55 protein-coding genes and 5 pseudogenes (2 of these 60 cut by a window edge) are annotated in these 55,620 nt (G+C 70.1%); 28 read left to right on the forward strand and 32 right to left on the reverse strand.

Translation table 11 applies throughout. The features are described 5' to 3' along the window. The 4 genes from lanKC to AS857_RS01170 form a co-directional block, all read right to left on the reverse strand. On the reverse strand, positions 1-1,657 hold the 5' portion of the coding sequence (lanKC, locus tag AS857_RS01160; RefSeq protein ID WP_058041186.1) for a class III lanthionine synthetase LanKC. It extends 1,067 nt beyond the left edge of the window; the window shows 1,657 of its 2,724 coding nt (coding positions 1-1,657); its start codon is at positions 1,655-1,657; its stop codon lies beyond the left edge, outside the window. A gap of 100 nt (positions 1,658-1,757) precedes the next feature. Then, a complete protein-coding gene (locus AS857_RS40565) occupies positions 1,758-1,883 on the reverse strand; it encodes a class III lanthipeptide (RefSeq protein ID WP_206329663.1) in 126 nt (41 codons plus the stop codon). A 275-nt stretch (positions 1,884-2,158) separates the two neighbouring features. Next, complete coding sequence (locus AS857_RS01165; protein WP_144440677.1) at positions 2,159-2,689, reverse strand: hypothetical protein; 531 nt, start codon at positions 2,687-2,689, stop codon at positions 2,159-2,161. A gap of 260 nt (positions 2,690-2,949) precedes the next feature. Beyond that, entirely contained in the window at positions 2,950-3,819 is an 870-nt protein-coding gene (locus tag AS857_RS01170; RefSeq protein WP_058041188.1) for a universal stress protein, read from the reverse strand. Between the two features lie 236 nt (positions 3,820-4,055). Between AS857_RS01170 and AS857_RS01175 the strand changes: the two genes are divergently transcribed. Then, the gene (locus AS857_RS01175) at positions 4,056-4,361 is read left to right on the forward strand and encodes a hypothetical protein (protein ID WP_144440678.1); all 306 of its coding nucleotides are present in this window, start codon (positions 4,056-4,058) and stop codon (positions 4,359-4,361) included. 113 nt (positions 4,362-4,474) lie between these two features. Here the strand turns inward: AS857_RS01175 and AS857_RS01180 are convergent, their stop codons facing one another. The 3 genes from AS857_RS01180 to AS857_RS01190 form a co-directional block, all read right to left on the reverse strand. Beyond that, entirely contained in the window at positions 4,475-5,023 is a 549-nt protein-coding gene (locus tag AS857_RS01180) for a DUF4232 domain-containing protein (protein WP_063804129.1), read from the reverse strand. 172 nt (positions 5,024-5,195) lie between these two features. Further along, positions 5,196-6,632, reverse strand: a complete 1,437-nt coding sequence (locus tag AS857_RS01185) for an amidase (protein WP_058041191.1) — start codon at positions 6,630-6,632, stop codon at positions 5,196-5,198. After that, positions 6,619-6,828 carry a hypothetical protein gene (locus tag AS857_RS01190; protein WP_058041192.1) on the reverse strand — a complete coding sequence of 70 codons (210 nt, stop codon included), beginning with the start codon at positions 6,826-6,828 and terminating at the stop codon, positions 6,619-6,621. Before AS857_RS01190 ends, AS857_RS01185 begins: the two co-directional genes overlap by 14 nt. A gap of 141 nt (positions 6,829-6,969) precedes the next feature. Between AS857_RS01190 and AS857_RS01195 the strand changes: the two genes are divergently transcribed. Next, the gene (locus AS857_RS01195; RefSeq protein WP_058041193.1) at positions 6,970-7,911 is read left to right on the forward strand and encodes an MBL fold metallo-hydrolase; all 942 of its coding nucleotides are present in this window, start codon (positions 6,970-6,972) and stop codon (positions 7,909-7,911) included. 39 nt (positions 7,912-7,950) lie between these two features. Here AS857_RS01195 and AS857_RS01200 read toward each other — a convergent pair whose 3' ends face one another. Both AS857_RS01200 and AS857_RS01205 read right to left on the reverse strand, forming a co-directional pair. Beyond that, the gene (locus AS857_RS01200; RefSeq protein ID WP_058041194.1) at positions 7,951-8,523 is read right to left on the reverse strand and encodes a TetR/AcrR family transcriptional regulator; all 573 of its coding nucleotides are present in this window, start codon (positions 8,521-8,523) and stop codon (positions 7,951-7,953) included. 96 nt (positions 8,524-8,619) lie between these two features. Next, a complete protein-coding gene (locus tag AS857_RS01205; RefSeq protein ID WP_058041195.1) occupies positions 8,620-9,453 on the reverse strand; it encodes an alpha/beta fold hydrolase in 834 nt (277 codons plus the stop codon). A 202-nt stretch (positions 9,454-9,655) separates the two neighbouring features. On the opposite strand from AS857_RS01205, the gene AS857_RS01210 reads away from it, so the two are divergent. Both AS857_RS01210 and AS857_RS01215 read left to right on the forward strand, forming a co-directional pair. Next, positions 9,656-10,549, forward strand: coding sequence for an MBL fold metallo-hydrolase (locus tag AS857_RS01210; protein WP_058041196.1), 894 nt, complete (start codon positions 9,656-9,658; stop codon positions 10,547-10,549). Between the two features lie 88 nt (positions 10,550-10,637). Then, a complete protein-coding gene (locus tag AS857_RS01215; protein WP_058041197.1) occupies positions 10,638-11,015 on the forward strand; it encodes a VOC family protein in 378 nt (125 codons plus the stop codon). A 103-nt stretch (positions 11,016-11,118) separates the two neighbouring features. Here the strand turns inward: AS857_RS01215 and AS857_RS01220 are convergent, their stop codons facing one another. Together AS857_RS01220 and rox are read right to left on the reverse strand one after the other, a co-directional pair. Further along, on the reverse strand, positions 11,119-11,748 hold the full coding sequence (locus tag AS857_RS01220; RefSeq protein WP_245699526.1) for a hypothetical protein: 630 nt from the start codon (positions 11,746-11,748) through the stop codon (positions 11,119-11,121). Positions 11,749-11,904: 156 nt separating this feature from the next. Continuing rightward, complete coding sequence (gene rox, locus AS857_RS01225; protein WP_058041199.1) at positions 11,905-13,332, reverse strand: rifampin monooxygenase; 1,428 nt, start codon at positions 13,330-13,332, stop codon at positions 11,905-11,907. Positions 13,333-13,901: 569 nt separating this feature from the next. On the opposite strand from rox, the gene AS857_RS01230 reads away from it, so the two are divergent. Beyond that, entirely contained in the window at positions 13,902-15,548 is a 1,647-nt protein-coding gene (locus AS857_RS01230) for a flavin-containing monooxygenase (protein WP_058041200.1), read from the forward strand. 38 nt (positions 15,549-15,586) lie between these two features. On the opposite strand, the gene AS857_RS01235 is transcribed toward AS857_RS01230, so the two are convergent. The 3 genes from AS857_RS01235 to AS857_RS01245 all read right to left on the reverse strand — a co-directional run bounded on the left by AS857_RS01235 (position 15,587) and on the right by AS857_RS01245 (position 19,519). Further along, entirely contained in the window at positions 15,587-17,182 is a 1,596-nt protein-coding gene (locus AS857_RS01235; protein WP_058041201.1) for a serine/threonine-protein kinase, read from the reverse strand. Continuing rightward, positions 17,179-18,831: a serine/threonine-protein kinase gene (locus AS857_RS01240; protein ID WP_058041202.1), complete on the reverse strand. Its 1,653-nt coding sequence runs from the start codon at positions 18,829-18,831 to the stop codon at positions 17,179-17,181. The genes AS857_RS01235 and AS857_RS01240 overlap by 4 nt, the downstream gene beginning before the upstream one ends. Positions 18,832-18,928: 97 nt before the next feature. Continuing rightward, the gene (locus tag AS857_RS01245) at positions 18,929-19,519 is read right to left on the reverse strand and encodes an acyl-CoA-like ligand-binding transcription factor (protein WP_079109966.1); all 591 of its coding nucleotides are present in this window, start codon (positions 19,517-19,519) and stop codon (positions 18,929-18,931) included. A gap of 104 nt (positions 19,520-19,623) precedes the next feature. Here AS857_RS01245 and AS857_RS01250 point away from each other — a divergent pair, with 104 nt between their 5' ends. Then, the gene (locus AS857_RS01250) at positions 19,624-20,565 is read left to right on the forward strand and encodes an oxidoreductase (protein ID WP_058041204.1); all 942 of its coding nucleotides are present in this window, start codon (positions 19,624-19,626) and stop codon (positions 20,563-20,565) included. A gap of 123 nt (positions 20,566-20,688) precedes the next feature. Then, positions 20,689-21,288 carry a TIGR03086 family metal-binding protein gene (locus tag AS857_RS01255; RefSeq protein ID WP_058041205.1) on the forward strand — a complete coding sequence of 200 codons (600 nt, stop codon included), beginning with the start codon at positions 20,689-20,691 and terminating at the stop codon, positions 21,286-21,288. 254 nt (positions 21,289-21,542) lie between these two features. Here AS857_RS01255 and AS857_RS01260 read toward each other — a convergent pair whose 3' ends face one another. After that, on the reverse strand, positions 21,543-22,136 hold the full coding sequence (locus AS857_RS01260) for a TetR family transcriptional regulator (RefSeq protein ID WP_058041206.1): 594 nt from the start codon (positions 22,134-22,136) through the stop codon (positions 21,543-21,545). Positions 22,137-22,240: 104 nt separating this feature from the next. Between AS857_RS01260 and AS857_RS01265 the strand changes: the two genes are divergently transcribed. Beyond that, positions 22,241-22,501 carry a putative antibiotic biosynthesis monooxygenase gene (locus AS857_RS01265; protein ID WP_058041207.1) on the forward strand — a complete coding sequence of 87 codons (261 nt, stop codon included), beginning with the start codon at positions 22,241-22,243 and terminating at the stop codon, positions 22,499-22,501. A 122-nt stretch (positions 22,502-22,623) separates the two neighbouring features. On the opposite strand, the gene AS857_RS36700 is transcribed toward AS857_RS01265, so the two are convergent. Then, positions 22,624-23,553 (reverse strand): CAP domain-containing protein, encoded by a 930-nt coding sequence (locus AS857_RS36700; protein ID WP_063278411.1) that lies wholly within the window; start codon positions 23,551-23,553, stop codon positions 22,624-22,626. 201 nt (positions 23,554-23,754) lie between these two features. On the opposite strand from AS857_RS36700, the gene AS857_RS01275 reads away from it, so the two are divergent. Next, complete coding sequence (locus tag AS857_RS01275; RefSeq protein WP_058041208.1) at positions 23,755-24,426, forward strand: maleylpyruvate isomerase N-terminal domain-containing protein; 672 nt, start codon at positions 23,755-23,757, stop codon at positions 24,424-24,426. Positions 24,427-24,703: 277 nt separating this feature from the next. Further along, positions 24,704-25,090 (forward strand): VOC family protein, encoded by a 387-nt coding sequence (locus AS857_RS01280; protein ID WP_058041209.1) that lies wholly within the window; start codon positions 24,704-24,706, stop codon positions 25,088-25,090. 57 nt (positions 25,091-25,147) lie between these two features. Here AS857_RS01280 and AS857_RS01285 read toward each other — a convergent pair whose 3' ends face one another. Next, complete coding sequence (locus tag AS857_RS01285) at positions 25,148-26,392, reverse strand: MFS transporter (RefSeq protein WP_058041210.1); 1,245 nt, start codon at positions 26,390-26,392, stop codon at positions 25,148-25,150. A gap of 29 nt (positions 26,393-26,421) precedes the next feature. On the opposite strand from AS857_RS01285, the pseudogene AS857_RS01290 reads away from it, so the two are divergent. Continuing rightward, positions 26,422-27,129 (forward strand): annotated as a pseudogene (locus tag AS857_RS01290) (LysR family transcriptional regulator); the annotation flags it as partial. A gap of 67 nt (positions 27,130-27,196) precedes the next feature. Here AS857_RS01290 and AS857_RS01295 read toward each other — a convergent pair. Next, positions 27,197-28,012: a hypothetical protein gene (locus AS857_RS01295; protein ID WP_058041212.1), complete on the reverse strand. Its 816-nt coding sequence runs from the start codon at positions 28,010-28,012 to the stop codon at positions 27,197-27,199. Between the two features lie 410 nt (positions 28,013-28,422). Here AS857_RS01295 and AS857_RS01300 point away from each other — a divergent pair, with 410 nt between their 5' ends. Further along, positions 28,423-29,115, forward strand: a complete 693-nt coding sequence (locus AS857_RS01300; protein ID WP_058041213.1) for a transglycosylase SLT domain-containing protein — start codon at positions 28,423-28,425, stop codon at positions 29,113-29,115. 263 nt (positions 29,116-29,378) lie between these two features. Here the strand turns inward: AS857_RS01300 and AS857_RS40835 are convergent, their stop codons facing one another. After that, the gene (locus AS857_RS40835; protein ID WP_245699527.1) at positions 29,379-30,647 is read right to left on the reverse strand and encodes a class I SAM-dependent methyltransferase; all 1,269 of its coding nucleotides are present in this window, start codon (positions 30,645-30,647) and stop codon (positions 29,379-29,381) included. Positions 30,648-30,912: 265 nt separating this feature from the next. Here AS857_RS40835 and AS857_RS01310 point away from each other — a divergent pair, with 265 nt between their 5' ends. Then, positions 30,913-31,743, forward strand: coding sequence for an NmrA family NAD(P)-binding protein (locus AS857_RS01310; RefSeq protein ID WP_058041214.1), 831 nt, complete (start codon positions 30,913-30,915; stop codon positions 31,741-31,743). A gap of 442 nt (positions 31,744-32,185) precedes the next feature. Next, complete coding sequence (locus AS857_RS01315) at positions 32,186-33,061, forward strand: IS5 family transposase (RefSeq protein WP_079109968.1); 876 nt, start codon at positions 32,186-32,188, stop codon at positions 33,059-33,061. On the opposite strand, the gene AS857_RS39370 is transcribed toward AS857_RS01315, so the two are convergent. Continuing rightward, positions 33,016-33,201 (reverse strand): hypothetical protein, encoded by a 186-nt coding sequence (locus AS857_RS39370; protein ID WP_144440679.1) that lies wholly within the window; start codon positions 33,199-33,201, stop codon positions 33,016-33,018. The genes AS857_RS01315 and AS857_RS39370 overlap by 46 nt on opposite strands. Positions 33,202-33,396: 195 nt before the next feature. Here AS857_RS39370 and AS857_RS40270 point away from each other — a divergent pair, with 195 nt between their 5' ends. Together AS857_RS40270 and AS857_RS40840 are read left to right on the forward strand one after the other, a co-directional pair. Continuing rightward, entirely contained in the window at positions 33,397-33,558 is a 162-nt protein-coding gene (locus AS857_RS40270) for a hypothetical protein (RefSeq protein ID WP_173864715.1), read from the forward strand. A 104-nt stretch (positions 33,559-33,662) separates the two neighbouring features. Continuing rightward, positions 33,663-33,935: pseudogene (locus AS857_RS40840) on the forward strand (GNAT family N-acetyltransferase); the annotation flags it as partial. 174 nt (positions 33,936-34,109) lie between these two features. Here AS857_RS40840 and AS857_RS01325 read toward each other — a convergent pair. Beyond that, positions 34,110-34,403 (reverse strand): annotated as a pseudogene (locus tag AS857_RS01325) (IS701 family transposase); the annotation flags it as partial. Positions 34,404-34,545: 142 nt separating this feature from the next. Further along, positions 34,546-35,090, reverse strand: a pseudogene (locus AS857_RS38465) (transposase). A 93-nt stretch (positions 35,091-35,183) separates the two neighbouring features. Here AS857_RS38465 and AS857_RS39375 point away from each other — a divergent pair. Both AS857_RS39375 and AS857_RS01335 read left to right on the forward strand, forming a co-directional pair. After that, positions 35,184-35,405 (forward strand): hypothetical protein, encoded by a 222-nt coding sequence (locus tag AS857_RS39375; protein ID WP_144440680.1) that lies wholly within the window; start codon positions 35,184-35,186, stop codon positions 35,403-35,405. A 111-nt stretch (positions 35,406-35,516) separates the two neighbouring features. Continuing rightward, the gene (locus tag AS857_RS01335; protein WP_144440681.1) at positions 35,517-35,798 is read left to right on the forward strand and encodes a hypothetical protein; all 282 of its coding nucleotides are present in this window, start codon (positions 35,517-35,519) and stop codon (positions 35,796-35,798) included. A gap of 604 nt (positions 35,799-36,402) precedes the next feature. On the opposite strand, the gene AS857_RS01340 is transcribed toward AS857_RS01335, so the two are convergent. The 5 genes from AS857_RS01340 to AS857_RS01355 all read right to left on the reverse strand — a co-directional run bounded on the left by AS857_RS01340 (position 36,403) and on the right by AS857_RS01355 (position 40,144). Continuing rightward, entirely contained in the window at positions 36,403-37,044 is a 642-nt protein-coding gene (locus tag AS857_RS01340; RefSeq protein ID WP_245699547.1) for a helix-turn-helix transcriptional regulator, read from the reverse strand. Beyond that, on the reverse strand, positions 36,960-38,009 hold the full coding sequence (locus AS857_RS01345; RefSeq protein WP_245699528.1) for a VOC family protein: 1,050 nt from the start codon (positions 38,007-38,009) through the stop codon (positions 36,960-36,962). The genes AS857_RS01340 and AS857_RS01345 overlap by 85 nt, the downstream gene beginning before the upstream one ends. Positions 38,010-38,020: 11 nt before the next feature. After that, positions 38,021-38,332, reverse strand: a complete 312-nt coding sequence (locus AS857_RS01350; RefSeq protein WP_058041216.1) for a hypothetical protein — start codon at positions 38,330-38,332, stop codon at positions 38,021-38,023. After that, the gene (locus tag AS857_RS38470) at positions 38,332-38,532 is read right to left on the reverse strand and encodes a dienelactone hydrolase family protein (protein WP_107105477.1); all 201 of its coding nucleotides are present in this window, start codon (positions 38,530-38,532) and stop codon (positions 38,332-38,334) included. The genes AS857_RS01350 and AS857_RS38470 overlap by 1 nt, the downstream gene beginning before the upstream one ends. Before the next feature lie 370 nt (positions 38,533-38,902). Next, positions 38,903-40,144, reverse strand: coding sequence for an FAD-dependent monooxygenase (locus tag AS857_RS01355; RefSeq protein ID WP_245699530.1), 1,242 nt, complete (start codon positions 40,142-40,144; stop codon positions 38,903-38,905). Between the two features lie 558 nt (positions 40,145-40,702). Between AS857_RS01355 and AS857_RS01360 the strand changes: the two genes are divergently transcribed. Next, positions 40,703-40,888, forward strand: a complete 186-nt coding sequence (locus tag AS857_RS01360) for a Sp36 family protein (protein WP_058041327.1) — start codon at positions 40,703-40,705, stop codon at positions 40,886-40,888. Positions 40,889-41,001: 113 nt separating this feature from the next. Here the strand turns inward: AS857_RS01360 and AS857_RS01365 are convergent, their stop codons facing one another. After that, positions 41,002-41,985 carry a chymotrypsin family serine protease gene (locus tag AS857_RS01365; protein ID WP_058041217.1) on the reverse strand — a complete coding sequence of 328 codons (984 nt, stop codon included), beginning with the start codon at positions 41,983-41,985 and terminating at the stop codon, positions 41,002-41,004. Between the two features lie 806 nt (positions 41,986-42,791). Between AS857_RS01365 and AS857_RS01370 the strand changes: the two genes are divergently transcribed. Together AS857_RS01370 and AS857_RS01375 are read left to right on the forward strand one after the other, a co-directional pair. Continuing rightward, positions 42,792-43,280, forward strand: a complete 489-nt coding sequence (locus AS857_RS01370; protein ID WP_245699548.1) for a hypothetical protein — start codon at positions 42,792-42,794, stop codon at positions 43,278-43,280. A 488-nt stretch (positions 43,281-43,768) separates the two neighbouring features. Continuing rightward, positions 43,769-45,103, forward strand: coding sequence for a wax ester/triacylglycerol synthase family O-acyltransferase (locus AS857_RS01375; RefSeq protein ID WP_058041218.1), 1,335 nt, complete (start codon positions 43,769-43,771; stop codon positions 45,101-45,103). 631 nt (positions 45,104-45,734) lie between these two features. Here the strand turns inward: AS857_RS01375 and AS857_RS01380 are convergent. The 3 genes from AS857_RS01380 to AS857_RS01390 form a co-directional block, all read right to left on the reverse strand. Next, positions 45,735-46,457, reverse strand: coding sequence for a hypothetical protein (locus AS857_RS01380; RefSeq protein ID WP_338058234.1), 723 nt, complete (start codon positions 46,455-46,457; stop codon positions 45,735-45,737). A 946-nt stretch (positions 46,458-47,403) separates the two neighbouring features. Then, positions 47,404-48,360, reverse strand: a complete 957-nt coding sequence (locus tag AS857_RS01385; RefSeq protein ID WP_058041219.1) for an immunity 49 family protein — start codon at positions 48,358-48,360, stop codon at positions 47,404-47,406. Positions 48,361-48,470: 110 nt separating this feature from the next. Further along, a complete protein-coding gene (locus tag AS857_RS01390) occupies positions 48,471-48,704 on the reverse strand; it encodes a hypothetical protein (RefSeq protein WP_058041220.1) in 234 nt (77 codons plus the stop codon). A gap of 1,050 nt (positions 48,705-49,754) precedes the next feature. Between AS857_RS01390 and AS857_RS01395 the strand changes: the two genes are divergently transcribed. The 5 genes from AS857_RS01395 to AS857_RS39750 are packed head-to-tail and all read left to right on the forward strand — an operon-like array spanning position 49,755 to position 52,191. Beyond that, on the forward strand, positions 49,755-50,240 hold the full coding sequence (locus tag AS857_RS01395) for a hypothetical protein (protein WP_058041221.1): 486 nt from the start codon (positions 49,755-49,757) through the stop codon (positions 50,238-50,240). Further along, a complete protein-coding gene (locus AS857_RS01400) occupies positions 50,237-50,758 on the forward strand; it encodes a GNAT family N-acetyltransferase (RefSeq protein WP_058041222.1) in 522 nt (173 codons plus the stop codon). Before AS857_RS01395 ends, AS857_RS01400 begins: the two co-directional genes overlap by 4 nt. Before the next feature lie 22 nt (positions 50,759-50,780). After that, entirely contained in the window at positions 50,781-51,326 is a 546-nt protein-coding gene (locus AS857_RS01405) for an AAA family ATPase (protein ID WP_058041223.1), read from the forward strand. Further along, positions 51,323-52,054, forward strand: a complete 732-nt coding sequence (locus AS857_RS42195; protein WP_420823902.1) for a phosphotransferase — start codon at positions 51,323-51,325, stop codon at positions 52,052-52,054. Before AS857_RS01405 ends, AS857_RS42195 begins: the two co-directional genes overlap by 4 nt. Next, positions 52,054-52,191 carry a hypothetical protein gene (locus AS857_RS39750; protein ID WP_160330163.1) on the forward strand — a complete coding sequence of 46 codons (138 nt, stop codon included), beginning with the start codon at positions 52,054-52,056 and terminating at the stop codon, positions 52,189-52,191. The genes AS857_RS42195 and AS857_RS39750 overlap by 1 nt, the downstream gene beginning before the upstream one ends. Positions 52,192-52,428: 237 nt before the next feature. Here the strand turns inward: AS857_RS39750 and AS857_RS01415 are convergent, their stop codons facing one another. Further along, positions 52,429-53,280 carry an oxidoreductase gene (locus tag AS857_RS01415; protein WP_058041225.1) on the reverse strand — a complete coding sequence of 284 codons (852 nt, stop codon included), beginning with the start codon at positions 53,278-53,280 and terminating at the stop codon, positions 52,429-52,431. 205 nt (positions 53,281-53,485) lie between these two features. Here AS857_RS01415 and AS857_RS01420 point away from each other — a divergent pair, with 205 nt between their 5' ends. Both AS857_RS01420 and AS857_RS01425 read left to right on the forward strand, forming a co-directional pair. After that, the gene (locus AS857_RS01420) at positions 53,486-54,361 is read left to right on the forward strand and encodes a helix-turn-helix transcriptional regulator (RefSeq protein ID WP_058041226.1); all 876 of its coding nucleotides are present in this window, start codon (positions 53,486-53,488) and stop codon (positions 54,359-54,361) included. A 342-nt stretch (positions 54,362-54,703) separates the two neighbouring features. Then, positions 54,704-55,620, forward strand: a pseudogene (locus tag AS857_RS01425) (NF041680 family putative transposase); it runs 540 nt beyond the window's last position.

Raw genomic sequence — 55,620 nt, forward strand, 5'->3', positions numbered from 1 at the left:
GGGCGAAGGGGTCCACGGGGAAGAGCGTGTCCCGGCCGGTGTCGGCGACGGCCTCGACGAACGCGGCCACCCCCGCCTCCGCGTCCACCAGCCCGAGCCGCTCCTCGACGACCGGGCGCGGTGGTGCCGCCTCGACCTGGCGGAGCAGGTCCGCCTCGTCCTCCAGGGCCTCCAGCACGCCGGTGAGACCGATGCGGTTCCGGGCCAGGTCGGTGATCAGCCGGTGAACGCGCTCCGGCCAGCCCAGACCCTCGGTGATGAAGATCCGGTACAGGTCGAGGACGTCCTCGCGCAGGTACGACATCGCCGCGATCGGGAAGACGAAGTACGCCATGGTGGACGCCAGGGCGTACCGGTCGCCCTCCGGCCCGTACGCCTTGAACCGGTTGCGGGAGAGGCTGAACCCCGGTGTGTACAGCTCGACGGGCTTGCTCAGGTCTGCTTCGCCGGCATCGGTGTCGGCCAGCCGGCAGGCCTCCAGGTCGACGATGGTCACCTCGTGGGTGTCCGGGTCGATGAGCAGGTTCGCGGCGGTGAAGTCGGCGAGGATCACACCACGGTCGTGCGCGGCCCGGATCGCGCGCGCCAGCCCGCGGAAGACGGCGAGGAAGATCCGCAGGTACTCGCGCGACCGCTCGACGTCGAACCCCGGTCGCGCGAGAGGGTTGTGTTCGAGCAGCACCGAGCGCATGTCGGTGCGGTCGATGAACTCCTCGGCGATGTAGTGGTGCTCCCAATGGCGGAACCTCGCGACCGGAGCGGGGAACGCGCCGACGTCGGCCAGCCGGTTCAGGAACATCCACTCGCGGTCGAGGATGTCCACCGCGTCGTGGTCCCGGCGGGGGTTGAGGTTGGTGTGGGGGCGGGCTTCCTTGAGCACCACCGGCCGGTCGTCGTCCTCCGTGTCCTCGGCGGTGTACACGCCGCCGCTGTTGGAGAACTGGAGCGCTCCGGTCACCCGGAAGCGGCCGCCGAGCAGGCCGTCCCCGTCATCCGCCTCGTCCTCGTCGGCGGGCTTCCAGTCGCCGAACGGCCAGGGCGCCCAGTCCGGGTGGGCGTACCCCGGGCGCCGGTCGTCCGGGACGGGGCCGTCCGGTCCGAGGATCCTTGGCAGGCGCCGCCCGAGGACGTCGACGGTGTGGGTGTCGAGGAACTGGCCGTAGCGGAAGTAGAGCGCCTTGCAGTCCCGGTAGCGCAGGTCCGACAGTACGTAGGCTCCCTCCATGCCCTCCAGGAGGCGGGCCAGGCCGGCCAGGCACGCCCTGAACTCGTCGTCATCGTGCGGGTAGACGGTGACGAGCTTGCCGCCGCTGCCCCGGGACATGGCCTTGGAGTTGAGCATCTCGAAGACGTTGAGGTCGAGAGCGATCTTGAAGTCGATCGCGTGCTCCGTCAGGTACCCGATCACCGAGGCGGCGACCTCGCGTACATGGCGGTGGCCCGACGACACGTGGATCTTCCAGCCTTGCGCCGGCAGGTCCGGGTCGTGCCGGTGACTCCACCAGATGCCGCTGCGGACGAACCGGGCCCGCAACTTCTCGTCGAACCCGGCGAGGAAGTGGTCCGCACTCGGCTCGTAGGAGACGTCGAGCGGGTCGAAGAACAGCGTGTTGTCCCACGCGAAGAGGAAGCGGTAGACCCATCGTTCGTTGCGCATGTCAGCCTCTGTGATCGTGCGAGGGCCGCGGGCGCAGCGGCCGGTGGGAACGGCGGAGTCCGTGCGGAGGCTCGGCAGGCCCCCGCACGGATCCGTCAGGTCACTCCGGGGTACCCGGGTCTTCCATGGACCTGCAGCAGTTGCTGCCGCTGCTCGTCAGGCTGACGGTGGCAGCAGCGCTCTGCGTGGTGCGGGCCTCCATGTTCTGAAGCTTGAGGACGCTCATCCGGATCACCTCCTCGGAGGGTCGAGTGCGCGGAACGCACGGCTGAAGTCGGGTCCGTACCGGCCGATCGGCACGCCTCACTCAACGCCATCCGCGTCACTCGTACATGGGTGCTGCCCGCGCACAATCCCGGCCCGCGCCCCCACGGAAAGCCGGCCCTTTCGGTGGGGTGAATGGTGGTGGTCACCACTCCTGCGCGCACAAGTGGAGGGGTTCTCCTGCCGGAGCAGGAGAACCCCTCCACCCGGTACTCCTCAAGGGGGTGACGATGTCCGTCAGCCGAAACACCCGAGCGTCTCGTCGAAGCCCGCGCAGCGCCACTTGCCCCACCAGTAGCAGCCTTCGCCCGTCACCTTCAGGCACTTGTTGTCACCGAAGATGCCCACGGTGAGCTTGCCCCAGACGACCCCCAGGCGCTTCTCCCAGTTGACGCTGTTCATCTTGGAGGTGAGGTGGAAGCCTTCCGACCAGATCACCTTGCCGGAGAGCTTGATTCCCACCTCCGCGCGCACGGTCCACTCGCTGCCGCCACTGAACTCGAGGCCGCCGTAGACGCTGATGGGGCCGATGACCTGGAACTCCCAGGGCTCCCACCTGTCGCTCTCGCCTGACACCGACTTGATGATCGTGGGTGGCTCGACGCCCTCGGCCTCGAAGCGCTGCGCCTCCGAGATGAAGCGCTGTTTCACCTCCTCGGCGGTGGTGTCGGGCTCGTCGTCCTTCTTCCGTTCGTTGATGGCTCGGGCCAATTGGTCCCAGACGCCGGGGTCAATCCCTTGGAGTCCGGTAGCGGGATCGGTTGCCATGGTCCCTTTTCCCTTTCCCTCCGCGGTCGGCAGTACCACGCGCCAGGCGCGTGCATTGCACACCTGCCCGGATCGGCTGGCGCAAGCCTCAACCCTCATCTATTCACAACAAAGCATGAAGATTCGCTCATGTGTGTGCGGCGTGAAAGGGACGGTATCTCCACCTGCGGGCCGCTGGGCGCGGGTGTACGCGCGGGGTACACCCGCCGTTCTCATGCGCTACGGATCGCACGGCCGGAACGTGAGCCGGCACCTGCTCCTCACCCGTGCGGGACGACGGCGACAGGGCAGGCCGCGTGGTGCAGCGCCGTGTGGCTGACCCGGCCCAGGTGCAGTCCCCGGTGGTCCTGCCGCCGGGAGGCGCCCAGCACCAGCAGGCAGGCGTCCTCCGACGGCCCGAGCAGCGCCCTGTGGGCGGGACCCTCGACGACCGTGCGTCGGATCGTGACCTGGGGGTACTCGCTCTGTGCCGCGCCGAGCACCTCCTCCAGGACGTCGGTGGCCTGATCCGCGTAGACGCGTACGCTGTCGTCCAGGACCATGAGCGGGTCCGTGGGCTGCTGCGGCGCGCGCCAGGCCCGTACGGCCTCGACCTCGCATCCCCGCCCTTCGGCCTCGCGCAGGGCGAAGCGCACGGCGGCGGCCGCCTCCGCCCCTTCTTCGACGCCGACGACGACCTTGTGGGCCGTGCCGCGTATGTTGCGTTCCTCTCCGCGTACGACCGTGACCGGGCAGTGTGCGCGGCCCGCCACGGCGAGACTCACCGACCCCAGCAGCATTCCTCTGAGCACTCCCCGCCCCGAGGAACCGGTGACCAGCGCGGCTGCCTGCCGTGACTCTGCCACGAGCGCATCCGCCGCATCGCTCGGCACCGTCACGGCATCCACCTTCAGGTCCGGGTACAGCTGTCCGGCGCGCTGCCGGGCCAGGGTGATGACGCGCTCCGCCATGAGGTCGTCCGCGGGCCGTTCACCGCTGAACGACGGTACGGGCCCCTCGTAGCGCTCCCACAGCGAGGCGTGGACGACGCGCAGGGCGAGCCCGAAGCGAGCCGCTTCCTCCACCGCCCAGTCGAGCGCCGCGAGGCTGCCGTCGGAGCCGTCGACACCGACGACCAGAGGAAACTCCATCTCTCCCACCGCCTCGCGCAGAAAAGGGTCCCTTCTCTGCCCATGATCCTGCTTCATCGGTGATTGCGTCACGGGACGCCCGGCGACCCCCGCCTCCCCACGCCGCGTGAGGTTCGAACCCGCCCGCGCAGGAAGCGCGGGGAACCCCACCTCCGCACGCCCGGGCCACCGGCTTCCGAGGGCGCGGTTCCGAGCCCACTATCAGGGCGAAGGCTGAAAACGAGAGAGGGAAACCCGTGAAATCGAGGAACTTCCGCCTCGCCCCGGCGGTGGCGGTGGCGGCGGGACTGCTGTTCGCCGGCACGGCGGGGGCGGCTGTCGCGGCTCCGTCGGACGAGTCCCCGCCCCCGGCGAGCAGCGCTCCCAGCGAGGAGGCGCATGCCGACTGGAAGCCGGGCGCCTGGTACGACGACGAGGCGGCCTGCAAGAAGGCCGGCGAGCAGGGCAAGAAGGACAACAAATGGCGTGAGTACCGCTGCAAGCGCGAGGAAAGGCACCCCGGCCAGTACGACTACCAGTGGCATCTGTACTACCGCGCTTAGCAGAACGGAACGGCCGGTACGACGCCCTGCCCTCCGGGCGACGCCTGGAGGGTTCGTGCGGCAACGTGCCCCGAGGGCGGGGGAGCGCCGCGCGTCGTGATCTCTCCGGGAGGTCAGAAGTCGTAGGGCTTGGCGGTGTTCCAGTTGGTGACCTCGGCGTCGGTCCAGGTGAACTTCGACGGCAGGTCCTTGTCGTCGAAGGAGGTCAGCTCGCTCGCCGGGCCCGTGTCGCCCGTCTCGTCCCGCATGGCGATGCTGAAGCTCTGGGAGGTGTGGGCACCGGCGCCATCGGTGAAGAGGCTCACGGCCGAGTAGACCTTGCCGCCGGGCCGGACCGTGATACGGGTGGCGCCGCCCGGGGCGTCCTTGGCCGAGTGGGGCAGGACGTTCGAGGTATCGCCCAGGATGACGGACGGGTACGAGGTGAGCCAGCACGGCTGCGGGTCCGTGTTCGTCGCCGCGATGAGCAGGTGCTCTCCCTGCTGCTGCGGGAAGCGGTGCAGGACGGAGTAGGACATCTCGTCGCCGTTGCACGCGCGGGTGCCGGCGGAGCCGCCGTCCTGCGCTGCGCTGGCCGGGCCGCCGAAAGCGGCCAGGGCCATGGCCAGCGCTGCGGTGGCCGTAGCGGTCAGGGCGGTGGTATGGGTCCGGGATGTATGCATGAGGCTGCTCTCCAAGTGGTTGCGCAATCTGCACCGCTGTGCCGCTGTGCCGCTGTGAGCGCCAGTTTGGGTGCTTGCGCTGGCGTTCGGCTCACGCGCGACTCACGTCTCGCTGATGCGCCGGCGCCGCGAGACGGCGCCCACTCACTCACTCCCGAGCCGTGAGCCGCGGCTACGCGGCCGGGGCCAGGCCGAGGGCGGGGGCGGTCAGTTCGTAGGCGTGTCCCGCACGGAGCACCTTGGCTTCGCCGAAGGGGCGCCCCATCAGCTGCATGCCGATCGGCATGCCCGCCGTGTCCCGGCCGACCGGCACGGTCAGCGAGGGGACGCCGGTGATGTTGGCGGGGGCCGACAGCCGCACGTAGGCATCGGAGACGCTCTCCACGCTCCCGTCGCCCCAGGTCACGGTGGACCGGCCCGCCTCTACGGCGGTGAGCGGCACGGTCGGTGCGGCGATCACGTCGACCGTCTCCAGCATCTCCCTCCAGGCCTGCCGCATGAGGGTGCGGGCGCGCTGGGCCCGGAGGTAGTCCCCGGCGGTCATGAGCTCGCCCGCCTCCAGGAGCACGCGGACGTCGGCCGCGTACAGGTCGGGCACCGCCCGCAGGGTCCGCTCGTGATAGGCGGAGGCCTCGGGCACCATCAGGCCCCACTGGGTCGGCTGGATGTAGCGCGTCATCGGGATCTCGACCTCGACGAGACGGGCGCCGAGGTCCTCCAGCCGGCCGATCGCCCGGCGCACGGAGGCTTCGATCCGGGGGTCCACCCGGTCGAAGTAGTAGTTGCCCGGCACGCCGACCCGAAGTCCCGTCAGATCTGTGCCGGCGCCCGGCCGGTAGTCCAGGGCCGGGGCCGCGACGGACGCGGGGTCGCGCGGGTCGTGTCCGACCAGGGCGGCCAGGACCAGCGCCGCGTCCTCCACCGTGCGGGTGAGGGGGCCGACGTGATCGAGCGACCAGGCCAGCGAGGTCACGCCGTACCGGGGCACCAGCCCGTACGTCGGCTTCAGGCCGACGACTCCGTTCAGCGCGGCGGGCACCCGGATCGACCCACCGGTGTCGGTGCCCAGGGCGAAGGTGGCGGCCCCCGCGGCCACGGCGACGGCCGAACCGCCGCTGGAGCCGCCGGCCACCCGCTTCGGGTCCCAGGCGTTGGCGGTCTGAGGAGTGGTCAGGCCGTAGGCGAATTCGTGCGTGTGGGTCTTGCCGACGAACGCCACGCCGGCCGAGGCGAGGCGTGCGGCGACCGTGCTGTCGGTCTCCGCCCGGTGACGTGCCCGCACCCGGGAGCTCGCCGTGGTGGCCATCCCGGCCACGTCGATGAGGTCCTTCAAGCCGGCGGGTATGCCGTGCAACGGACCTCTCGGAGCGTTACCGGCGAGCTCGCTCTCCGCCTTTCGCGCAGCCTCTCGCGCGTGGTCCGCCGTCACCGTGGTGAAGGCCCTCAGGCGCGGCTCGACCTGCTCGATGCGCCCCAGCACCGAGTCCACCAGCTCGACCGGCGAGATCCGCCGGGTGCGTACGGCCTCGGCCGCGCCGGCCACGGTCAGTTCGTACGGCTCGCTCGGCTGGCGCTGCTCGTACGGCTTGTGCTGTTCAGACGGCTGCATCGTGCTGCTCCCATCCCGCGCGGTACGCGGCGGACGGCGGTGTGTCGCCGAAGTCCAGCTCGCGCAGGACGGAGACGACGGAATGGATGTGGTCGGCGGTGGCGGCCACTCCCGCGTGGCGATCCCGTACCAGCGGAAGCCCGGATCGTGCGGCCCAGCGGGCGGCTTCGGGTGGAGTGAGGTCGGTGAAGGGCATGCGGTGCCTTCCTGGCGCTAAAGCTAACAGCTTGCGTTAGTGGAAGGTAGGGCCTACGGTCACTTAAAGCAAACCAATGGCTTTTATTGCGAAGGTCCGTCATCCCGGCCCCCTTTGGGCTGCGGGAAAGGAAGCACACGCATGCGCACAGCACCGCTCACCGACCCGGCCCCGTCCTCCGCCGCCTCCGCAGCCCACTGGGCCGTCGGGGAGATCACGGTCCACCGCATCGACGAGACCCCGCTGCCGGCCCCGACCGGACCATGGCTGCTGCCGGCCGCCACGGCGGACGTGGTCGCCGAACACGACTGGCTGCAGCCCGACTTCGCCGGCACGGACGGCGTCCTGCGCCTCGACAGCCACAGCTTCGCGCTGGTCGTGGACGGACTGCGCGTCCTCGTCGACACCGGGATCGGCAATGGCAAGACGAGGTCGAACCCGGCGTGGCACAACCTCCGCACCGACTACCTCGCACGCCTCGCAGCCGCCGGATTCACCCCCGGGAACGTCGACCTGGTCGTGCTCACCCACCTGCACACCGACCACGTCGGATGGAACACCCGGCAGGCCGGCGGCGCGTGGGTGCCGACCTTCCCCAACGCCCGCTACCTCACGGCGAAGACGGAATACGACTTCTGGGCCGCGTACGACATGGACGAGGCGCGGCGCGGCATATTCCGCGACTCCGTCCTCCCGGTCGAGGAGGCGGGACTGCTCGACCTGATCGACGTGCCGGACGAAGGGATCGACGTGGCCGACGGCCTGCGCCTGGTGCCCGCTCCGGGGCACACCCCCGGGCACGTCGCCGTGGAGGTGAGCAGCGCAGGCGCGTCGGCCCTCATCACCGGGGACTGCATCCACCACCCCGTCCAGCTGGCGCACCCGGAGATCGGCAGCTGCGTCGACACCGACCCCGTGCAGGCGGAGGCGACCCGCCGCACGCTGCTCGCCCGGCTCGCCGGCACCGGTGCCCTCGTCCTCGGCACGCACTTCCCCCTGCCGACCGCCGGGCGCGTGGTCGGCGAGGGCGACGCCTACCGGCTCGAGGCTGTGACCGGCCACACCCGGCCCGGCGTGGCCTGAGGGGCTCCTGCCTCGCGTGCAGGCTGCGTTCGCGGCAGGTCAGCGGGTGGTGCCGAAGCCCTCCACGGCCTCCTGCGCGAGGCGGCGTGCGTACTCGGCGGTGAGCCCGTCGGGGCGGAACAGGATGCGGTACATCATCGGTGCCACGACCCGGTCGAGCACGGTCTCGGTGTCGGGAGCGTCCTCGCCGCGCTCCGCGGCCCGGGCGAGAATGGTGCTGACCTGCTCCGCCGCGTAGGCCGAGCACTGCCCCGCGTTGTCGCCGTCGGGGTCTCCCAGCAGAGCGTCGCGGATGTAGGCCCGTCCCGTCGGGGCCGCCATTTCCTCGAGGAAGTGCTCGGCCCAGCTCTGCAGGTCGTCCAGCAGTTGGCCGCGGTCCTCCGGGGGAGTGTCCGGGCGCAGGTGCTCGACGGCGACGTCCGAGAGGAGTTCCTGCAGGTCGCCCCAGCGGCGGTAGATCGTCGAGGGAGTGACCCCGGCACGGGCTGCCAGCAGCGGAATGGTCAGTTCTGCACGCCCCACCTCGGCCTGGAGTTCGCGAACGGCGGTGTGGACCGCCTGCTGGACCCGTGCGCTGCGGCCCCCTGGGCGAACCATCGGCTTGCGACTCATGCGAACAGCTTAAAGCAAATTTCTTGCATCAGTCTGTGCGCGATCCGGCGGTCCCGGAGCGGGGCGGCGAGGTGCAGCGCCGCCCCGCCGCGCGCTTCAGTGCCCTGGAGCCGCCGTGCCCGCTGCTGCGCCCAGCGCCGTGCGCAGTGCGGCGGCGAAGTCGGCCGGGTGCGTCAGATAGCCCACGTGCCCGCCCGGGAAGTCGGCGACATCGCTGCCGGTGTGCTCCGCCAGGGTCCGTGTGACGCGGTGCATGAGCGTCTTGGGCCCCTCGCCGCCGATCACCAAGGCGAACGGTGCCGTGCGCAGCGCATCGACGTCGGGCCGGAAGCGGGTGAACGAGCGCAGTTCGTACGCCAGGCACGTCTCCATGTTGCCGTGGATGCGCGCCAGCATCTCCCGGACCGGTGCCGGAAGGCCCGAGGCCGACGACGCCGGCGGCGGTCCCTCCACGCCGATGGCGGCACCGAACCTCTGCATCGCGACGTCGGTGCCGGCCTGTTCGTAGAGCTCGTACACCTCCTGGCAGAGCGCGTGCCACTCGTCCGCGTCGGGGAGCAGGTCGATCACGAACGGCTCGTGCGCGACCAGCGCCCGTACCCGGCCGGGGTGCCGGACCAGGAGGTCCATGCCGACCATGCCGCCGTAGCTGGTGCCGAAGACGTACGCCGGTTCACCGGCGGCCACCGTGTCCAGCAGCAAGTGGGCGTCGCGGGCGTGCTCCTCGATCCGCTGCGCGGCGGGGGAGCCGGTGAAGCGGCTACGGGAGTTGCCGCGGGGGTCGTAGGTGATGACGGTGTGGTCCGTTGCCAGTGTGCCGGCCAGCGGGCCGAACATGGCCGCGTCACCGTCACCGCCGTTGACGAGGAGAAGGGGTGGGCCCGATCCGCGTACTTCGTAGTAGATCTCGGCCCCGGGTGCGGTCATCATGCCTGTCTTCATAGGACTTCAGAGTGCACCGCCGCCGGGGTGCCGGGCAATACCCCGGAAAAGCCGCTAACCGGGCTCTCCAGAACAGAGGTGCTCCGCAAGAACAAGATCCGGCCAGTCTTCCCGTTGCGGCGACATGTGGAGTACCCATGAAGGAGGGCGACCGCCGGACCGGTCGCAACGGAAAACGGGGAGGCATCCGATGCACGTGAAGCCCTCGGAAAGCGGCTGGTACATCGACGAGCGCTGTACGAACTGCGACGTCGCACGGCAGCTCGCGCCGGACCTGGTCGGCGAGGCCGACGGCCGGTCGGTCCTCCTCCGGCAGCCACGGAACCCCGCCGAGACCGCACAACTCGACGCCGCGGCGCACGCCTGCCCCACCCGGTCGATCCGCCCGACCTCACGCCGCCTGGACGCGTCATCGGACCCCTACCCGATGCCCCTGGACGATACCGGCACCGTGTACTTCTGCGGCCACAACTCCCCGCGCACCGCGGGCGCCAACTCCTACCTGCTGCGGCGACCTGACGGCACCCTGATGATGGTGGACACCCCGCGCTGGGGCCCCGCACTCGCCGCACGCTACGCGCAACTCGGCCCCGTCACCGACGTCCTCCTCACCCACCGGGACCACGCCGCACACGGCCGCCGCTACGCCGACCACTTCGGCGCCCGGCTGTGGATCCACGAGGGCGACCTGGACGCGGCCCCGGACGCCGACCGGGTCCTGCGGGGCATCGAGCCGGTCGGCATCGCCGAAGGAGTGACCGCGCACCCGCTGCCCGGGCACACGCGCGGCAGCGTGCTGTACCTCGCCGACGACCGGTACTGCTTCAGCGGCGACAGCTTCTACTGGTCGCGCACCACGGCGGATCTGGAAGTGGCCCACAGCGTCACCTGGTACTCCATCGAGGAACTGGCCGCGTCCCTGGCCCGCACGGCCGGCCGCCTGCGCTTCGAGTGGGTGCTGCCGGGCCATGGCGACCGCCGCCGCCTCCCGGCCGATGCCATGGCCCGACGGCTTCGGGACCTGACTGCCCGCGCCGGTGAACTCCGCCCCCGCCCCATCGACTTCGCTGCCCTGCGCTGGTGAAACAGCCGCCGGCAGACGCCCGTTCCCCGATGCGAGGAGGCCCTGGGCGGTCTGGACGACAAGGGGGATTCGTGATCAGGTGGCGGGCATGAGCTCCTTGATACGCCATATCACCATCGACTCCGCCGATCCCTATGCCCTGGCAGCGTTCTGGGCCAAGGCCCTGGACGGTTCGCTCGGTGACGACGACCACCCCGGAGACCCGGAGGCCGCCGTCACGAGCACGGCGGGTTCCCTGCTCTTCGTCAAGGTCGATGACCGCAAGACGGTGAAGAACCGCGTGCACCTGGATCTCCAGCCCCAGGACCGAACCCGGGACGAAGAGGTCGAGCGCCTGCTGTCCCTCGGCGCTGTGATTCAGGGCGACCACCGCAGGGCCGACGGCTCGGGCTGGGTGACGCTCCACGACCCCGAGGGCAATGAGTTCTGCGTCGAACGCAGCGCGGCGGAGCGATCGAAGGGCTGAAGGGGCGAAGGGCTGAAGGGCTGAAGGGTCGGCCTTTCGGGGCCCCGCTGCGGCCGGCGTCCGCGCGGGGCCTCAAGCCCGTGGGCCGGGCACCGGGCCCGGCTCAGTCGAAGTCCTCGAACGCGGGGCGCCGGCCTGCGCGACGCCGTACGAATCCGCGCCGGCCGGCGAGCAGGGCGATGCCCGTCCACCCGACGACGCCCGTGACGAGAGCGGCGAACTGCCCGTCCGGGTCGACGTCGGAGGCCGCTTCCAGCGGGACGACGCCCTTCGGGTCGCTGATGACCTCGACCCGGTCACCCACCTTCCACTGCGGGTGGTCTCCGTCGTGGTTCAGGGTCTCCTTGAGCTCGCCCGACCGGCCGGTGAGAGTGAAGCGGTGGTTCGACCCGTTGTCGGCGGAGATGCGGACGGTCTCGCGGATGCCCCTCTCGTCGAGCGTGGACTCGGGCGCGTACTGCACCGAGCCCACGAGCACGAACACCGCCGGCAGGAAGGAGAGGAAGGCGAGCCACCAGGCGCAGTGGAGGACGCGCAGGACGAGCGCGAAGACGCCGCACCCGATGAGTCCGGTGATGATCGGGATCAGGTCCGTGCCCAGCGCGACGTACGAGATTCCGGTGTTGACCGCGGCGATGATCCAGCCGAGCCCCACCACGACGAAGGTGAACAGAAGGTACGAACCCCTGTCCACTGCCCCGCCCTGCGATTTCTTCATGTCCACTTCAGCCACCGAGGCAGCATAGGCAGCCGACCCGCGAGGGGTGCCTACTGGGGGGCAGGGCAGCGTGCGCACTGCGCCATCCGCACCACCTGCGCCCCGTGCAGCGACCCGTGTGCCCCGTGCAGCAACCCGGCGGGCCCCGTCTCCGGGGCCCGCGACTGTGCATCAGCCGGTGGCAGCGCCGAACCACCGCGGCAGGTGCCCGAGCAGGTCCTGCTGGTCTTCGCCGACCCACGCCACGTGGCCGTCCGGCCGCAGCAGCACCGCGGGCACGTCCAGTTCCTCGCTGACGTCGACGACGTGGTCGACCCGGTCGGCCCAGCCCTCCACCGAGAGCCGGCCGGTCCGGTCGAGCAGCAGACCGCGTCCGCCGTGCATCAGCCCGTAGAGGCGGCCCCGCTTCAGCTGCACGTCCCGCATGCGCCGGCCGAGCAGTTCGTGGCCCTCGCCGAAGTCGTAGCGGACCCCGACCGCGGTGATCATCTCGGTCACGTACCGGTTGACGACCTCGAATTCCAGCAGCTCCGAGAACAGCTCCTTCAGCGCCATCTCAGCCGGACCGGTCCTCAGCAGGACGCTCTGCGCGCGGGTGTTGAGCACGACGCGGGCGCCCACCGGGTGCCGTTCCGCGTGGTAGCTGTCCAGCAGCCCCTCCGGGGCCCAGCCGCCCACCTCGGCGGCCAGCTTCCAGCCGAGGTTGAACGCGTCCTGGACACCGAGGTTGAGCCCCTGCCCGCCGATCGGCGGGTGGATGTGCGCCGCGTCGCCGGCCAGCAGCACCCGGCCGACCCGGTAGCGCTCGGCCTGCCGGGTGGCGTCGCCGAAGCGGGACAGCCAGCGCGGCGAGTGCACGCCGAAGTCGGTGCCCGCGACCTCCCGAAGCCGCTGCTTGAGCTCCTCGAGGGTCGGCGCGGCACGGTCCTCGGCCACCCCGTCGGCGGGCACGATGACGCGGTACGTCGTCCCGTCCGGGTTGGGGACGACGCCGAACCGTACGTGGGTCTTGCTGATCTCGGCCACCACGGCGGCCACCGTCGCCGGATCCTCGGTCAGCTCCATGTCGCCCAGCAGCGTCTCGACCGTGGGGGGCTCACCGGGGAAGCCGACGCCGAGCAGCTTGCGCACCGTGCTGCGGCCGCCGTCGCAGCCGACGGCGTAGCGCGAGCGCAGCTGGGTGCCGTCGGCCAGCTCGACGGTCACCCCGTCCTCGTCCTGGCTCAGCCCGGTCACATCGCAGCCGCGCCGTATCTCGGTGCCGAGTTCGACGGCGCGCTCGCCCAGCACGCGCTCGGTGACCGGCTGCGGCATGGCGAGGCCGTACGGGTGCGCGGTGTCCATCCGGTCCGGCCACGGCGTGGGGAAGGCGGCGAACGGACCGCCGACCGTGAACGGCTCGCTGACCTCGCGGAACCGCTCCAGCAGGCCGCGCTGGTCCATCACCTCGACGCTGCGCACGTGCAGACCACGCCCGCGGGACTCCGTGGTCGGCTCCGCCAGCTTCTCCAGCACGACCACGTGCACACCGTGCAGCCGCAACTCGCCGGCCAGCATCAAGCCGGTCGGGCCGCCGCCGACCACGATGACGTCAATCATGAATCCCCCATCAAGCAAAGATAAATGTAACAACGTTAGATTTCGGCCGGCTGCGCGGGCGGTCCGGGTGTGGCCCTGCACCGCCGACGCCGCGTGATCCGTACGTGGACAACAGCACACGTACTTCGTGGATCTGTTATTTCCGCAGGCTCTGGCCGAGGTTGATGATTGTGCAGTACGAACGGGGCCTTGTCGCAAGCCCCCTGGTGCGCTATAAATTAAGAGTGGCAAGGAGCGGGTGTTTCCCCTTGCCTATTGACGTCCACTACGGGTGGGCAACCCTCCTCGCCAAGACACGAACTGCCGTCGTCGCCAACCGCCTTGGCCGGAAGCTGCGTATCCACGCGCGGCGCGTGCACGGTTTCCGCCCCCGGCCACAGGGCTTCCCGGAAAGCCGGTCCGTGAACCAGGATGTGCAGCCACGGGAAGCACGTAAAGGAGCCGGTCACCGGCCCCGGCGGCCTCACCGGCCGGGACCCGCCGGCCGCGGGCGCCGGAGGCCGGCACCCGGCACCGGAGCGCGTCCGCCCGTACGACCCCGGTACGAGAGACCTGTCAGGAGAATCGGCATGCACACCGCCCCCCGGCCCCCCTCCCCGTCCGCCCCCGTCGCCCCGCAACTGGACGCCGTCGTCGTCGGGGCCGGCTTCTCCGGCCTCTACCAGCTGTACCGGCTGCGCGAACTGGGCCTGCGCACCCGCGTCTTCGAAGCGTGCGAGGACATCGGCGGAACGTGGTACCGGAACCGGTACCCCGGCGCCCGGTGCGACGTCGAGAGCACGTCGTACTCCTTCTCCTTCTCTCCCGAACTGGACCAGGAGTGGGAGTGGAGCGAGCGGTACGCGACGCAGCCGGAGCTCCTGCGCTACCTCCATCACGTCGCCGACCGTTTCGACCTGCGCAAGGACGTCACCCTGCAGACCCGCGTGACCCGGGCGGTGTACGACGAGAGCGGACACGTCTGGCAGGTCACCACCGACACCGGGGAGACGGTCACCGCACGGTTCGTCGTGCTGGCCACCGGCTGCATGTCGGCCGTCAAGGAACCGGACATACCCGGAGCCGGCACCTTCGCCGGCAGAGCCCTGCACACCGCCGACTGGCCGCACGAGGGCGCCGACCTCACCGGCAGACGGGTCGCCGTGATCGGTACCGGTTGCTCCGGCGTCCAGGCCATCCCGCTCCTGGCCGAACAGGCCGCCGCACTCACGGTCTTCCAGCGCACGCCGGTCTACGCGCTGCCCGCCCTGAACCGGCCGCTGTCCGCAGCGGAGAACGCCGAATTCAAGGCCCACTACCCGGAGTTCCGCGCCGCCCAGCGGCGGTCCCGCGGGGGCACCGTCTTCGAGCTGCCGACCCGCTCGGCCCTGGAAGTGGACGAGGCGGAGCGCACGGCCACCTATGAGAAGGGCTGGGAGACGGGCCTGCTCAGCGGCCTCCTGCGCACGTACACCGACATCCTCGCCGACCGGGCCGCCAACGAGACCGTCGCCGAATTCGTCCGCTCCAAGATCCGCTCGATCGTCACCGACCCGGCCACGGCCGAGACGCTCTCGCCGCGCACCTTCCCCTTCGGTACCAAGCGTCCCTGCCTGGACACCGACTACTACGCCACCTACAACAAGCCGCACGTGAACGTCGTGGACCTCACCGAGACGCCGATCGTGGAGATCACACCACGGGGCATCAAGACCTCGGACCGGGAACACGCCGTCGACGTCATCGTCTTCGCCACCGGCTTCGACGCCATGACCGGATCCCAGGTCGCCGTGGACATCGTCGGCAAGGGCGGCACCACCCTCAGGGAGAAGTGGGCCGACGGCCCCCGCAACCACCTGGGCGTGCTCTCGGCCGGGTTCCCGAACCTCTTCACCGTCATCGGACCCCTCAGCCCATCGGTGCTCAGCAACGCCGTGGTGTCCATCGAACAGCACGTGGAGTGGATCAGCGACTGCATCGCCCACCTGCAGAAGAACGACATCACCGAGATCGACGCCACCCCGGGCGCGGAGGAGGAGTGGTGCGCCCACGTCGCCGACCTCGCCTCCCGGACCCTCTACCCGGACGTCGCCTCCTGGTACACGGGGGCCAACGTGCCCGGCAAGCCCCGGGTGTTCCTGGCCTACACGGGCGGCGCGGACCGCTACCGGGCGGAATGCGACGCCGCCGCCCGGGACGGGTACCGCGGTTTCGTCCTGTCAGGCGCCGCCGACTGAGGGGCCTGCTCCCCGGCCCCCGGTGTCGCTGCTCCTGATCAGTCCGCGCGCGGCGGCATGGCCGCCAGCGCAGCCTTGATGATGTCTCGGGCCTCCGACTCGCAGGCAGGGTGCTTGGTGCCGTCCAGGTAGACCCGGATCACGAGGTTGCCGTCGCGGACGTTGAGCCGGCAGGGCTTCCGGTCGCTCTCGTAGGCCGACGCCGCCGACCAGTACGCCTCGTCGCCGATGCCGAGGCCGGTCTCGCGGCGCTCGCCCTTCGCTCTGTCGGCGAATTCGCGGCGCTGGCGTTCCGTGCCGTTCTCGTCGGGGTCCGAGCGTCGCAGCTCCCAAGAGACGTCCGCGCTGGGAAAGGAGTTCCAGCCGTCCGCCTGGGGCTGGTCCTTGTCGAACCAGAAGCACTGGGTGGATGCCGTGGGCGTCTGCTCCCTGTAGAAGTCCTTGTCCTTCCTCCGCTCCTCCCGCAGCGGAAGCTTGGGCACTGCCTCCGGACACACCGGCATCGTCACGTACTTGTCCGGAGGGCCGCCGCCCTCGTCTTCGCGCAGGAGCAGGTACGCGCCCACGCCGAGCCCCGCCGCAAGCACCGCCCCCGCCGCCGCCCACGCCACGGGGCGGCGGGTGCGGTGCCGGCGGGGTGGCGAGGAGGGAACACCGTACGTGGTGAGCACGACCGTCCGCGGGACGGCGGGGGAGTGGTCGGTACGGGACAGGAGCGCCGTGCGCTCGGGATCGCCGTCGAGCAGTCCCTGGACCCGGGCCCGCTGCTCGTCGACCATCCGGTGCACGGCGGGCGGCCACGGCCGGGCCGCCGGGGTCACCGGGCCGAGGAGGCCGAGGAGTTCGGCCGGCGTGGGCCGGTCGGCCGGGTTCTTGGCCAGGCAGCGGACCACGATCCCGTGGAGGGCCCAGGGGATGCCGCTCAGGTCGGGTTCGGTGTGGACGAGGTTGTAGAGCGTCTGGAGGGCGGAGGTCCCGGCGAACGGGCTGCGGCCGGTCGCCGCCAGGACGAGGACTGAGCCGAAGGAGAACACGTCGCTCGCCCCGGTCAGCTCCCGGCCCTCCGCCTGTTCGGGGGACATGAACGGCGGCGAGCCGACCACCGATCCCGTACCGGTGAGTTCGGTGGCGTCCCCGGTCTCTGCCGCCCGTGCGATGCCGAAGTCGATGACCCGGGCGCCGTCCTCGGCCAGCAGGACGTTCTCGGGCTTGAGGTCGCGGTGGACGAGACCGGCACGGTGGATCTCGTCCAGGGCCGTCGCCAGGCCCACCGCCAGGCGGTGCAGGGCCTCCGGGGGGAGCGCGCCCGCGCGTTCCACGGCCGCTCCCAGCGAGGGGCCGGCCACGAACACCGAGGCGAGCCAGGGCAGCTCGGCGTCCGCGTCGGCGTCGAGGACGGCCGCCGTGTACGCGCCGGACACTCTCCGCGAGGCCTCCACCTCCCGCCGGAAACGGGCGCGGAAGCCGTCGTCGGCCGCGTGCCGCGCGTGGACGAGCTTCACCGCCGCCGTCCGGCCGTCCGGCGCGACGCCGAGCAGGACGCGCCCCATGCCGCCCCGGCCGAGTTCGGTGAGGAGGAGGTACGGTCCGGCCTTCTCAGGCAGCGGGTGCGGCGCGTTTCCGGAGACGCTCACAGGGCCTTCACCGCCGCCACGGCCTGCCGGGCCATGTCCTTCGTGAGGTCCTCGCACGCGCCCTTCGGGTAGTGGACGCCGCTGACCGTGATGAACAGGGACAGGTTGCCGTCCCGGGCGTACAGCACGCAGTTGCTCTCGGTGGAGTTCCTCAGCCACATGCCCTCCTCCGCGAAACCGAGACCGGAGTCGCGTGGGGTCTTGGAGCGCATGTACATGCCCTCGTAGTGCTTCTTCGCCTGCTCGGCGCCGGTGGGACCGCCCGCGCGGGAGCGGTAGAGGTCCCAGTTGATGTCGATCTTGTCGCCGGAGCGGGTGTGCCAGACACAGCTGGTCGACGGATGCGTGTGTCCGTCAGCATCGGACTGCTGCCACACCTTGTCGGGGAAGTTGCCAGTGGCTTCGTCGAAACCGTCCGGGGCCTTCATGCTGCTGCGGACCTGCACACAGGTGGGGACCGTCTTGGTGTACTTGTCCGGCACTTGGGCGAGCGGGGTCGAGCCGGGGGTCGGAACGGGCTCGGGAACGAAGGTGTAGTACACGTTGTCCGGGCCGACCGCCAGGACCGTGGCCGCCACCGTCACGAGCGTCACGCCCACAACGATGGCGGCGGTCAGCCACCGGGGGCGGCGGCGCGGGGCGGGATCGCTTGCCGGCGCCGCGGTGGTCGAGGGGATCGGCCCGGCTGTGGCGGGCGCGGGCAGGGGCGGCGGCGCTGGCAGGGGTATGGAGGCGGCAGTGGCGGGCGGGGCTCCAGGACCTGCCGCGGCCGCAAGCCGGGCTGCCGAGGCCCGGCGGTCGGCGATCTGCTGGTACACCGCCTCGGGCCAGGGACGCGCGGAGGGGGCGAGCGGGCCGATCAGATCGAGGAGCCGCGCGGGACTCGGCCGCACGGCCGGGTCCTTGGCCAGGCACGGCTCGACGATCAGGCGCAGCCGGGGCGGTACGGAGTCCAGGTCGGGGACGTCGTGGGCGACGGCGTGCATGAGCGCGAGCGGCGAGTTGCCGGCGAACGGAGTCCGGCCCGTAGCGGCCATGACCAGCGTGACGCCGAGGGAGAACACGTCACCGGCCGGGCCCGGCTGCTCGCCCCGGACCTGCTCGGGCGACATGAACGCGGGCGAACCGATCACCGCGCCCGTGTGGGTCAGCTTCGTCTGGTGGTCGGCCGCGCGGGCGATGCCGAAGTCGACGACGCGTACGCCGTCCTCGGTCAGGAGCACGTTCGACGGTTTGAGGTCCCGGTGCACGAGCTCTGCCCGATGGATGTCGGCGAGCGCCTGGGCGAGCCCGGCGCCGAGCAGCCGTACCGCCTCCTCGGGCAGCGCGCCGCCCGCCTCCAGCGCCTCGCTCAACGACGGCCCCGGCAGGAAGAGCGAGGCGAGCCACGGCGTGGCCGCGTCCGGGTCGGCGTCGACGACCGGCGCGGTGTAGGCCCCGGACACGCGTCGCGACGCGTCCACCTCCCGCCGGAACCGCGAACGGAACCCGGGATCCTCCGCCAGATCGGCGTGCACCCGTTTGACGGCCACGAACCGCCCGTCCGGTGCCACCCCGAGCAGCACCTGTCCCATGCCGCCCTGCCCGAGCACCCCGACCGTCCTGAACGGCCCCACGTGCGTCGGTCCGTCCACTCCCAGCATCCGCATGCCGAATCCGTCCTCCCCCTGAATGCGTAGGGATCATAAGACGCGGCGGGCTTCTTGAGGGGGCGCGGGGGGCTCCGGCCGGGAAGCGGCAGGTGGGTCAGACGGCGTCGAGTGCCGGGGCGATGACGGCGAAGGCGCGGTCGATGAGCTCGGTGGGGTCCTCACCCCCGTCGCTCTCGCTCCACCGGTGCAGCACGGTGTCGAAGGCGTTGAGCGCCATCCCGGCGGCCAGCCGCGGGTACAGGTCCGTGTCGGGGTCGAGCCCCAGGCGGTGCGTCAGCTCCGCCGCGAGGTCGTCGCGCCACTGCGCCTGGCGTTCCAGGAAGCGTGCGTGCAGGGCTGGGGTTCGCAGGATCAGCTGAACCACGCGCAGGGCCCTGTCGGCGTGGTCGGCGTGGTCCGTGCAGGCGGCGATGGGGACTGCGACGGCGGACCGGAGCGCGGCGGAGGGGCGCTCATCGGCGGAGCGGGCCGCGAGCTCCGCCCGCATGCCGGCGCCCATGTCGGCCAGGAACTGGACGACCACGTCCTCCTTGGACGCGAAGTAGCGGAAGAACGTGCGCTTGGAGACGCCGGCGGTCGTCGCGATCTCGTCGATGGTGACCGCGTCGAATCCCTTCGACGCCAGTAGTTGCAGCGCTGCTTCGGTCAGCTCGTTCGAGACGAGCCGGCGCTTGCGCTCGGCCATGCTCACTTCGGGGCGGGAACTCACCGGACGATGGTAACGCCATGCCCTTCATGTCACTCAGTGACACCTTGACGCCAAGTGACATGCACAGCAATCTGTGTCGCATGACGAATCAGAGGCAATGGACTGCCGAACAGATCCCGGACCAGGCTGGACGGGTGTTTGTGGTCACCGGTGCCAACAGCGGCCTCGGCCTGGCGACCACCCGGGCGCTCGCCCGCCGGGGTGGGCACGTGATCCTCGCGGTACGCGACGAGGAAAAGGGCCGCCGGGCGGTCGCCGGCATAACCGCCGAACAGCCGGGTGCCGGCCTTGAAGTGCGCCACCTCGACCTGGCCGATCTCGACTCCGTCCGGGCATTCGCCGAGAAGCTGCACGCGGACCATTCCCGGCTGGACGTGCTCATCAACAACGCCGGCGTGATGGCACCACCCCGGACGCTGAGCGCGCAGGGCCACGAGCTGCAGTTCGCCTGCAACCACCTCGGCCACTTCGCGCTGACCGGCTTGCTGCTCGACCTGCTGGCCGCCGGGCGCGACCCGCGCGTGGTCACGGTGAGCTCGGTCAACCACCGAAAGGCACACCTCCGCTTCGACGACCTCACCGGCGAGCGCAGCTACTCGCCCATGGGCTTCTACAACCAGTCGAAGTTCGCCAACGCCGTATTCGGGCAAGAACTCCACCTGCGCCTGACCCGGGCCGGCAGCCCCGTCCGCAGCTTGCTCGCCCACCCCGGCTACACCGCCACCAACTTGCAGACGAGCGCGCCGATCGGCCTGTGGCGGCTCGTATTCGGCACCATCGGCAACCCGCTCCTCGCCCAGCCCCCGGCCCGCGGGGCACTGCCGCAGCTGTATGCCGCGACCGACCCGAGTGCGGAGGGCGGTCAGTTCATCGGGCCGGACGGCATGGCCGAACTGCGCGGCGGCCCGACGCGGGTGGAGCTGGCCCCCGCCGCCGCGGACAGCGAGACGGGTCGCCGGCTGTGGGAGCTGTCGGAACGGCTGACCGACGTACGGTTCGCGCTTCCGGCCGCCCGCGCCTGACGAACTCTCGCGAACGACTCCGTCCTCGGGCGAAGGAGAACGGAAACCGACCGCACGCTCCAGGAGACGACGCCGTCCGATTCCCGCCGGAAACAGCAGCACGGAGTGGCCAGGCTTGGCGCTATGCATGACACAGACAACACGTTGCTCAGCTACTTCGACACTGCATCCGAAGGTTTCGGTGACCGGCTGCGGGCGGTACCGGACGGCCGCTGGGAGGACGCCACGCCGTGCACTGAATGGAACGTGCGTCAGCTGGTCAACCACATGATCCTGGGGAGCCGCATCTACACCTCGCTGCTACGTGGCGGCAGCAGCGCGGAGTTCATGGCGGAGCTGCACCAGGACGTGCTCGACGGGGACCCGGCGACCACCTACCGGGATGCGGTGGCCGAGTGCCGGGCGGCGTTCCGCGCCGCCGGTGCGTTCGACCGGATCGTCGACTACCCCTTCGGCCCCGTCCCCGGCCGGCAGTTGCTCGGCCTGTACGTGGTGGACGCGATCACCCACACATGGGATCTCGCCCGCGCGATACGACTCGACGAGCGGCTCGATGCGCCCACGGTGCGCTGGATCCTCGACAGCTTCGAGTGGATCTATCACGGCGTCAGCGAGAGCCCCATTGCGGACAGCGACCGCTATTACGGGCCGCCGACGCAGGTGCCTGCATCGGATGCGTCCGAGCAGGACCGTCTCCTCCACGTGATGGGGCGCAAGCCGTAAAGCCGGGCATCGACGGGGGCCGCCGACCGGCCGCTGCTGCTCGCCTCAGCAAGCGGTCCGCGCCGAAGTGATCCGAAGATCTGGCCGGAAGTCCATGGCAGAGCCGGCAGAGCACGGGTGCGTCTACGGCGGGCGGCGCGGGCGGGTTGATCGGCCGGCGTCTCGCGGGGTGCGTCCTCGTGCAGGTCCTCGTGCGGGCCCTTATGCAGGTCCGTGTGCAGATCCGTCATGGCCGTCGCCTCCTCCCGGCCTTCCTATACCGACCCGCCCTGTTGTGCCAGCCTGCGGACCAGCCGGATCAGGGAGGCGCGCTCGGCCTCCGGGTCTGAGGGACCGCCGAAGATCATGCGGACGGCCTGGGGGACGGTGAACCACCAGGCGGCCAGGGCCAGGACGGCGTAGAAGAGTTCCTCCGGATGCAGGCCGGTGTCCAGCGCTCCGGCGCGTTGGGTCCGGGCGAGCGCTGCGACGCGCGAGCCGTAGGTGGCGGTCCGCTCCGGTTCCTTGAGCGCGGGGCCGCCCCGGTCCTGGAGGCCTTCCCAGTGCAGCAGGCGGATGAACTGCGGTCGGGCCCGGTGGTAGTCGTAGAGCAGACCGGCGTAGTGGCCGAGATCCTCGGCCTGCTCGGCGGTGAGAGGGATGGTCGTCGCGATGCGCTCGAGCTCCGTCTCCAGCACCTGCCCGAAGAGCCGTTGCTTGTTGCCGAAGTACTGGTAGATCCGCTCCTTGTTCACGCCGGCGCGGGTGCCGATGCGTTCGATGCGGGCGCCGTCGAAGCCGTGCTCGGCGAATTCGTCGACGGCCGCGTCCAGGAGGGCTTGTCGGGTGCGTGCGGTGTCCCAGGCCATGCGTCGATCATACGTGACTCCAACCAACCGTTTGGAGATTGCTTGAAAGTTAAGCTAATCTCCAAACGGTTGGTTGGAATTTGATCGCCGAGGAGTCTGCACCCATGTCCGAGCCCGAGCCCACCCCCGCCGCCGCACCCCAGGTCGGCCCGCCGCCCCGTCACCACATGGCCCTGATGATCTGGGTGTCGGTCTTCCCCACGCTCACCCTGCTGGAGCTGCTGTTCCACGAGTGGCTCAAGCGCCTCCCGCTCGTCCTGCAGACGCTCGTGCTCAGCGCGTGCGTCGTCCTCACGGTGGTGTACGTCCTGATGCCCCGACTGCAGCGACTGCGGGCCCGGCTGCTCACGCGTGCCACCCGCTGACACCGCACGTCGTGGCGCATGAGCAAGCCCCCGCCGCATGACGTGCGGCGGGGGCGGGACGGCAGAGGGACGCCGCGCGGGCCGACGGCAACTTGCCGACGGCCCGCGCGGTCAGGAAGGGGTCAGGAGGACGCGCCGAAGTTCTGCGTCCACCACGGGCCGTTCGACTTGAAGTTGATGCCCACGCCGATCTCCTTGAAGGAGCAGTTCAGGATGTTGGCGCGGTGGCCGGGGCTCTTCATCCAGCCGTCCATCGCCGTACGGGCGTCCTTGGGGCTCTTGAAGATGTTCTCGCCGTACGTGCTCCAGCGGTACCCGGCGGCGGTCATGCGGTCGCCGGGGCTCTTGCCCTCCGGGCTGGTGTGGGCGTAGTAGTCGCGGGCGGCCATGTCGTCGGAGTGGCCCTGGGCAGCCGCCTGCAGCTTCGTGTTGATGGTGAGCGGGGAGCAGCCTGCCTTCGCGCGCTCCGCGTTGACCATGTCGACGACCTGCTGCACGTGCTTGCCGTTCGCGCCGCCTGCCTGGGCGCCCCCACCGCCACCGCCGGCCGGGGGCTTGCGGGCGCTGCCGGAGCCGTTGCCGCTCCCATGGCCCGTCGAAGGGGCCTCCTTGGCCTGGGCCGGGGACCGGCCGCCCGGCTTGTCCCCGGCCTCCGTCCCTGCTTCGGTCTTGACCCCGGCCCGGTCCTTCTTCTCCTGCTCCCGGTCCTTGCCCGCGGCCGCCGAAGCGCTTGCGCTCGCGCTCGGGGACGCGCTGCTCGCGCTGGGAGCCGACGAAGCGGCCGCCGCCACGGAGGGATGTTCCTTCAACGCCTCGGTGGGCCGGTCCGTGGCCGACGCGGACGGCGCAGCCGCGTCCGTACGGGTCTCCCCGCCGCCCGACAGCGACTGGGCCACGCCGTACCCGCCGCCCACGACGGCTATCAGACCCACCGTCCCGCCTATGACCAGCGCCCGTCGGGGGCGCTTGCCACGGGCGGCCCGGCGCCGGCGCGGGCCCGGGGTGCCGTCGGACGCCGGGTCGGACATCGGGGTCTCGAGTTCACGATTCATGCGGATCACTTCCGGTGCGGTGTCACTGAGTGCTGGTCCAACACTCAGGAGACGGCGCGACCGGGACTCGATAACAAAAATTTCTGAACGTGTTCGTCCCAGTCCCTCAGGCCGCGGGGCGTAGGGCCTGAGCCCCGGTTCCGCACTCGTGCGCGGAGGAAACCGGTCGCAACGGGGACCGGGCGCTGCTAGCTTGCGGCCGTGGATCTCTTCTCACGTTCTTGGACAGCACTGCGTACAGCGGTCGCCGAACTCCCGGACGAGGACTTCGCGCGGCCGTCCGGCTGCACCGGCTGGCTGGTGCGGGACCTGGTGTGCCACCTGATCATCGACGCCCAGGACGTCCTGATCACCCTCGTGACCCCCGCGGAAACGGAACCGACCCGGGACGCGGTGACCTACTGGAACGTCGAGGACCGACCGCCGACCGGCGAGGACCCGCTCGACGCGCTGACGGTCCGTCTGGCCGCCGCCTACGAAGAGCCTCGGCTGCTGAAGTTCCACCTCGACGACCTCGGGTCCGCCGCCGGTCGCGCCGCCGTACTCGCGGATCCCGCCCTCCGGGTCGGCACCCGCGACGAGGTCCTCACCGTGGCCGACTATCTTTCCGTATACGTCCTGGAATGGACGCTGCACCACCTCGACCTGATCGCACACCTTCCGGACGCGGCGGACCCGCCCGCCGAGGGGCTCGCGGGAGCACGCGAGCTGCTGGAGAGGATCGCCGGTGCGGCGTTTCCCCCGTCGCTCTCCGACAAGGACGCACTGCTGATGGGCACCGGCCGGCGCGCCCCGACCGAAGAGGAGAAGGCCGAACTGGAGAAGGCCGACCTGGGGGAGCTCGCCGCGAAGCTCCCGCTTGTCCTCGGCTGACCGGTCGGCAGTACCCCGAAGCGACGATCGACGCTGCGACCGAATCGCCCCGACGAGGGTTCGGCCGTTCGAGCACTCCCGGGCCGTGACTACCCGTCAGGGCGCGTCTCATCGATCTGGCGACGTCGGAGCTCCTAACATATGCCCACGGCCGGTGAGCCCGCCGGTCTGGTCCTTTCCCGGCGCCGGGGCCGCTGCACGTTCCACGATCCGAACACCGAACCCCTTGAGCGCGTCGCGACCCGATGGCTCAGGCCCGATGCACCGGAGAGCACCCATGAAGATCCACCTCTCCAGCGTCTTCGTCGATGACCAGGGCAAGGCCCTGCGCTTCTACACCGACGTGCTGGGCTTCGTGAAGAAGCACGACGTCCCGCTGGGCGAGGACCGGTGGCTGACCGTGGTCTCGCCGGAAGATCCCGACGGGACCGAACTGCTGCTTGAGCCTTCCGGCCATCCCGCGGTGCAGCCGTACAAGACGGCGCTGGTCCGGGACGGCATCCCGGCCACCTCTTTCGCCGTGGACGACGTACAAGCGGAGTTCGAGCGGCTGCGCGAACTCGGGGTGCGCTTCACCCAGGAGCCGCTGGAGATGGGCACGGTCACCACTGCGGTTTTGGACGACACCTGCGGCAACCTGATCCAGATCGTGCACAGCAAGTAGGGCGCCAGGGCCGGCCCAAGCGCCGGCCCTGGCGCCCGCCGCTGTCACCGTCCGTGCTCAGGTCCGGACCCCTGCACCGGTGAGCTCGCTCTGGGGCCCGTTCTCGCGCCGCGGCAGCAGTAGCGGGGTGGCGAGCAGGAGGACTCCGGCGGCTGCGATCGCGATGCGCGGGCCGGTGAGGGCGGCGAGCAGACCCCACGCGGCGGTCAGGGCCGCGATGGACAGGCTGCTGCTGATCGACCACGCGGACAGGGTGCGGACGACCCGGTCGGGGTCGGTGTGATCGAGCCGGCAGGTGGCCAGTACGGGGTTGAACAGGCTGCAGCAGGTCACCAGGCCGAGTTGGACGGCGACGACGAGCACGATCCCGGGGACGCCGGGCTGGACGAACGCCAAGCCGACGGGCCAGTACGCGCGCAGCGTTCCGGCGGTGAGGAGCACCTTGCGCTGTCCGAACCGCGCCACGAGCCGGTGCGCGAGGCGTGAGCCGACGAGGCCACCGATGCAAGGGGCCGCGAATACGAGACCGTACTGCCAGGGTGCGAACCCGAGATCGCCCAGCAGGAGTACGGCGAGCAGCGGCTCGGAGGCCATGATCAGGCCGTTGACGACGATCGCGTTGAGGAACAGCGGGCGCAGCGCGGGGTGGCCGAGGATGTGGCGCCATCCTTCGACCAGATCGCGTGCCCGCAGCCGCGGTGCTTCGGTCCGCGCGGGGCGCGGTTCCGTCCCGCCGATGGCGCGTATGCCCAGCGCCGAGAGCAGGTAGCTGACCGCATCGGCCACCACGGTCGTCACCGGGCCGAGCACCCCGATCGCGGCCCCGCCGAGCGGTGGTCCGATCGTGGTCGCGGTCCACGTCGTGGACTCGAACCGGCTGTTCGCGACGAGCAGGTCCTCCGGCGGCACGAGCGCCTTGAGGTACGCGCCGCTGGCAGCGTTGAAAGCGATGTTGGCCGCGGCGACGACGACGGAGACGACGAGCAACTGGGCGAAGCCGAGCCATCCCAGCGCGAACGCGGCCGGGACGCTCATCAGCGCCGCGAACCGGATCAGGTCCATCGCCACCATGACCGGCCGCTTGCGGCGGAACTCCACCCACGGGCCGAGCGGCAGCGCCACCACGGCCCCCACCGCCCGCCCCGCGGCGGCCAGCGCCGCCACCTGGGCCGGCCCGGAGTCCAGCACGAGCACCGCGATCAAGGGAAACGCGCCGAACCCGAGCGAGGTGCCGTACGCGCTCACCGCATACGCGGCCCACAACCGCCCGAACCGCCGCCCCAGTGCCCGCCTGCCCGCCATACCTCATGCACCTCTCGCCGACCTGACCTGCCGCCGAATTCTCGATCACCCAGCAGGCCGTCTCCAAACGCATCGCCACACTGGAGAAGAGCCTCGGTGTGCGGCTGTTCACCCGTACTGCGCGCGGAGCGGGACTCACCATCGACGGGCAGGCGTTCCTGCCCCACGCCCGCGAGCTCCTACGGGTCGAGGAGCGGGCAGTCGCCTCCGTCCGTCCCGGCCGCCGCGCGCTGCGCGTCGACGTGATCGGCCGACGGCTCGCCCCGGCTGCCGTGCTGGGTGACTTCCATCGCGCACACCCCGAGGTCGACCTCGATGTCGTGACCCTCTTCGACGCCGACGCGGCCGTCGACGCCATCCGGTCCGGCACGATCGACGCGTCCTTCCGCGCCGTCACCGCGCCCGGCCGGCAGCTTTCCTGCGACATCAAGGTCGCCCGGGCCTTCGACGAGCCCGTCCAGATCACCGACTCCCGGTCGCTGGCGACCTTCGTCGGCGAACAGACACGCCTGGTCCGGCCCGCCGACCACGACCTGCGGCGCATCGCCGTACGCGACCCGGCACCGGTCTACCCGCACCCGCTGCTGTGGCACCGCGACAACCCGCACCCGGCCCTCGCCGCACTCCGCGACCACCTCGGCTCCGGGCGCTTCGCCCCCTCCGACGCCGAGACCTGGACACCGGCCTGGGCGCAGCGGCCGGTACCACCGCGTTGCCCAGTGCCGACAACATCGTGAGCCGAGAGGACCTTCGGTCTCCGGCGACTCGGCTCGACGGGCGGTGCGGCCCGGGGCCGTCCCGGGATCAGGCCTCGGACCCGGTGGGGGTTCCGCGGCGGCGTGGCCGGCCCCGGTTCCGGCTGCGGCGGGTTCGCATCCGGCTGGTCCGCAGCCGGGCGGCGCTCTCCGGATCCTGCGATGCGAGCTCGGCGAGCGCCGGGTGCAGGCCCACCTGGGCCGGCCGCTCGGCGAGCGGGTCGCTCGGGCCGGCCGTGTCGCGCTGCGGGTCATAGTGGCCGAGCCAGGCGATCTGCGCGATCAGCGCGAGTGCGGTGGCAGCGGCTGCGGCCCACTGTTCCGGCCCACGAGGGGCGCTGTCCAGCAGCGCGGCACAGATGATCGAGATCTCCACGATCAGGAGCAGCACCCCGAAGGCGCCCAGGCAGCCGAGCTCGCGTCTGGGGGCCGACGGCGGGGACGGTAGCCCGGCGCGGTAGGCGGTGTGGAAGTCCTGCCGGGCGGTACGGAAGGCGATGTCGCGGAGCGCGATGTTGTCGATGGCGGTGGGTGCGGTACGGCGGCGCAGTGCGGCGAGCAGGGCGTCCGGCAAGGGGTGCCCGGCGGTACGTGCGGGGTCGGTGCCCTCTGCGGTGAGGCTCAGGTTGCCCCGGTGATTGACGGTGGCCAGTCCGGCGAGCAGCAGCCGGGCGGCGGCGGCCTGAGTGTCGTCCTCGGGCCACCAGCGGTCGGCGGCCACGTAGTAGGGGTCGACCGCGAGCGCGGCGCACCGCTCGGATGCCACCCGGTACCGCCGGGCGTCCTGGCGGCGGCGCAGCCCGAGCAGCCCGTACAGCAGGGCGGTCGCGGGCAGCACGACGCAGGCGAGGGTGATGGGGGCCACGGGCAGAGCGTAGGGCGCGGGCCGGGAGGCGGCACAGCCGATTTCGGGGGGAGAGGGTAGTGGCGCCGCTCGTGCACGGTGTGTGAGTGCCGCTCGGGCACACCCCTTCCGCGGGTGTAATCGGCCGGTCGCGGTGAGTCGGCGACGGGGGCCCGGAGCGTGAGGGCACGCACGTGGGCCCGATCACATACGATGCCGGGTCGTAGTACCAGAGGTGCAAAATTGGGCATTCCGGCCACTTTGGGTGGGTGTTTTACGGCGTTACGTCGTAGGTCACACCCTTTGTCAGGCGGGTTTCGCGCCGCTAACAATGGCTGAGTCGCAGGGCGCCGTCGTTCGAGACGCGGCGCCTTTCCCGTGCCGAAGAGGCCCGGTGCGACGTCCCCGATTGGAAGAGGTTCAGCTCAGTCATGCGCTCCACCATCTCCGGCTATACCGCTCTGCCCAAGGCTCACAAGATCTCCGCCGCCGGTCTCGTCACCGTCGCCGGTGCCGCCGCTCTGACGTTCGCGCTGGTGCCGCAGGCTTCCGCCGCCGACGTCCCCAGCGTCGCTGTGAAGCCCGTGGCGCAGAGTGCCCAGGAGTTCGGTGTGACGCACGACGCCGAGCTGGCCAAGGCCGCCGACGCCGCCGCCGTCAAGGCCGGTGCCGAGGCCAAGGCCGCCACGCAGACCGCCGCCAAGGCGAAGGCCGACACCGAGCGCGCCAACCGTTCCACCGAGCGCAAGGCCCTCGAGCCCGCTCCGGCCGCCAAGCCCGCCGCCCCCGCCAAGAAGGCCTACGCGGACAACCTGGACGGCTGGATCAAGGAGTCCCTGGACGTCCTGCAGGCCAAGGGCATCCCGGCTTCGTACGACGGCATCAAGCGCAACATCATGCGTGAGTCGACCGGTAACCCGCGTGCGATCAACGACTGGGACATCAATGCCGTGAATGGCGTCCCGTCGAAGGGTCTGCTGCAGATGATCGACCCGACGTTCAAGGCGTACCACGTCGAGGGCACGTCCTGGGACATCTACGACCCGGTCGCCAACATCACCGCGGCGTGCAACTACGCCGCCGACAAGTACGGCTCCATGGACAACGTCAACTCCGCATACTGATCCGGCCACGGACAGCGTGCAGTGCGCATGCCGCACGACAGATAGCGCATCACGCATCACGCATCACGCATCACGTATCGCGTATCGCGTATCGCGTATGAAGGGCGCAGCACCCGGAAGGGGCTGCGCCCTTTCGCACGTCCCGGTGCGACCCTGAGCGCACAGGGGGAGCGGCCTCCTTCGCGCCGACCCGTCGGGCAGTGGTGCCTCGCCCCGCTCACGGGTCGCTCCGCACCTCCGCCCGGGAGCGGCGCGTCAGCAGTTCAGAGCACTGTGCAGCCGGTCGTGACCGGGGTGCGCGCCGACCAGCGGCCCGAGACGACGTCGAGTGCCTGGGCGTAGCTGTTCGGCTGCCGGCCCCGACGGGTGCAGTCGTTGAGGCCGGTCCGGAGGCCGAAGGCGCCGCCTGCGTGGCCCTGCTGGGCCCGGGCCGTGACGGTGCCGGACCACAGGAGGCGGTTGTCGGACGTGCGCCGGATGTACACCCGTACCTGGCCGTAGTTGTAGTGATCGCCATTGATCTTGATGGCCGGGTTTCCGGCGGGTGCGGTGCAGACGCTCCCGTCACACTTCGGGTCCGCGGACCAACTGGTCTTCCACAGCCGCGCGGACACCCTGCGGGAGTCGGCGAGCTGATTGTCCCGCCGGGCCTGCGTGCGCGTCGCCGGATCGACGCACACCACGTCGCCCGCGTACGCCTCGCGCCACACGTAGCCCTCGCGGCAGGCGTTCGGCCCGTACCCTCCGTGGCCCGGGTCGCGGCGGCCGGCAGCCCGGCTGTTGTCCTGGCGTGCCCGGGTGCGCGTCTCCGGCGTGACGCAGACGTAGTCGCTGGGCCGGGCCTCCCGCCACACGAAGCCCTGGAGGCACGTGTCGGGCCCGAAGTCCTCGGCGGACGCTGCCGGAGCGGTCACCACCACTGAGTCGGCGGTGCGACGCTGCCCGTGCGGGAACTCGGCCTGCTCCGCCGAGCCGAACCGGGCGGCCACGCCAGTCCTTGGAAGGTGCATGTCGGCCGTCTCGGCGCGCCAGCTGGCGGGCGTGTCACGCGGGCCGATGGCCGCGCTCCCGCTGACCCGCGCGAGCCCGGAAACCCACTCGACCCGGTCGTCCATGACGTTCCACAGGCCGGCCAGGATGCCGCCGGGTGCGAGGACCCTGGCGATCTCGGGTCCCGCGACGGCCATGTCGAACCAATGCATGGCATTGCCGGCCAGCACGGCATCGACGGACGCGTCCGGCAGCGGTATCGCCTCGGCACTACCCGAGAGGGCACGGACAGCCGGAAGCGAGCGGCGCAGCTCGGTCAGCATCGTAGGGTCGGGCTCGACTGCGACGACTTCGGCACCCAGCGCGACCAGCGTGGCGGTCAGCTTGCCGGTTCCGGCGCCGAGGTCGAGCACGCGCGGGCCGGGCGCGGGCTCGAGCGCCCAGCGCACCGCGGCCTGCGCGTAGTCCGGACGATGCTCGGCGTATGCGACCGCCGCTGCGCCGAACGACCAGGCGTGAAGTAGCCGTTCATCCTGGTCCACGCGGTGACCGTATTGGTGCTGCTGGCGGTCGGCAACCCCGCCTCACTACTTCGGCAACGGCCACCCTGGTTGCTTCGTCGCAAGCGGAGCTTGCTGGTCGGCCGGGACGGGGATCACGGCGCGGCCCCTTCGTCGTCCCGGCGTTGCCGGCCGGACCCGGCCGGCCGGTCGACGAACTGACGGGCACACCAAGAAGTCGGGCGAGCTTCTTGATCTCAAGTGCGGTTGAGTTTCTAGGGTCGTCGGTGACGAAAGGAACTCAGCTGTGACGACATTGGTTACGGGTGCCACCGGGAACACGGGCCGGCACGTGGTGGCGGAGCTGGTCCGTCGAGGAGAGCGCGTTCGGGCGCTGACGCGGAATCCGGCTGCGGCGGCGGGAAGATTCCCGGCCGAGGTTGAGCTGGTGGCCGGCACGCACACGGCACCGGAGAGGCTGGACGCCGCCTTCGATGGCGTCAGCCGTCTGCATATCACGGTGACGGCGGGGCTCGCCGAGGTCGGGCCCGAGTTGGTGCGGCGGGCGGTCGGCGCGGGAGTGCGGCGCATTACCGTGGTGTGGGGTGGTGGCGAGGGGCCGGTCGAGCAGGCTGTGGCGGAGTCGGGTGTGGAATGGACACGCCTGGAACCGCAAGAGTTCATGTCCAACACGTTGAACTGGATCGAATCGGTCCGGGCCGAGGGGATCGTGCGCGAGCCGTACGACTTTCCCAGCGCGCTCGTCCACGAGGCCGACATCGCGGCAGTAGCGGCGGTCGCGCTGCTCGACGATGGCCATGCGGGGCGTGCCTACAACCTCACCGGGCCCGAATCGTTGACCCCACGTGAACGAATCGCCATCCTGTCCCGGGCAATCCGCCGCGACATCGATTTCGTCCCGATCACGCACGAACAGGCCCTCGACCGGCTGATGGCCACCGGCGTGCCCCGGGCGGACGCCGAATATGTCATCGGCTGGTACTCCGCTCCCAGCGAGGCCTCCACGACAGTCGTCGACACCGTCAAGCAGGTGACCGGCCGCCCGGCGCGCACGTTCGCACAGTGGGCGGCCGAGCACGCAGAACGCTTCCAGACACCCCGCGTTATGGCCGACTAGACCGGAGGCTTCGTGCCTGCCGGGTCGCGCGGGCAGGGTGAGATGAGAGGAGCGGGCGGCCGCAACCCCGCCCGCTACCACTCGGAGTTCACCCATTACCTGCAACGGCCAGGCGCCAACATCATCTGCCGGACGCTCCAAGGAGACGATCACGGTCTCGCCGCCTTCAGAACACGGGGGAGGTGGGCGTGGAGGTGTCCAACCAACATCCGGAGCAGGCCCGGGCCCTGGCCATCGCGACGGAGGTACTACGCGGCGCACAATGCCCATACCTTCGCGAGGCCAGCGACCTGGCCGACGTCCGGTAACCGCCTCCGGCCTGGCTGCGTGCGCGTTGCCAACCCCATGTGAATCGCCGGGCCGTTGCCGCCGGTCGGCGCGGAGAACGCCCGGCTAGGCTGTGTGTCGAAAGTGGATCTTGTGCTGTGGATGATCACGGTTCATGGGTCGGGGAGATCTCACGGACGAGCAGTGGGCGGTGCTGGAGCCGTTGTTGCCGAAGGGCTCGAAGGCGGGTCGGCCACCTGTCTGGCCTCGGCGGCGGTTGATCGATGGCATACGGTTTCGGGTCCGTACAGGGGTTCCGTGGCGGGACGTGCCCGTCGAGTACGGGCCGTGGGGCCGGGTCTACGACTTGTTCCGCCGGTGGCAGCGGAACGGCACCTGGCATCAGGTCTTCACCCGGCTGCAGTCCTTGGCCGACGCGAAGGGGAGGATCATGTGGGACCTGAGCGTCGACTCCACGGTCTGTCGTGCTCATCAGCATGCGGCTGGGGCCCGCAGGCAGGGTGACCTGCAGAAGGAACCGCCAGGCGGTGTGTTCACCGAACCCGAGGATCACGGACTGGGTCGCTCACGCGGCGGGTTCACCACCAAGTTGCACCTGGCCGTCGAGCAGGGTCAGAAACCCATGTCGATCGTGATCACGGCCGGGCAGCGCGGCGACTCGCCGCAGTTCGAACCCGTGTTGGACAAGGTTCGCGTGCCCCGCATCGGTCCGGGACGGCCACGCGTCCACCCCAACCGCGTGCGGGCCGACAAGGCGTACGCCTCCCGCAGGAACCGCGGCTACCTGCGCCGCCGCGGGATTCGCTGCACCATCCCGGGCAAGGCCGACCAGGCCCGCAACCGCCGAAGGCTCGGTTCCCGCGGCGGCCGGCCGCCGCGCTTCGACCCGGCCGACTACCGCGAGCGCCACGCGGTCGAGTGTGGGATCAACCGCCTCAAGAGGAACCGCGCTGTCGCCACGCGGTACGACAAGCTCGCTGTCCGCTACGAGGCGACAGTCCTGGTCGCGGCGATCAACGAGTGGCTGTAATCCTTCACTGAAAAGGCATCGGGGTCCACGGCAACGCCTCCCGCCATCATCTCAGACAGCAGGTCGTGCAGAACCTCCTCGGTCGGATCGTCCACGGTACGACCGCCCGCTTCAACTACACGCAGCACTGGCTTCAGCATGCACGCGACTGTACCGACCCATAGGACTCAACTGCCCAGCCGTCCACAACCTCCCGAGGCAGAACACCTAGGGCTCGGCGAGGCCCTGCGCGCCGCCCATCCTCCCAGAAGAGGAAGCTGCGATCTTTGCCCAGGCGGACGAGCTCAACGCCCACATCGCTCGGTTCCTCGAACACTACGGGTAGGCTCGTAGGTATGGGAATTGACTGGGAGAACATGCTCGGCGCAAGCGGTAACGGCCTCGACGATGCCTACGACAGCGCGGTCTCCGCGGTCATCTACAGCGATGACCCGGTGGAGGACCGTCGGCCACTCCCAGTCGGCGAAGAGCACGACGACACAGACGGCTTGCGCTGAACTGAGCACACGCACGAAACGCCCCGGCACGCCGCGGCGTTTCGCCGTCTCAGAGATCGTGTCAGGTCAGGGGTCAGTCAAGAGGCGGCCGAGCTCAACTCTGCGGCTCGATCGCCGCCTTCACCGAACTCGTCATCCCCGGCAACGGCACAGGTGACGGCCAGCACTACGGCACGGGGGTGCTGCCCGAGCACCGAGGTCACGGCCTCGGCCGATGGATGAAGGCCGAGTCGATCCGACAGGCCCACAGGGACTATCCGGACCTCGGTGGCCCCCTGACGTACACCGCCGACAGCAACGCGTACATGCGACGGGTCAACGACGGCCTCGGCTACACACCCACGCACACGACACACCAGTATCAGCTCGACCTTTAGCAGAGAGCGGACGGGCCGGACCGGGCATCACCCCGCCCGGCCTGTCCGTGCTTTCGATACACGCCCTAGGACGCTGCGGGCGTCGCTGGCGTCCGTGTGGCGGGGGAGGAGTGCCGACTCGACACGGCGGAGGTCAGCGACTTCCCGTCCCGGCACCTGTCCGCGGAGCCGCCAGAGAATCAGCACACCACCGAGGCCAAGAGACTCACCGGCATAGGCCCGGACGTCGTCACGCAGGTGGACGGCGTCCACGTCCCAGACGCTGATGTTCAACAGCCGCTGGAAGCCGTCCGGGGTGCGGTGGCCTACCCACTCCGTCAACTGCCAGCTGTTCCTACGAGCCGCCTGCCCCAGCAGGCCACGGGCATGGTCCCGCATTCGCCACCGCAGGTCCGCCCGACCGAACCGGCCTGCCATCCGCGCGAAGACCGACTCCAACTCCCCAGCCCAGCAGCCGACTTCCGCCATCCTCTCCATGTCAGGGAAACGACAATCACCAGCTCAGGAAACGAATCGCTGCTGGAGTACTAGAGGCTGTCCGGTGGGTCGTAAACCCCATCGAGAACGGGTTACCGGCTCGCCCTCCGCGCCGTCCTGAGCGTCACGCTCGTCAGCTCGGCGAGGGTCCGGTACACCCGGTCACGGTGCCGTGGAAGGTGTAGGCCCTCTTATCGAATCGGTGGCTACGGCGCGGGAGCCCTTGAGAGCGTTGATCGTGCGTTCGACTTCGTTGCGGCGCTTGCAGATCGTCTTGTCGAAGCCCGTGGGTCGGCCGCCCGCGCTGCCGCGGCGCTGCCGGTTGGCTCACTGGTCCTTGCGCTCGGGAGTGGTGTGCTTGATCTGCCGACGCCGCAGCATGCTCCAGTGGATCCGGCCCTTCCGCATCGGCATCGGCCTGGACGGCACGCAGATCCTCTCCCACGTGCCGTCCGCCGACCACCTGCGATGCCGGTCGTGCACGGTCTTCCACTTCCCGAACCGTGCCGGCAGATCACGCCACGGGACACCGGTCCGCTGCCGGAAGAGAATGCCGTTGATCACCCTGCGATGGCTCTTCCAACGCCCGCCTCGACCCGCGTTCTTCGGCAAGTGCGGCTCCAGCCGAGCCCACTCCTGATCCGACAGATCGCCCCGGCCCTTACCGGCCGGAACGATCTGCTTGCTGGTCTGGTCACGCGACCCGTCGGACAGTGCCTAGCGCACCCGGCACTACCACCGACGCAGCGTGATCCGGTACAGCGTGGAGGCTTGCCGCATGAAGGCGATCTCGGGGACCTCCACCCCGGCGGCGGCCCGAACCCCTACGACACCCTCATATCCGAAGAGGCCCTGCTCGCCTACCTCTACCGCGACCACCCCGTCGCCCACGCCTGCGCGTGGGTGGGACTGCGTCCTACCGACGCACGCGCCATCACCGGACAATCGGACACCTGGGTGGAATTGCCGGAGCGTAAATACTGGGAGAGCTGATCTCTCACCCGTTTGCCCACACGGCCTACCGGCCGTCCGCAGCTGGTGGGGCACAAGGAAGCGCACAACCCTCCGGTGCTGGCTCAGGAGGGGCGGTCGCAGGAGGTACCCGTGACAGATGAGACAGGCCCGAAGTTCGTCATGATCTCGACGTTCCGCAGAAGGACTGCGGACGGATTCATGCTCGCGGCTTTCGTCGTCGACGAGAGGGAGTGCGCATCTCCTGCGGAAATGAAGTCGATCAGGAACGAAGCCCTCACCGAGATCCAGCGTCGACGCATCGCCGGAGAGTTCGAGACCCGCAGGGCGAAGGTCGGCGAGCTGCCGTCGACCCTGCCTCGGTGGGCGGAATACAAGAGGCAGCTGGAAGCTGCGGATCAAGAGTCGTCTTGACACCCATCGGGCGTTCGGCGCGTGGCGCGACTGGGACACCACCCGCCGACAGTTGGCGGTGCTCGCTCCGGAGGCTTCGGCGCAGCGCCTCGGGGGAGGCCGTCGCGTTCGCCGAAGAGGCCCACGGGGATCAGAAGAGGCCCGCCGGTGAGTCGTACGTGGAGCACCTCTTGAAGGTGGTGGAGATCCCCGTCCCGGGCGCGGGTGTCTGCGACGAGGACCTGCTGGTCGCGGTCATACAACGTGCAGCGGCTCGACACGCACCCGCGACCCGAGAAGGCCGCCGCGCCGCCGGGCGCTGTCCGTCTGGACCGCGCCGACCGCCGCGTCGCTGGGCCCGAAGCGGAGAGCTCCCGGCTCAGCGCCCGATTTCCTTCCAGCCGAGAGCCCTCCGTAGAAGGTCTCCAGCCCCGATCGAGGCTTCCGAGGATGGCGTCGAGAGCGGGGCCGCATCCCGTTCGTCGATGGCGTCGATGGGCGGGAACGCGAATCAGACCTCGCCGACGAGTTCGCCCCGACCGCCGAGCTGGTCCTCGACTGACGGCGCCGGGCTGATGCGGTGACAGGCAGGCAGACAGACAGACAGGGGAGGGAGGCCGCCGGGTTACCTGCGGGCTGCGGTGTCGGAGGGCAGTTCGGCGAAGCGGGCGCGGTACTCGCTCGCGAAGCGGCCAAGGTGCGAGACGCCCCACCGGTAGGCGATCGTGCCGACGGGGTCGCCGGAGGCGAGGATGTCCTCACGAATCCGGTCGAGCCGCAGGTTGCGGACGTAGGACATGGGCGAAAGGCCGAGCCGACCGCGGAATGCGGAGCTGAGGGTCCGCGGGCTGCAGCCTGCGGCATCGGCGATGCCGCCGAGGCTGATGTGCTCGGCGAGGTTTGCTTCGATGAACGCGAGGGCTGCGCGCAAGGAGCGCGGGTAGCCGGGTTGTGGACCGTCGTCGTGCAGCTCGCCGGTGTGCGAGTGAGGCTGGGCCAGGAGCAGGGCGGTGACGAGGCAACGCAGCTGGCTGCGCTGCAGCTCCGCGTGCTGGAAAAGGGGGTCTCCCGAGTCCAGCTGTTCGAGTAGGGAACGGACCAGCAGCCGCACCGCCCGGCCCTTGGAGGTGGCCAGGTCGAGGGCGAAATCGAAGCGTACGGTGGACACCGGCGGATGCCCGGTCAGCGCGGCGAATTCCTGGTCGACCAGGGCGGCGTCGATCCGCAGGCCCAGGAACCGCGTCCTGCGGCCGCGCAGAGGCCGCAGTTCCTGAGTGTCTCCGGGATTGGCGACATCGGCGGGGCCATGAACAGCCCCGGGTCGACGTCGTTGTGGGACTTGGCGGCGATGAACTCGTCCATCTCCTCGGCCGTGCCCCACTGATCCGCGTTGGCGGGATCGCGCAGGTCGAAGATGTGCGGGTGCCAGGTGTCCTCGTCCAGGATCTCCAGCTCAGTGGTGTACTCGACGGTGTTGCCGGCCCGGTCGAGGAAGTAGCTGAAGGAGTTGTCACCGGCCCGGTGCCGCCCCGGTCCCCACAGCCGCTCGATGCCCAGGCGCCGCATCCGGCCCGTGCCGCGCATGAACTCGTCGATTCCGCGCATCTCGAAGGAGGCGTGGTGGAAGGCCGCGTGCGGCCCGCGCACGATGCCGAAGCTGTGGTGAACGGCGTTGCACCGCAGGAACCACATGATCTCGCCGCGGTCGCCCAGACACATCGTGTCCGAGAGACGGAACCCCAGGTGCTTGATGTACCAGGCAACCGTGGCCTCGGGGGTGGGAGAGTTCATCAGCACATGGGAGAGGCGCACGGGGACCGGCTCGCGAGCCTCCACCTTGCGGTGCCGGCGTGCGGAGACGTCGGCGGAGACCTCGACCACGCGGCCCTCGTTGTCGAAGAAGCGAACCGCGTAGCCGCCCCCGGGAGTGTCCAGCGATTTCGGCTCGTGGACCAGCTGCACGCCCTGAGCCGTCAGTTGCGTGGCCAGGATGTCGACATCGCCGGCGCAGACGGCACCGAAGGCGATGAGGTCGGTGCGCTTGTGAGCGTCCTTGCGTAACCGCACCACGTACTGCTCCGGGGAGCCTTCGGCCGCCAGAAACGAGACACCGGTGTCACCGGCGGTCTCCGTCAGCCCCCACAGCTCGGTGTAGAACCGGCGCTGCTCGGCGAAGTTGGGCATGGCGACATCGATGTGCCGCAGGTGGGTGATCAGACTGCTGTTGCTCATGGTGCACTCCCTCAAGCTGCGCTGGTCAGCTCAGTCGTTCGGTCAGCCAGACGAGAACGGTGGGCAGCACGGGCCCCTCGCCCATGTGACCGCCGGGGAACTCCGGGCCGTCTTGGGGCCCCGTGCTCGAGGGCCAGGCAGAGGTCGGCCGAGGTGTTCTGCTGGTCGTCCTTGCCGTTGACCAGAAGCAGCGGGCAGCAGCACGGCATGTCCAGGACGCCCTGGTCGAGCAGGGACAGCTCAGGGCAGCGGTCGACGTAGTCCTCGAGGGCTCTGCCGCCGAAGATGCGGGCCCCGGCCGGCATCAGGTCCATCAGGTCCATCAGGTCATCAGGTAGGACGAGGCGTCGCGGCTGCGCTCCTGCCATTCGGGCGGGAAGGTCAGGTGGATGCCCCCTCCCCAGTTGACGGCGGCGGCCAATTGCTCGCGGTGGGTGTGGGCGAGTTTCATCGCCCAGTAGCCGCCGAACGAGAGCCCCAGTGCCGCCACCCGGTCCGCATCCAGGTCCTTCTGCTCGCGCAGCCAGGCGAAGACGGGACCGACTGCCGTTCGGCGTCAAGGCCCGCGTGCACCGGCGACTGCCCCACCCCGGGCATGTCGATGTGCAGGGTCGCGAAACCGCGTTCGCGCAGCAGCCGGCCGCGCGCGTAGGTCTCCTCCTTCCACACATCGATCCCGCCCCACATCATGACCACTGGCGGGCGCACTGCTCCCGCGGGCGGGCGTGCCACGAAGAATTTGCAGCACCTCTCCCTCTCCGGCACGCCCGTCGAAGGGCGCCGCCACGTGATGGGGTTCATGTCCGGGAAGTTGCAGTGGGCATCTGTCCCTCCTTGTCCGTCGCGTGAACGGCAGGTCGGGCAGCCCTTGGGCCGCCCTTCGCGCCGGATGGTTACGCGGGCTGGGCCATGAGCCGGTGGCAGGATTCGACCAGCGCATACGCCTCGTGGTGGCGCTGCACTCGCTCCAGGCCGGCGATCGCCATCGAGGTCTCCACGAGCGTTCGGCACCGCTGCGTGCGCCGGTTGACGAATGCTTGGAGTCCTGCGCCGACAGACTCGTGCCGCTCGAGTTCCCGGGCCAGCACGAGCCCGTCCTCGACGGCCAGGGCAGCGCCACTGGCCATCTGCGGTGCGGGCGCATGCGCGGCGTCACCGATGACCACGCCGTTGCCCTGGTTCCAGGCGCCCTCCAGGAGCGCCGTCAGCACCGGGCGGCGCACCACCGATTCCGACCCGGATACCAGGGAACGGATCTCCTCCACCCGGCCCGGGAAGGTCTCCAGCAGTTGCTGCAGGCGCGGGGCGAGTTCGGCATCGGGCAGGACGCTCTGCTCCACCCCGTTCTCCGTCAGGAACACGTACGCCTGCCTGCCCGAGACCGGCACGAGCCCGGCCGCGTCGGCCTTCCCGGCGAAGTGATGGATCCCGGTGGCCCACAGCGGGCGGGGCACCAGAGCCCGCCAGACCATCTGTCCGTGAAAGTCGAGCGAGGTCTCAAGCCCCAGCAGGCCCCGCGCCGACGAGCGGATCCCGTCCGCGCCCACCAGCAGCGCGACCCTCCGGACCGTCCCGTCCGACAACCGCACGCGGACCAGCTCCCCCTCCTGATCCACCGCGGCGACGGTCACTCCGTGGCGTACCGCCACGCCGCACCGCTCGGCTGCCGCGTGCAGGATGCGGTGCAGTACGGGGCGCGCGATACCGACCATCGCGGGCCGCCGCGCACCGATCAGGCGCGGCAACGGGACCTCGCCCGCGGGCTTGCCGTTCATGTCCACGTGCGTGATCGTGCTCATGCCGTAGCCCTCGGCGATACATGCGTCCGAAAGCCCCAGCTCGTCCAGCGCGCGCAGCGAAGGACCGGTCAGGCACAACCCCCATCCGGAAGGCGCCTCCGGCGGGCCGACCTCGACGATCTCAACCTGCCATCCGCCGCGTGCCAGGGCAGTGGCCGCTGTCAGACCAGCCACGCCCGCACCCACGATCACGGCCGTCCGCGCACCGCGATAGCTGTCCATGTACGCCTCCAGAGCGCCGATTTCTTCGAAACCGTAGGGCGCGTCGGCGCTCCGCCTTATCCGAATCGGGCGGCGGATATCCGCTGTCGGCAAGCGGTCATCCGAGAGGAGCACCGGAGCCGAACCTGCACCACCTCGTCGCCGGGCAGTCCCGCCCGTGCCGACTCCAGGAGCGCGGCGCGCACCGGTACTCGTGCTGACTTCGACCTGCCCAGACGGAGTTCGTGCGGCACCTTCTACTACGGGCTGTACGCCAATGCCAGGATCGGCGATTGGGGGAGGTCGCCGCGGGGAGCTCTGCTGTCACCGGTCTACGCCGAGAAGCGACTTCCCTCAAGGTTGTGTATCGTCAATTAGGTATTTTTAGCCAGACGTGGTCGGGTGCGCAGACGGAATGGCGTCAAGAGCGAGACCGAGACCGAGACCGAGACCAATACGCCCGAATGTCCGTCCCGCTGCATTTCGCTTCAGCGTTCACGCCCGATTCCCCAGCGCTATCGAACAAATACTGCTCGATCAGTGACAAACTCCGGTGCTGTCTTCGGAAAGGGGAGAACGATGCGTTCGATGCGATCCCTCACGCTATTGGCAAGCCCCCTCGCTGCCGCCGCGGCCTTGGCGCTCTCGCCGGCCGTGACACCGCAGGCCGTGGCAGCGCCCGCCCAGGCCACGGTGGCGGCCGTACCGGCCGTACCACAGGTCACGTGGGAATACGCGACCGTGCCGCTTCTGGTGCACGCGACCAAGCAGATTCTGGACACCTGGGGCGCGGACGGCTGGGAGCTCGTTCAGGTCGTCGTGAACCCGAACAACCCGGAGCAGCTTGTGGCCTATTTCAAGCGGGCGCTGCCGGCGTGAAGGGCGCGCGGTGCGGCGTGGCGTACCGCCACGCCGCACCGCGCAGCCTCACGCGAGGCCTGGTGCAGCGAGGCGGCCGACCCCTGGAGGCGCCGACGTGCACGGCCATCCGGTCATGAGAAGGCCCAGGCGAGGGTCACGTCGAGCCGTTGCTCGACCATGGTTATGTCGCTCATCACGGCTCTCCTGCCGCCCTGTGCGACGCCGCCCCACAGCAGGCCGACGGCGGTGTGCGTGCCGGACTGCAGGACGACCGAACCCGAGTCGCCGCCCCGGGCGAAGATCCCGTCCGGGCAGTCCGCCGGGTTGAAGAAGATCTCGAATTGGTTGGCCATCGCGTAAAGGTGTCCGTCCGGCGGACTGCCGCTCTTCCACGAGATGGCCAGCGCCATACCGATGATCTGGCCGCCGGTGGGGCCGGTCTGCGAGCCGCGTTTACGAACGAACATCTTTACCGCCGGCGCTTGCGTTTGAGTGACCGCGCCGAAACCGTCGGCGATCTCGTTGGAAAAGGTCCGGCCTTTCTGCGCGGCTTCGTCCAGAGCGATGATGGCGGTGTCGACCTGCCGGCCCAGCCAGAGCACCCCTCCGGCCGGGGTCGGGATCGTCTGTGTCACCGGGGAGTCGAAGGCGATCACCTGGCCGAGGCTGTCGGTCAGGTCCGGGGTGGAGCCGATGGGCATTGGCGGCGCGGTGGGCTGGAAGACCCGAGCTCCGGTGTCGCCGGAGACGTGATGGCAGGTCAGGCCGGCCAGGGTGTTGTCGTTGTTGCGCAGGACGACCGCGCCGAGCGTGCCGGCCGCCATGGGGGCCTGCTCGATCTGCGCCCCGCCTACGAGCAGGTCGTGTCGGCTGGTATCCGGCGTGAACAGCGGTTCAATGGGGAACTCGACGACGCACACCGGCATGCCGGTGATCTGCGTGGGCAGCTCGGGTATATCCGTGGCGTCGTCGACGTAGACCCGCACGGCCAGCTCGTCGAAGAACTCCTCGTTCTCCTCCCGCATGCCCAGCCCCACACCGTTGACGCTTTGCAGGGCGGTCAGCTCGAGTGCCGGAGCCTCCAGCGCGGTGATCAGTTCTTCCGGGATCTCCATGGTGAGCCTCCTCGGACGACGGGATGGGACCTCGTCGAGGTACATGGTGCGTTCGGTCGGTTCATGAGCGGCATCGACCGCTTCTTCGCGATCTGGTCGTCGGGGTGGCACGGATAAAGAGGGAAAGCCGGTTCAGTCAGCCCGAAGGCGATGAGCCGAATGGTCGGTGGTCGCCGTGACGCCGATCATGGGCAGCCGCCTTCAGCGGAACCAGCGGCTGCGTTTCAACCCCAGTGCACCAGTGCACCAGTGCACCAGTGCACCACCCGACCGGACGGCGAAGACGTCCAGCCAGGCCCGGCGCGTATGCTGCAGCAGCGACCGGGCCCGATGATGCCGGCGCCGCGCGGCTCTCCGAATGCCGGCGCCCTCGCTCGGCCGTCCCACCGGAACGGCAGTCCCTCGGCGGCATCGATGCCCGCCTTCCACTGAACCAAGCGTCCAGTCTCAGGGTGTCCACATCAGGATCCCAGCTCCAGCAGCTGTTGTCATTCCGAACTTGAACGCCGTGCTTTCGCAGGTCAGACGAAGGAACGGCGTCAGCGTCGGAGAGGTGGCTCGTCGTGTCGTCGCTTCTGTGGAGGTTAGCTCCAGCAGTCCGACGCCGACGGCATTTCACGGGGCTCTGACCTACAGGAAGTGGATGCCCCATGCCGAACAGCACCGATGCGACGACTCTGCTGGCGATGCTCGACCCGCTTCTTCACATAGCGCCGGACCCCAATAGCGGCTGGCTGGCTGGGGCTGGCCCGGGTGCGGGTCGAGGAGCGAGCGGGGGCGTACGGCAGAATCCTGCTGTGACGTGCATGGGGGTCCTGACCGAGCTGGAAGCCGGCATGGCAGAGTTGTCGACGCCGATGCGGGTGTACGTGGCAACCGGACGGTTCACTGAGCCGGACCCCGACCTGCCGGAGCTGGCGGCCCGGATCCGCACGCTGCTGGCCGAGGTCGTGGCGGATGAGGCCTGGCAGCGCTTCCTGCCCGGATACGCCCCGCCGTCCACCCCTGAGGTCTGCGCCGCACTGGAACCGGTGGAAACGCACGCGGCCGCCGCGTTCCTGGCCCAGGTCGCGGCCGTCGACCTGGTCTGGCCGAGCCACCGGCACCTGCCGCCGGAGGCTGCCGAGCGCGCGGCGGACCGGGTGGTGTCCCTGCTCGGACCGGAGGCCAGCTGGTGGACCAACCACGACGCAGGGTGCGGCGCCGTGAACGGGCTTACCCCACTGTTCGACAGCCTGCTCGCAGGAACGGACGGTGAGCACTTCGCGCTGGCCCTGCAGATCGCCGACGACTGAGCGCACCGCCCCGTAGTAGTGAACAGTCCGACCTTCAGGACCGGTTGAACGCCTACTTGACCAGACGGGGCCAACTAGGGCGCTCAGTCACAGCCATGAGCAAATTGAGTTGAAGGGCAAGGAAGCGGCCGTCTCCCCCCCACCCCCCCCGCGGGGTTTGAGCGTTCACAGCGCAGTTCGCTGCCCCCGAGAATCCCTTTTCGGGCAAGTGGATTGTGGCACCGGCATGGTGGCCGGGCGCGCGGGCCGGGGATGGGCCGGAGCAAGTGGATGAAGGGGGTGAAGGGGGTGAAGGGGATGTTGGGAGGGGCCGAAATCAACTGCCCTTCGCGTGCTGTTAACGCAGGGTACCGAGGCCATACTTGACTGTAGCTGATCGATGGCGATTGACTTCTGCTCGCTTACGTTCAGCAGCTCTGCCCCCCTGGCACCATCCGACGCGCGAGTACCCATACCCCTGTGACCTCGGAGACCCTGTGACCTCTGAAGTGGCGCCCGAACTGCTCGCCCCGCTCGACCTCGCCTTCTGGAACATCGAGTCCGCCGGCCACCCCCTCCACATGGGCGGGCTCTTCGTCTTCGACGCCGATACCCCGGACGCCGCCCAGCGTGCCGCCGCCCTGCTCGCCGCCCGCGCCGCCCGCATACCAGGACTGAACACCCGCATCAGGCCCGTCTGGCTCCCCGTCGGCGCCGCCGCCCGCCATGTCGCCCCCGACTACGATCCGTCGGACCACGTACACCTCGCCGCGCCCGTGCGGGACTTCTACGTGGCCGCTGGGGCCTTGATGCAGCAGCCCCTGGAGAGGGGGCGGCCGCCGTGGGCCGCGCATGTACTGCCCGGCGCGGATGGCACGTCCTTCGCCGTCCTGTTCATGTTCCACCACGCCCACGCGGACGGCATGCGCGCGGCGTCGTACGTCCTGTCGCTCCTGGACCCCGCCGCCGTCGATGGGGCACCCGCCGCGGCCGATGTGCCACGTACGCAGAAGAACGGCTTCGGCCTGCGCCTACCCGATCCGCGCAAGCTGCCCGGCCTCGTGCGCGGCGCCGTCACCGACGCCGGCCGCGCCCTGTCCATCGGCTCCGCCATGGCCCGCGCCGCCTGGAGCGTGCACTCCTCGCCCGCCCTCGCCTCCCGCGCCACCGGCGCTCGCCGCGCCGACGGTGCGATCGTCGACCTGCGCGACGTGAACCGTGTCCGCGAGGCCGCGGGCGGCACCGTCAACGACGTCCTCCTCGCCGTGGTCGCGGGCGGCCTGCGGCGCTGGCTCGACAAGCGAGGCGACGGCAGCGACGGTGTGTGCCCCCGCGCCCTCGTGCCCGTGTCGCTCCGCGATCCGAGCAACCCGGGCGCCTCGGGCAACAGGCTCTCCGGCTATCTGACCCGGCTACCCGTCGGCGAGGCCGAACCCCTCACCCGCCTGCGCGCGGTGCGCGAGGTCATGGAGCGTAACAAGCAGGCCGGGCCTGCCACTGGCCCGGGCGCCGCTGCGCTGCTGGCCGACGTCATCCCGCCCCTCGGCCACCGCTTCGGTGGCGGCCTCATCGCCCGCTCGGGACGCCTCTTCTACGACCTGCTCATCTCGAGCGTCCCGCTGCGTGGTGCCCATGGCCTCACACTCGCGGACAGCCCCGTCCGCGAGGCCTATCCGCTCGCCCCGCTCGCTCCCGGGCAGTCCCTTGCCGTGGGCATCACCACGTACGAAGACCGCGTCTGCTACGGCCTGCTCGCCGACGCTGTCGCCGTACCCGACCTGGACGTCCTCGCCCGGTCGCTCGTGGAGGAGGCCGCCGAACTGGTCGCCGCTTGCGGCAGCTGACCCATTCCTGCTTCAGACGCCCGGCCGCCCCGGCACTCGACCGGGGCGGCCCAGGCCAGAACGGGATACGCCGCCCCTCCCATGATGGGTTCCCTCCACCTCCACCCCCTCCTCCGCCCCCGGAGGAGGGCGCCGAAGACGACACAACGGGAACAGGTGAGTGCACGGGGGGCTTGAGGCCCGGCGATGTTCGTAGACGGTGACACACCGGCCGTTGAGGCCTCGGTGGGGGAGCGGCTGGCCCCACTGTGCCCGGGGTCTCCCGGCTTCCACGGCTTCTACGGCATGCCCGCAGGCCGCGCGGGCGCGGGATGTGGTGGACGACGATCTGCCCCCGCTGCGGCCGCGGCTACGGCTGTCTGGTCGGTTCGAATGGCATCTCCCTGCTCTGTCGCTTCGCCGGAACTTGGCCGGCCTGGAGGGCGGCGTGCGCTTCCCGCACCGACGTCCACACGTGGGCCGAACCTGATCGCCACGTTCCCCACCACCCCTGACCGCCGGATGGACCGGTGCCTCAAACTCACCTACCTCGCCGCCGGCGGTTGGAGCGAGTTCGATGGCATCACCGTCACCATGAACCCCGCCTCGCCCGCCTCCATCGCTGGCTACAAGGGCACCCTCAATGGCTGACTCACTGGATCAGGTCGGTGTGCGGATGATCCGGGGACGCCGGGCAGACGTAGAGCTGCAGATGGTTGCCCCTGGAGACCTGGACCATGGGCGGGTTCGCCACGTCGGCCCAGTCGAGCGCGGCGAGGTGTTGATGCTCGTACGGGGCCCAACTGTGGTTGCTGGCGTCCCATTCGTTCGAGGCGATGGTCAGCAGCGGGACCATGCCGACGCCGCAGGCGGCGCAGAACCGGGCGACAGGATCGGTGAGGCCCCACGGGAGCCAGCCACCGACCTTCCAGCCGGGGGCGACGGACAGCTCGTTCCAATAGAACTCATCCGGGGCAAGAATGTAGGGGTTTTCCACTCCGGCTGCCTGCCACCTGCTCCCGTCTGCGAACTGCTGCTGCAACTCCTTGCTCAAATCCATGGGGTTGGGGTACTCGATGATCTGTTCCGGCGCGAGTACGCACGGTTCCGGCACGTAGCCGTCGTACTCCACCGCAAACGGCCCGGGCGGCGCGGCCCGGATGTCGGTGACCTCGGCGGCGGATCGCCAGAACAGCTCGGTCGGAGGCTTGTACTCCGGCTCGTGCTCGAAGGGACACCACAGCACCTGGAGCAGATCGGCCTGTCCGGGCGGTCGCAGCAGGGGTACGTCGCGCACGTACAGCTGGGCCACGGGCAGCATGGCGTTCGGCCCCTCGTGCCACTCGTCGACCGAACTGTCGTACAAATCGTGCAACTCGCCGCAGTACGGCCACGGCTCGTCAGCGGGCCACAGAAGCGGCCCGCCGACCGAACTGTCGTGCGGTGATGGAGACCCGGGGCGGGGATGCAATCGGATAGCCGGGCGTGCCAGCGGAGTCAGTTGAGGGAAGACCGCGGTGACGTCGACCCGGCCGCGGCGGGGTGGTACGGATGACGTTCACAGCGGCGATGCTGCCAGCAGCCTCTGACAATGGGCGTACCGATCCACGTGCATCCACGTGCAGCTGACACCGGGCAGCTTCCCTGGGTCAGTGGCCGGGCCAGAGGAAGATGCCTGCGATGTGGAGTCCGGCCAGGTAGATGGTCGTGGTCTTCTCGTAGCGGGTGTGCCGTGCCCGTGCCCACCGGCCCCCTAGGACGCAGTCCGCGCGGGCGGTGCATCAGCGACTTTCGACGTTCGGGCTCGGAGGCGAGGTCTTCAGTGACGACTTCCCCATGGTGGCCTTCACCGCTCCTCTTGCCCAAGGGCGAGAGGAAGGATGGTGGCACTACGAGGTCGGCTGCGGCACCGACCCGTACCGTCCTCCACGACGTGCCGGCGCTCTCACACCCGCCCGTCGCAGTTGGGCACCTACCTGGCCCGCGGCGGCTGTGGCCCGAGGCGGTGGCCGATGTCCCAGAGCACCGGTCGCGCCCACAGAAGGTCCACACAGTCCAGGGCGTGGCGGCGCGCGACGGCCAGAACCTGGCGTGCGGCCTCACGCCGACGATCGGGATCTTCCTCGACCGCCACCTCGAGGCGAACCAGCATGTCCCGCTACCCGCACCCGCACCCGCAACGTCAGCTCGCCGGCGCAGCGGCTGCCGGCCAGACTCTCGACGGTCAGGACATGGGCCGGGCGGTGGGGCAAGGACGCGGCGGTTCTCCCAGGAGCGCGGTGGCCTGTTCAACGATGCCGTACGGTCCCGGGAACGCCCTGTCACCCCTTGGCGACCCAGCCCCCAAGTGTGTTCACCTGGGTGGCCGCCGCTCGCCGCAGGGCCTCCGGGGAGCCCAGCAAGCTGTGCGGCAGGTAGCCGGACCGGACGCCCAGCTCCCATCCGTGCACCTGGACGGCAAGGGCAGCCAGGGCAAGGGCGCCGAGCGGCAGCAGGGTCCGGGGGGAGGGGTCGGATCCCGTGCTGTCCCGGTGCTCGGTGAGCCGGGCCACGAGGGCCTGCTCGAAGGCCTGCTGGTCGTCGTCGAGGAGTACGCGCAGGAGGTGCTGGTCGGCTGTCAGCGCGTCGAGGGCGTCCAGTTGCCGGGCGGCCTCGGCGCGCTCGTCAGCGGTCGGCATGCGCAGAACGACGGTGGGCCAGTCGCGGGGCAGGTGCCCGTCGGCCTGGGCCAGGTAGAGGCACAGTGCGTCCATCGCCGCGAGGTCTGCGGGACCCGACGTCGAGGTCAGATCCGAGTACGGCACCCCCTGGTGGATCGCAGGCGCGAAGTCCTCCCTCAGCAGCAGGCCGATCACCCGCTGCCAGTCCCACACCAGACCGCTGACCAGGCATATCTCGAACGTTTCGATCCACGTTCCGGCGGTGGGGGCCTGCTTGACGAAGTCCTTGAAGGCGATGTTCTCGCTGTTGAGTTCCTCGCCGATCAGCGGGAAGACGATCTCCTGGTCGCCATTGGGGAAGCAGCCGAGGCTCAGTGCGCCCAAGGAGCACTCCGCCGCGGTCCGCAGTGCCATGCGCGACGACTCGTCCAGCGCGGGGTCCTTCACGGCGCGGGCGGCGACGTGGTCGAGGAGATCGTCGCGCATTTCGCACAGCGCCTCCGGGGACGGGTCGTCGTAGCTCATCCGGTACCACCGCCCCCGGGCCCGTCCCCTGATGTCGTCAAGCGCCTCGGCTATGCGCTGCTCGCTGACCTGGTGCTGCGTTACTTCGTGCACGGCTGTCCCCTCGTGATCTTCCTGGCCGGACGTGGCACGCTACCAAGGGGGTCGGACATCGCCAGGCATCCGTCCACGAGATCCGGGCGGCACGGGGGTGCCGGTAGTGATCAGGTGATCCCGTAGCCGGGAGAAGGCTGTGTCCCGGGCCCGGCCCGGCCGCAGGCTGCGAGGACGGCGAGAGGTGACGCGACGTAGAGTTCGCGGGCGATGCCCGGCCATGTCTCGGTGAACCAGCAGCTGGAGAAGAATGCCGTGCGGCCGTCGCGGTTGCCGCTGTACTCGGCCAGCAGCCCGATCCCGGTGACCCCAGCCGCCTGGGACCGGCGCGCGAACTCGGACATCAGCGCGCGGCCGGCGCCGACCGACGGTACCCCTCGGCCACGGAGATGAAGCCGCCCCACGCGTGCGGTCGGAGAAGACCCATTTCATCCAGAGGATGTGCCGGGTCGCCAGATTGGTGAACAAGGCGAGGGGTGGCTGAGCCGAATCAGGCGTCGTTCGCGTTTCCAACACGAACCCCTGGAACCGGTCGATTCCTGCTGGCGTCATGGCATTTGTTACACAGGGGGGAAGCACGATGGGTGAGGAACCGACGTGGGCAGAGCTCCTTCTGTCGATAGCCCTGATGACGGCCATCCCTACCGTCATCGGAGGGACACTCGTCCTTTCCCTCGTTGGAGTGACGATGTGGGTGACAGCACCGCTGCGGCGACGCAAGCGTTCACGCTCCGCTGACAGCGAGGCAGTTCCGTATCGATGAGCGGGCTGGCCAGAGGAAGATGCCTGCGATATGGAGTCCGCCCAGGCAGATGATCGCGCTGTCCTCGCTGCGGGTGGCGATTGGTGGCGATGCCTCGCCATTGTTTTCAGGTGATAGCGCACCACCCCTGCCGGTCCGCCTCCAGAACAGCGGCCCGTTCCCCCTGGCTCTACGAGCACGCGTTGCGCCTGGCCCAGTGCGAACGCGGCGCCGTCGGCGCCGTCGACGATGCCCTCGCAGTGCTCGCCCTGACCACGAACCTCTACCACGACGCCCGGCGGGACGGCGTACGCCGGGTCGTACGGGCGGGCCCCCTCGACGATAGACCTCATCCGCCACGCCCGCTACACCCAACGGATCGGGCAGCGCCTGCTGCGCGCCGCTGCCGGCCTCGCCCAACTCCACGGCTGGATGAGCTACGACGCCAACGCCCCCGGCGCAGCCCAGCGCTTCCACCTCATCGCCCTGCGCCTGGCCCGGGCCTGCGACGCCCACGACGTGATCGCCAACAACCTCGGCATGCTTGCCTACCAGACCGCCGCCCACGGCAAGCCCACCCAAGCCGTCCGCCTGGCCGCCGCGGCCACCGAAGCGGCCCGGCACTGCGGACTCGCCGTCCGCGCCCGCGCCCATGGCCGCCTGGCCACCGCGCACGCGGCCGCCGGCGACCTCTACGCCCACCGCCAGGCCGCGGACACCTGCCGCTCGCTCCTCGAACACACCCCCCGCCAGCGCAGTCCCGGCCGAGCTCCACTACTGCACCCCCCGCCAGTACGACGCCGAGACCGGCCACGCCCGCATCCTCCTGGCCACCATCCACCCCGCTCACGCGCCCAAGCTCCTCAGCGAGGCCACCGAACTGCTCGCCCCCCTGGTCCAGGACACCTCCACCTATCAGCGCTCCGCCTTCCTCCACGGCATTCACCTGGCCCGCGCCCACATGCTCGCCAAGGACCGCGAAGCCTGCGCCGACGTCCTCAACACCCTCACGCCCCTCGTCGCCGGAGTTCCCTCGCCCCGATGCCGGGCGCTGCTGCGCACGTTGCGCACCTCCCAGGCCCGCCGCCTGCCGCCCCCTACGCGCGCCGCGATCGATAGGGCACTCTCAGCAACATGACCGCCCGCCCCTGCCCCGGGACGCCCACCCTCCGCTCCCACCCCTACACGCATCCCGCCGCGCGTGTCCTGCTCGAGCGCCTGCACGCCGAGCAGATGGAGCTGTACGGGTTCGCTGACCACTACACCGACACCCCGGCAGAGGAATTCGACCCGCCCCACGGCACCTTCGTCATCGCCTACCTGAACGGCCACGCCGTCGCCTGCGGCGGCTGCCGGCGCTACGACGCCCACACCGCAGAGATCAAAAGAATGTACGTCGAGCCCGCCGCACGCGGACACGGGATCGGACGCGCCGTCCTCCACCGTCTGGAGCAGCACGCTCTCACCGCCGGCGCCACCGCCATGCTGCTGGAGACCGGACGCAGCAACCGCAACGCCCTCGCCCTCTACACCGCCGCCGGCTACAGCCCGATACCCCCGTACGCTCCCGGTCGGAACCCCGACGTCAACCGGGCGCTGCGCAAGGAACTAGGCCCCGGAAACACGATCCCTTCCCAACTACGGCCGACGCCATGACGGCCCCGAGGAGCCATACCGCGTGATCATCTGGGTCAACGGACCGTTCGGCGGCGGCAAGACCACCACGGCGCAGCTCCTGCACCAGAAGCTCGACGGCAGCCTCGTCTTCGACCCCGAGGAGGTCGGCTTCATGCTCCGCAGCATCCTCCCCGGGCGTGAGAAGGACTTCCAGGACCTCGCCCCCTGGCGCCCCCTCGTCGCCGCCACCGCGCTCGAGCTCCACGCCTTCAACGACGGGCGCCCCCTCATCGCCCCCATGACCCTGCTCAACCGCCCCTACGCCCACGAGATCTTCACCCGCATCCAGGCCACCGGAATCCCCCTGCACCACCTGCTCGTCCACGTAGATACCGACGTCCTGACCCAGCGCATCGCCGGCAGCCGGGAGTTCCCCGACGACGAGGAGCGTAGCGAGAAGGTCCGCAACTTCCGGCGCCGCAAGATTGACGCCTACGCCGAGGCCTGCACCAGCTGGCTCGCCCGTGAAGCCGAGGTCATCAACGCCAGCCACCTCACCCCCGAGCAGGTCGCCGAGCAGGCCCTCAAGCTCCTGGACCTTCCATGACCGCCCAGCGCACGGACGCGATAGCGCGCCTCGCCGGACCGGCCACCGTCATCGCCGACCACAGCTGTCCCGGCACCTCCACCACCGTCCTGCGACTGCGCACCCCCGGCGGCAGTCAGCTGATCCTCAAGACCAACACCAACGAGGAGACCTTTCGCCGCGAGCTGTACGCCCTCACCCACTGGGCGCCGGCCCTCCATCCGCACGCCCCCCGCCTCCTGGACGCCGACGAGGAGCAGCGCCACCTGCTGATGACCGCCGTCGCTGGACAGTCGGTCAACACCCTCTCCCTGCCTCCGGGCGAGGCTCGGCAGGTGTACCGACAGGCAGGCTGGCTCATGCGCGCGCTCCACGAAGCCGCACTCCCCACCGTCCTGATCGACGCGCTGCCTACATCCGGCACCAGCTCGCCGACGGCACCGAACCTCTTACCGCCGCGGAGGCCACGCTCGCCCTCGAGGCTCTTGTCCTGCTCGAGGAACTCCAGCCCTGGCCCGCCGTTCCCTCCCACCTCGACTTCACCTCCCGCAACCTCCTGTGGGAACCAGGCCTACCCGCTTCACGGACACCCCAGCTTGGCGTCATCGACTTCGAAACCAGCCGCTACGAGGCCGCCGGCCGCGACTTCCTGCGCATCACCCAGCGGACCCTGCGGATCAATCACGACCTCCGCCACGCATTCTTCAGCGGCTACGGACGCAACCCGACCCCCCAGGAGCACTACCTGATGCAGATCTGCGGCGGCGCCGACGCCGCTGCCATCGCCGTCAGCGCCACCAAGGCGGGTAACAACGCCTTCGCCGCCGAGGCGCAAGGCGTTCTCCATGATGCGCTGCGCCGATGGCCACCCGACCGGCCGGACTGATTCCCGACCTTCCCCGGATGCTTCCTTGGGTCTGTACGCCCAAGGGAGCATTCACTTCTTTGGGGGGATTGACGGTCCGTTGCTTACCTTGAGTTTTAACCTCCACCCGGTTATCAGGAGGCGCTGGGTGGCGTGAGCGGCTATGAGCAGGTCCGGCTGTGGTGGACCAAAAGCGGGCCGGCTTGGTGATGACGGCCGCCGTCGAGGCCCCGCGCAGGGGCCCGACAGCGAGTGACGTCAGGCGGACCGGCTGACGTCGTCGAAGTCGGTGGAGGCCGACAGCTCGGCCCATGCCAGCATGTCGCGCTCGAAGGTATCGCGTCCGGCCTGGACGAGCCGAAGCGCGTCGGTGCCGAGCAGCAGGCGCGTCGGCGGCTGGTCGGCCGCCACGATCTGCAGCACCGCGGCCGCGGCCTTGTCCGGGTCGCCCGGCTGGCGCCCGTTGCCGTGGACGCGCCGGGCGCGCAGCGGCTCGAACAGCTCGTCGTAGTCGGCGATCGCACGGGGTGCGCGGGTCATCGAGCGGCCGGCCCAGTCGGTCCGGAAACTGCCCGGCTCGACGGCGGTGACATGGATGCCGAAATCGGCGACCTCCTTGCCGAGCGTTTCGAGGATGCCCTCCACCGCGAACTTGCTGCCGTGGTAGAAGCTGAGGCCCGGCATGGTGATCAGCCCGCCCATCGAGGTGACGGCGATGATGTGGCCCGAACGGCGCTCCCGCATGTGCGGCAGCACGGCCTTGATCACCGCCACGGTTCCGTAGACGTTCACCTCGAACTGACGGCGAAGGTCATCCATCGACGACTCCTCGAAGAGGCCGTCATGGCCGTACCCGGCGTTGGCGACGAGTACGTCGACCGGGCCCAGGTCGCGCTCGGTCTCGTTCACGACCGTGTCCACCGCGTCGTGGTCGGTCACGTCCAGGATGCGGGCGTGCGCGTCGCCGGCGAGCGCCTCAAAGGCCCGTGCGTCGGCGGGCGTGCGCACCGTGCCCACCACCCGGTGGCCCGCGGCCAGCGCCGCGCACGCGAGTGCGCGACCCAGGCCGGTGCTGACGCCGGTGATCAGGAATGTCTTGGTGTCCGACACAGGAGTTCCCTTCGTGAGATACGAACAGAGGCCTACCGGGGCGGTTGGGCCCCGGTCGGTCTCGACACGTTCCACTTCAGCACCGGAATCGGCTGCTGATCGCCTTCCGGGGGGTCCGCTTCACCCCGGGGACAGCCGGACCGGGGGACTGCCAGTCCCCCCTTTCGCGGGCCGTCGGGGCGATCTTGGGCCTATCGTGAACGGCATGGACCGCAACACAGCTCTCGGTGAGTTCCTCCGCTCCCGGCGGGCACGGATCACCCCGCGCCAAGCGGGCCTGTCCGACGACGGCGGCACTCGGCGAGTGCCAGGACTGCGCCGCGAAGAGATCGCGCAACTGGCGGGCGTGAGCGTCGACTACTACGTACGCCTGGAACGCGGACGCCGACTGAACGTCTCCGAGACCGTGCTGGACGCCATCTCCCGCGCCCTACGCCTCGACCCCGTCGAACGCACCCATCTCTTCCAACTCGCCAAGCCCGCCGCAGGCAGACCCCGCCGCACGGCGACGCGCCCGCAGCCGGTCCGCCCGGGGCTGCGCGACCTGCTCCGGATCCTCGAGCACACCCCCGCCCTTGTCCTGGGCCGGCGACTGGACGTACTTGCGTCCAACCCGATGGCACGCGCGCTGCTCACCGACTTCGACGCGCTGCCGCACCGCGAGCGGAACCTGGTGCGGTTCATGTTCTGCGACGAGACCGCCCGCTCGCTGTATACCCACTGGGACACCCACGCCCAGGACATTGTCGCCTCGCTCAGGCGCGACGCCGGACGCCATCCCCACGATCCGCTGCTGGCCGAACTCGTCGGCGAACTCTCGATCACGGACGAGGACTTCCGCCGCTGGTGGGCCGACCAGAACGTGTATCGGCACACGCATGGCACCAAACACTTCCACCACCCGATCGCCGGCCCGCTCACCCTCCAATACGAGTCCCTCACCCTGCCCGCCGACCCGGACCAGCGGCTGAGTGTCTACACCGCCGAGGCAGGCTCCAGCTCCGAAGAGGCGCTTCGGCTACTGGCCGCGTGGATACGGCAGCCCGAGACCTCGCACGAGCAGCAGCACGCAGATCATTAGACGCCCGGGTCCGCGAGGAGCGGTCGGCCATCGTGGCTGCGCCCCATGAGCTGGGATGGGCGATATGGAACACCGCAGACCTTGCGCACACCCCACTGCCGGTGCCCCGACACCCTCGTCGAGGGGAAGAACCAGGATTGAGAGCAATGCGACCTGCCCCTTCGTGCCGCGCAGCAACTCTCAACACGTAGTCAGAGGTTAAAGCTCGAGGTCAGCTTGTTCCTTATGGTCGGCCCCGGCCGTGTGGTCACTCTTTGGAGTGATCGCAGGGTATGGGGGCGACCTTCCTCGTGATCCTGAACTCTGCGACGAGATGCAGGAGTTCACAAGGAAGGCCGTGGGATGAGTGTGCTGGTGCGTGCTGGCGAACGGGACGCGTTCGCGGAACTGTCACGCATTCGGACGGCCTTCTACGGGTGTCTGTCCGCGCGGGCGGACGCGTTCTTCGAACTCGCCGACGCGCTGCTGTGCGCGGACGGGCCGACTCGGACGCCGGTGGAGCTGTCACTGCTGGCCGAACACCAGCGTGGTTACGGCTCTCTGTACGGGGCCTTGAACCACGGCCGGCTCGACACCGATGCCTTATGTGACCTGCTGATATCCCTGCCTCTGCCACGGTTCGGCGGACGAATCGTGCTCACCGTGGACGTCTCCCCGTGGCTGCGGTCAGACGCCGCCTGCTCGCCGGAGCGGCTGTTCTGCCTGGCCCACGGTCGCAACGGCCGCTCATCGGACCACGTGGTGCCAGGCTGGCCGTACTCGTTCGTCGCCGCGCTCACTACGGACCGCACCTCGTGGACGCAGGTCCTGGACGTGGTGCGGCTGGGGCCCGCCGACGACGACGCGGCCGTCACCGCCGGCCAGCTGCGGACCGTGGTCGAGCGCCTGGTCACGGCCGGCCAGTGGCGGCGCGGCGACCGGAATATCCTCGTCGTGATGGACGCGGGCTACGACGTGATGCGCCTGGCCTGGATGCTGCGCGACCTGCCCGTCGAGCTGGTCGGGCGCCTACGGTCGGACCGAGTCCTGCGGCTGCCGAAGCCGCCGCGCGTCTACGACCCCAAGGGCGGCCGGCCGCCCAAACACGGACCGCAGTTCCGTCTCGCGAAGCCGGAGACCTGGCCCGAGCCGGCGGTAGTGACCATGAACGACACACCCCGCACGGCAAGGCCGAGGCCCGCGCGTGGGACCGGGTCCATCCCCGGCTCACCCACCGCTCGGCCTGGATCGACCTGGACGGCGAACTCCCCGTGGTCGAG

The organism is Streptomyces roseifaciens (assembly GCF_001445655.1).
Taxonomy (GTDB): domain Bacteria; phylum Actinomycetota; class Actinomycetes; order Streptomycetales; family Streptomycetaceae; genus Streptomyces; species Streptomyces aureoversilis.

Bases quoted from the DNA above. Each gene is read 5' to 3' on its own strand.
- AS857_RS40565 (WP_206329663.1), bottom strand. From the start codon at position 1,883: ATGAGCGTCCTCAAGCTTCAGAACATGGAGGCCCGCACCACGCAGAGC.
- AS857_RS01165 (WP_144440677.1), bottom strand. From the start codon at position 2,689: ATGGCAACCGATCCCGCTACCGGACTCCAAGGGATTGACCCCGGCGTC.
- AS857_RS01170 (WP_058041188.1), bottom strand. From the start codon at position 3,819: ATGGAGTTTCCTCTGGTCGTCGGTGTCGACGGCTCCGACGGCAGCCTC.
- AS857_RS01180 (WP_063804129.1), bottom strand. From the start codon at position 5,023: ATGCATACATCCCGGACCCATACCACCGCCCTGACCGCTACGGCCACC.
- AS857_RS01185 (WP_058041191.1), bottom strand. From the start codon at position 6,632: ATGCAGCCGTCTGAACAGCACAAGCCGTACGAGCAGCGCCAGCCGAGC.
- AS857_RS01190 (WP_058041192.1), bottom strand. From the start codon at position 6,828: ATGCCCTTCACCGACCTCACTCCACCCGAAGCCGCCCGCTGGGCCGCA.
- AS857_RS01195 (WP_058041193.1), top strand. From the start codon at position 6,970: ATGCGCACAGCACCGCTCACCGACCCGGCCCCGTCCTCCGCCGCCTCC.
- AS857_RS01200 (WP_058041194.1), bottom strand. From the start codon at position 8,523: ATGAGTCGCAAGCCGATGGTTCGCCCAGGGGGCCGCAGCGCACGGGTC.
- AS857_RS01205 (WP_058041195.1), bottom strand. From the start codon at position 9,453: ATGATGACCGCACCCGGGGCCGAGATCTACTACGAAGTACGCGGATCG.
- AS857_RS01210 (WP_058041196.1), top strand. From the start codon at position 9,656: ATGCACGTGAAGCCCTCGGAAAGCGGCTGGTACATCGACGAGCGCTGT.
- AS857_RS01215 (WP_058041197.1), top strand. From the start codon at position 10,638: ATGAGCTCCTTGATACGCCATATCACCATCGACTCCGCCGATCCCTAT.
- rox (WP_058041199.1), bottom strand. From the start codon at position 13,332: ATGATTGACGTCATCGTGGTCGGCGGCGGCCCGACCGGCTTGATGCTG.
- AS857_RS01230 (WP_058041200.1), top strand. From the start codon at position 13,902: ATGCACACCGCCCCCCGGCCCCCCTCCCCGTCCGCCCCCGTCGCCCCG.
- AS857_RS01240 (WP_058041202.1), bottom strand. From the start codon at position 18,831: ATGCGGATGCTGGGAGTGGACGGACCGACGCACGTGGGGCCGTTCAGG.
- AS857_RS01245 (WP_079109966.1), bottom strand. From the start codon at position 19,519: ATGGCCGAGCGCAAGCGCCGGCTCGTCTCGAACGAGCTGACCGAAGCA.
- AS857_RS01250 (WP_058041204.1), top strand. From the start codon at position 19,624: ATGACGAATCAGAGGCAATGGACTGCCGAACAGATCCCGGACCAGGCT.
- AS857_RS01255 (WP_058041205.1), top strand. From the start codon at position 20,689: ATGCATGACACAGACAACACGTTGCTCAGCTACTTCGACACTGCATCC.
- AS857_RS01260 (WP_058041206.1), bottom strand. From the start codon at position 22,136: ATGGCCTGGGACACCGCACGCACCCGACAAGCCCTCCTGGACGCGGCC.
- AS857_RS01265 (WP_058041207.1), top strand. From the start codon at position 22,241: ATGTCCGAGCCCGAGCCCACCCCCGCCGCCGCACCCCAGGTCGGCCCG.
- AS857_RS36700 (WP_063278411.1), bottom strand. From the start codon at position 23,553: ATGAATCGTGAACTCGAGACCCCGATGTCCGACCCGGCGTCCGACGGC.
- AS857_RS01280 (WP_058041209.1), top strand. From the start codon at position 24,704: ATGAAGATCCACCTCTCCAGCGTCTTCGTCGATGACCAGGGCAAGGCC.
- AS857_RS01285 (WP_058041210.1), bottom strand. From the start codon at position 26,392: ATGGCGGGCAGGCGGGCACTGGGGCGGCGGTTCGGGCGGTTGTGGGCC.
- AS857_RS01300 (WP_058041213.1), top strand. From the start codon at position 28,423: ATGCGCTCCACCATCTCCGGCTATACCGCTCTGCCCAAGGCTCACAAG.
- AS857_RS01315 (WP_079109968.1), top strand. From the start codon at position 32,186: ATGGGTCGGGGAGATCTCACGGACGAGCAGTGGGCGGTGCTGGAGCCG.
- AS857_RS39370 (WP_144440679.1), bottom strand. From the start codon at position 33,201: ATGCTGAAGCCAGTGCTGCGTGTAGTTGAAGCGGGCGGTCGTACCGTG.
- AS857_RS40270 (WP_173864715.1), top strand. From the start codon at position 33,397: ATGGGAATTGACTGGGAGAACATGCTCGGCGCAAGCGGTAACGGCCTC.
- AS857_RS01345 (WP_245699528.1), bottom strand. From the start codon at position 38,009: ATGAGCAACAGCAGTCTGATCACCCACCTGCGGCACATCGATGTCGCC.
- AS857_RS01350 (WP_058041216.1), bottom strand. From the start codon at position 38,332: ATGGACCTGATGGACCTGATGCCGGCCGGGGCCCGCATCTTCGGCGGC.
- AS857_RS01365 (WP_058041217.1), bottom strand. From the start codon at position 41,985: ATGGAGATCCCGGAAGAACTGATCACCGCGCTGGAGGCTCCGGCACTC.
- AS857_RS01370 (WP_245699548.1), top strand. From the start codon at position 42,792: ATGGGGGTCCTGACCGAGCTGGAAGCCGGCATGGCAGAGTTGTCGACG.
- AS857_RS01390 (WP_058041220.1), bottom strand. From the start codon at position 48,704: ATGTCCGAGTTCGCGCGCCGGTCCCAGGCGGCTGGGGTCACCGGGATC.
- AS857_RS01395 (WP_058041221.1), top strand. From the start codon at position 49,755: ATGGCCGCCTGGCCACCGCGCACGCGGCCGCCGGCGACCTCTACGCCC.
- AS857_RS01400 (WP_058041222.1), top strand. From the start codon at position 50,237: ATGACCGCCCGCCCCTGCCCCGGGACGCCCACCCTCCGCTCCCACCCC.
- AS857_RS42195 (WP_420823902.1), top strand. From the start codon at position 51,323: ATGACCGCCCAGCGCACGGACGCGATAGCGCGCCTCGCCGGACCGGCC.
- AS857_RS39750 (WP_160330163.1), top strand. From the start codon at position 52,054: ATGCAGATCTGCGGCGGCGCCGACGCCGCTGCCATCGCCGTCAGCGCC.
- AS857_RS01420 (WP_058041226.1), top strand. From the start codon at position 53,486: ATGGACCGCAACACAGCTCTCGGTGAGTTCCTCCGCTCCCGGCGGGCA.